Source organism: Pseudolysinimonas sp. (assembly GCF_044239695.1).
GTDB lineage: Bacteria > Actinomycetota > Actinomycetes > Actinomycetales > Microbacteriaceae > Pseudolysinimonas_A.
Genome location: NZ_JBIIAW010000015.1, coordinates 1 through 41,114 on the forward strand (window position 1 = coordinate 1; position 41,114 = coordinate 41,114).

Genomic DNA, 41,114 nt, shown 5'->3' on the forward strand with positions numbered 1-41,114 from the left:
GCCCAGGCGTAGAGCACGACCTGCAGGCCGACCGCCGAGCGACCGCGTACGACGGCGAGCATCGGGACGTCGGCCGCGGCGTAGTCGTCGCGGTAGCGCATCGAGAGCGGCCAGTAGTGCGCCGGGGTCCACAGGAACACGACGCCGAACAGCACGATCGGCGCCCAGTCCAGTGATCCGGTGACGGCCGCCCATCCGATGAGCACGGGCATGCAGCCGGCGGCGCCGCCCCAGACGATGTTCTGCGGGGTGCGGCGCTTGAGGATCAGCGTGTACAGCACGACGTAGATCAGGATGGCCACGACCGAGAGCCCGGCGGCGAGCCAGTTGATGGCCAGACCGAAGAAGAGCGTCGAGCCGACGGCGGTCGCCCAGGCGAAGACGAGCGCCTCACTCGGCGTCAGAACGCCGGTGACGAGCGGTCGCTTGCTCGTGCGGGCCATCTTCTTGTCGATGTCGCGTTCGAGGTAGCTGTTGAACGCGTGCGCCGACCCGGCCGAGAAGTAGCCGCCGACGAGAGTGCCGAGCACGAGCCACAGGTCGGGGATGCCGCGGGCGGCGAGGATCATCACCGGGGCCGTGGTGACGAGAAGCAGCTCGACGACCCGCGGCTTGGTGAGGGCGATGAAGCCGCCGAGTTTGCGCATGGCACGCGCTCCGAGGGTGACCGGACGGACCCCGATGGGGGTCTCGACGGGGCTGTCGACGGCTCCCTGCATGGCTCCTCGGATCGTGTGCGGCTGTCCATTCAGTGTAGGCGACGGCGTTCGGGGGCCCGTTCCCCGTCCGGAGCGGCTCGGGCCGCCTCGGTATGCTGGACGATGGCCCGTGCCACCCGGGTCCCACCCCCTTCTGCGAAAGGCCCTTTCCCGTGCCAGAACTCTCCTGGGAAGCCGTCGACGAGACGGCCGTCGCGACCGCCAAGATCCTCGCTGCCGACGCCGTCGAGAAGGTGGGCAACGGGCATCCCGGAACCGCCATGAGCCTCGCCCCGGCCGCGTACCTGCTGTTCCAGAAGGTCATGCGACGCAACCCGGGCGACCAGACATGGATCGGCCGCGACCGCTTCATCCTCTCCGCCGGGCACTCCTCGCTCACCCAGTACGTGCAGCTCTACCTGGGCGGCGACGGGCTCGAGCTCGACGACCTCAAGGCGCTCCGCACCTGGGGATCGAAGACCCCCGGCCACCCCGAATACCACCACACGGACGGCGTCGAGATCACGACCGGTCCGCTCGGTCAGGGACTGGCCTCCGCGGTCGGCTTCGCCTACGCCGCCCGCTACGAGCGCGGACTGTTCGACCCGGAAGCCGCGGCGGGCACGAGCCCGTTCGACCACTTCGTCTACGTCATCGCCGGGGACGGCGACATCCAGGAGGGCGTGACGAGCGAGTCGGGTCCGCTCGCCGGCCACCAGCAGCTCGGCAACCTCATCGCGATCTACGACTCGAACCAGATCTCGATCGAGGACGACACGACGATCGCCTTCACCGAGGACGTCGCCAAGCGCTATGAGGCCTACGGCTGGCAGGTGCTCACCGTCGACTGGAAGAAGACGGGCGAATACGTCGAAGACGTGCATGCCCTGTACGACGCCATCCAGACGGCGAAGGGCGAGACCGCCAAGCCCTCGCTCATCATCCTCAAGACGATCATCGGCTGGCCCAGCCCGAAGAAGCAGAACACCGGCAAGATCCACGGCTCCGCGCTCGGCGCCGAGGAACTCGCGGCCGTCAAGCAGGTGCTCGGCTTCGACCCCGAGAAGTCCTTCGACGTCGCGCCCGAGGTCATCGCGCACACCCGTCAGGCGCTCGAGCGCGGCGCGGCCGCGCAGGCCGAGTGGACGGTCGGGTTCGACGCCTGGGCGGCGGCGAACCCGGAGCGCAAGAAGCTGCTGGACCGCATCCTCACGGGCGCACTCCCCGACGGCGTCGACGAGGCGCTTCCCGTCTTCGAAGCCGGAAAGGACGTCTCCACTCGCGCCGCGAGCGGAAAGGTGCTGAGCGCGCTCGGCGCGGTCATCCCGGAGCTGTGGGGCGGCTCGGCCGACCTGGCGGAGTCCAACAACACCACGATCGAGGGCGCCAAGTCGTTCATCCCGGTCGAGCACTCGACGCACGAGTGGTCGGGAGACCCGTACGGCCGGGTGCTGCACTTCGGCATCCGCGAGCACGCGATGGGCGCGATCCTCAACGGCATCGTGCTGCACGGCAACACGCGCCCGTTCGGCGGCACCTTCCTCATCTTCAGCGACTACATGCGCCCCGCCGTGCGGCTGGCTGCGCTGATGGGCGCGCCGTCGATCTTCGTCTGGACGCACGACTCCGTCGCCCTCGGCGAGGACGGCCCCACGCACCAGCCGATCGAGCAGCTGACGACGCTGCGCGCCATCCCCGGGCTGGACGTCGTGCGGCCCGCGGACGCGAACGAGGTCTCGGTCGCCTGGCGGACCATCCTCGAGCGCCGCAAGGGGCCCGCGGGTATCGCACTCAGCCGACAGAACCTGCCCGTGTTCGACCGCTCGGTCGTCGCGAGCGCGGAGGGCGTCGCGAAGGGCGCCTACGTGCTCGTCGAGGGCTCGAAGCCGACGCCGGATGTCATCCTCCTGGGGTCCGGCTCCGAGGTGCAGTTCGCGGTCGAGGCGGCCGCCGAGCTCGAGTCCACGGGGATCGCGGCGCGCGTCGTCTCGGTGCCGTGCCAGGAGTGGTTCGAGGAGCAGGACGCCGCGTACCGCGAGTCCGTGCTGCCCGCCGCCGTGAAGGCCCGGGTCTCGATCGAGGCGGGCCTGGGGCTCACCTGGCGCCCGTACGTCGGCGACGCCGGTCGGAGCATCTCGATCGAGCACTTCGGCGCATCCGCCGACTACAAGACGCTGTACCGCGAGTTCGGCATCACCACGGAGGCCGTCGTCTCGGCCGCCAAGGAATCGCTCAGCGCGAGCTGAGCCGAAGGAGTACGACCACCATGAGCACCCCCACGCAGCAGCTCTCCGCCCTCGGCGTCAGCATCTGGCTCGACGACCTCTCCCGCGAACGCATCTCCTCCGGCGGACTCACGAAGCTCATCGCCGAGCGCGATGTCGTGGGAGTCACCACGAACCCGACGATCTTCGCCGGCGCTCTCGCCAAGGGCCAGGCGTACGACGAGCAGGTCTCAGCCCTCGCCGCCGCCGGCACCGCGGTCGCCGACGCCGTCTTCGAGATCACGACGGATGACGTCGCGGCTGCCTCCGAGATCTTCGCGGGCGTCTACGCCTCCTCCGGCGGCAAGGACGGTCGCGTCTCCATCGAGGTCGAGCCGGGTCTCGCGCACGACGCCGCCGGCACGATCGCCCAGGCCCAGCAGCTCTGGGCCAAGGTCGCCAAGCCCAACGCGATGATCAAGATCCCGGCCACGATCGAGGGGCTCGAGGCGATCACCGCCACGATCGCCGCGGGCATCAGCGTCAACGTCACGCTGATCTTCAGCCTCGACCGGCACCGCGCCGTCATCAACGCCTACCTCGACGGCCTCGAGCAGGCGCGGGCCGCGGGCCACGACATCTCGACGATCCACTCGGTGGCCTCGTTCTTCGTGTCGCGCGTCGACACCGAGATCGACAAGCGCCTCGAGGCGATCGGCACGCCCGAGGCGCTGGCGCTGAAGAGCAAGGCGGGGATCGCCAACGCCCAGCTCGCCTACCAGCTGTTCGAGCAGGAGTTCGCGACCGACCGTGCCCAGGCCCTCCTGGATGCCGGCGCGAACCCGCAGCGTCCGCTCTGGGCGTCGACCGGCGTCAAGGACCCGGCCCTCCCCGACACGCTCTACGTCACGGAGCTCGCCGTCGACGGCGTCGTCAACACGATGCCCGAGAAGACCCTCGAGGCGACCTTCGACCACGCGCCTCTCCATGGCGATGCCGTGACCGGCTCGTACGCCGCCGCGCAGGAGGTGCTCGACCGACTCGCCGCGGTCGGCATCGACTACGACGACGTGACCGCGCTGCTGGAGAAGGAGGGCGTCGAGAAGTTCATCGTCTCCTGGAACGAACTCCTCGACACCGTCACCGCGGCCCTCGAGGCCGCCCGTCCGGGATCTGCTCAGTGACCGTCACGATCGTCGCGACCGGTGCGGCCGCGGAGGCGGTCGAGCGGGTCGTGCCGCCGCTCGTCGCCGACGGGGTCGCGGGACGCATCACGTCGCAGGATCCGACCCTGTGGGGCGCGGAGGCCGAGGCCGAGTCCGCCATCCGCCTGGGCTGGACCGAAGCCGTCGCGGTGTCGCGAGCACTCGTCGACGATATCGAGGCACTCCGCGAGGACCTCGCCGCGAAGGGTGTCGACCGTTTCGTGCTCTGCGGGATGGGTGGTTCTTCGCTCGCCCCCGAGGTCATCACCCGCACCTACGGCGTCGAACTGGGCATCCTCGACTCGACGGATCCCGACCAGGTCGCGACCGCCCTCGGTGGCCGTCTGTCGGCGACCGCCGTCGTGGTCTCCTCGAAGTCCGGCTCGACGCTCGAGACCGACAGCCAGAAGCGCGCCTTCGAGTCGTCTTTCCGCGCCGCCGGGATCGACCCGATCGAACGCATCATCGTGGTCACCGATCCCGGTTCCCCGCTCGACCTCGCGGCTCGCGCCGACGGCTACCGCGTGTTCAACGCCGACCCGAACGTCGGCGGACGCTACTCGGCGCTCACCGCCTTCGGCCTCGTGCCGTCGGGTCTCGCGGGCGTCGACATCTCCCAGCTGCTCGATGAGGCCGAAGGGGCGACCCTCGAACTCGCGCTCGATGACGACGACAACCCGGGACTCGTGCTCGGAGCGATTCTGGCCGGCACTCGCCCGCTGCGCGACAAGGTGGGCATCGTCGCCGACGGCACCCACATCGTCGGCTTCGGCGAATGGGCCGAGCAGCTCATCGCCGAATCCACGGGCAAGGAGGGGAAGGGTCTCCTCCCCGTCGTGCTCGAGACCGACGCCCCGGAGCTCGGCCTCGATCTGCCCGACCTCCAGGTCATCCGGCTCGTCAAGGACGCCCGCGCGACCCACGAGGTGCGGGCCGGGGAGGTCGAGGTGGCGGGCACTCTCGGCGCGCAGCTCCTCGTCTGGGAGTATGCCACGGCCGTCGCCGGGCGCCTGCTCGGCATCAACCCGTTCGACCAGCCCGACGTCGAGTCGGCGAAGGTCGCGGCGCGCGCGCTGATCGACGATCTGACGCCACCCGCTCCCCCGCTGTTCACCGACGCCGGGATCGGCGTGAAGGCCCTCGGGCTCGACCTCGCCGGCGCCGAAACGGTGGATGCGGCTCTCGCGGCCCTGCTCGCCGCCCTCCCGGCGAACGGGTACGTCGCGGTGCAGGCGTACCTCGACCGTCTCGCCCACCCGGAGCTCGAGGAGCTGCGGGCGCTGCTCGCGGCGAAGACCGGTCGCCCGGTGACCTTCGGCTGGGGACCGCGCTTCCTGCACTCGACCGGCCAGTTCCACAAGGGCGGTCCTGCGGTGGGCGTCTTCCTGCAGCTGACCGGCACGGCCGAGACCGACGTCGAGATCCCCGACCGTCCGTTCACCTTCGGCCAGCTCATCGCCGCGCAGGCGGCCGGCGACGCGAGCGTGCTCGCCGAGCACGGCCGCCCGGTACTCACCCTCACCCTCGGCGATGTCGCAGCGGATTCGGGTCGGGCCAGTATCGAGAGGCTGCGAGAGCTCAGCACGCGATGAGCGTCCCCATCTCCGCGGACGCCAACCCGCTCCGCGTTCCGACCGACCGGCGCCTCAACCGGATCGCCGGGCCGAGCGCGCTCGTGATCTTCGGCGTCACCGGTGACCTGTCGCGCAAGAAGCTCATGCCCGCGGTCTACGACCTCGCGAACCGGGGGCTGCTGCCGCCCGGCTTCGGCCTCGTCGGCTTCGCCCGACGCGAGTGGAGCGACCAGGACTTCGAGCAGGTCGTCCTCGAGGCGGTCAAGCAGTACGCGCGCACCCCGTTCGACGAGGCCGTCTGGGCGCAGTTGCGCCAAGGCATCCGGTTCGTCGTCGGCGAGTTCGATCAGGACGAGGCCTTCGATCGGCTCACCGAGACGCTCGCCGAGCTCGACCGCGAACGCGGCACGATGGGCAACCATGCGTTCTACCTCTCCATCCCGCCGAAGTCGTTCCCGCTCGTCACCGAGCAGCTGCGGCGTTCCGGGCTCGCCGAGCAGAAGGACGGCGCCTGGCGCCGCGTCGTCATCGAGAAGCCGTTCGGCTCGGACCTGACGACGGCCCGCGAACTCAACGACGTCGTCGAGAGCGTCTTCCCGCCGGACAGCGTGTTCCGCATCGACCACTACCTCGGCAAGGAGACGGTCCAGAACATCCTGGCGCTGCGCTTCGCCAACCAGCTCTACGAACCCATCTGGAACGAGCGCTACGTCGACCACGTGCAGATCACGATGGCCGAGGACATCGGGGTCGGCGGTCGGGCGGGCTACTACGACGGGATCGGTGCGGCGCGCGACGTCATCCAGAACCACCTGCTGCAGCTGTTCGCCCTCACCGCGATGGAGGAGCCCGTCTCGTTCGACGCCGGCGACCTCCGCGCCGAGAAGGAGAAGGTGCTCTCGGCGGTGCACCTTCCGAAGGACCTCTCCCTCGCCACCGCCCGCGGCCAGTACGCCGGCGGCTGGCAGGGCGGCGAGCGGGTGCTCGGCTTCCTCGAGGAGGACGGGATGAGCCCGACCTCGACGACCGAGACCTATGCCGCGCTGCGCCTCGACGTGAACACCCGCCGCTGGTCGGGGGTCCCGTTCTACCTCCGCGCCGGCAAACGGCTCGGCCGCCGGGTCACCGAGATCGCGGTCGTGTTCAAGCGGGCGCCGCAGTACCTGTTCGCCGAGAGCCAGACGTCCGCTCTCGGCCAGAACGCGCTCGTCATCCGGGTACAGCCGGATGAGGGTGTCACCATCCGGTTCGGTTCGAAGGTTCCGGGAGCCGGGATGCAGGTGCGCGACGTGACGATGGACTTCGGCTACGGCCACGCCTTCACCGAGGCGAGCCCTGAAGCCTACGAGCGGCTGATCCTCGACGTGCTGCTCGGCGACCCGCCGCTCTTCCCGCGCCACGAGGAGGTCGAGCTCTCCTGGAAGATCCTCGATCCGATCGAGGAGTACTGGGAGGGCCTCGGCGGTCCGCTCGAGCAGTACCGCCCCGGGACCTGGGGGCCGTCGTCCGCCGACGAGCTGCTCGCCCGCGGCGGCCACACCTGGAGAAGACCGTGATCGTCGAACTGCCCGACACGACCATCAGCGCGGTGTCGAAAGCGCTCGTCAAGGTGCGCGAGGAAGGCGGCGCCGTCGCCCTGGGTCGCGTGCTGACCCTCGTCATCTCGAGTGCCGGCCGCACCGACGAGGAGGCCATCGAGGCGGCCAACGACGCGTCGCGGGAGCACCCGATGCGCGTCATCGTGCTGAGCACCTCCCCCGACGGTGAGACGCGGTTGGATGCCGAGATCCGCGTCGGCGGGGACGCCGGCGCGAGCGAGGTGGTCGTCCTACGGGCGAGCGGCGAGACCGCGACCGACCCGGAGAGTCTCGTCACCGGCCTGCTGCTGCCCGATGCCCCCGTCGTGGTCTGGTGGCCCGGCGAGGCCCCGGCCGACCCCCACGCGTCGCCGCTCGGCCGCATCGGCACCCGCCGCATCACCGATGCCGCGGCGGCGGGCGATCCGGTCGCGGCGCTCGCCCGACTCGGCGAGCACTACACCCCCGGCGACACGGACTTCGCCTGGACGCGGCTCACCCTGTGGCGGGCTCAACTCGCCGCCGTTCTCGATCAGCCACCGTACGAGCCCGTCACCGGCGTGCGTGTCGTCGGGTCATCGGACTCTCCGTCGACCGAGCTGCTCGCCCAGTGGCTCGGCCTGCAGCTCGAACTCGACGTCGACCTGGTCGTGAAGGCTCCGGGAGACGGGCCCAACGGCATCCATCGGGTGCGCCTCGAGCGCGCCTCCGGGCCGATCGAACTCTCGCGGGACGAGGGCGGCGTCGCGACGCTGACCCAGCCGGACCAGCCCACCCACGACATCGCGCTCCCCCGCCGGAGCCTGCGCGACTGCCTCGCCGAGGAGTTGCGTAGGCTCGATCCCGACGAACTCTTCGGAGACGTCGTACGACAGGAGGCTTCCCCTCGATGACGACCGAACGACGTGTGCTGGTCCATCCCGACGCGGCGAGTCTGGTGGCGAGCGTCGCGGCACGATTCCTGACCAAGGTCATCGATCTGCTGGATGAGAACGAGTCGATCGACGTCTGCTTGACCGGCGGATCGGCCGGCATCGCCGTTCTGGCGGCGGTCGCCGAGAACCCGGCGCGCGACGGCATCGACTGGTCACGCGTGGAGTTCTGGTGGGGCGACGAGCGCTACCTCCCCCGCGGGGACCCCGACCGCAACGAGACGCAGGCCCGGGCCGCCCTGCTCGACCTGCTCGCTCAACCGGCCGAGAACATCCACTCGTTCCCCGCACCCGGCGAGCAGCCGACGATCGACGACGCGGCTGCCGCGTACGCTGCCGAACTCGGCGACACCGTCTTCGACATCACGTTCCTCGGCGTCGGACCGGACGGCCACGTCGCCTCGCTCTTCCCCGATCATGCGTCGGTGCGCGAGACCGCGGCGAAGGTGATCGCCGAGACGAACTCGCCGAAGCCGCCGCCGCTGCGGTTGTCGCTGACCCTGCCCGTGCTGAACGCCTCGGAGCGCATCTGGCTCGTGATGGCGGGCGCCGACAAGGCGGGCGCCCTCGGGCTGGCCCTGGCCGACGCGAACGTCGGCTCGGTTCCCGTCGCCGGGGTGCGCGGCCGCAAGCGCACCGTGTTCTTCGTCGATCAAGAGGCCGCGGCTGAAGTCCCCGAGGGACTCATCGACGGCGGCCGCTACTGGACCGCACAGGACGAGGGCTAGACCGCTCGTCGGGCAATTCTCAGGCGGACGCGCCCCGGCGGGTACGGAGCTGGTCGAGCGCCTCATCGAGGAGCTGCGCGGCCTCGGCGTCGGAGCGGCGCTCCTTCACGTACGCGAGGTGCGTCTTGTAGGGCTCGGTCTTCGCCAACTGCGGCGGGTTGTCCTTGTCGCGACCCGCCGGCAGGCCGGTCTGCGGGCTGTCGATGACCTCCGGGATCTCCTCGTCGGGGAGATTCGCCGCGAAATGGCGGACGATCTCGTTGCCCGCCGCGTCCCAGTAGGAGATCGAGATGCGGTCCGCGTGGTACCCGCGGTCCTGCTCGCCCATGGGGCCGGATCCGACCCGCGATCCGCGGATGGCGCTGCCACCTGATGCCATGAAGAGCTCCCTAGCCCGAGAAGTGGTTCGAGCGGCCTAGGCCGCGAACTTGACGATGAGTCCGAGCACGATGATGCTCGCGACCCAGAGCAGGGCGAGGATCACGGTGATGCGGTTGAGGTTGCGTTCCGCGACCCCCGAGGCGCCGAGGTTGGAGCTGGTGCCGCCGCCGAACATGTCGGAGAGGCCACCACCACGACCGCGGTGCAACAGGATGAGCAGAGTCAGCAGAAGGCTGGTGATGCCGAGCAGCACCTGCACGATGGTCTGGAGTACGAACATAACCGGCCTAGTCTACGGGTTTCGGCGACCGGAGGGCCGCCGTTCTGGCGATCGGAGCCTCAGGTCCCGACGTGCTTCTGGAAGCGCACGATGCTCGCGAACTCCTCCAGCTGGAGGCTCGCGCCGCCGACGAGGGCGCCGTCGACATCCGCCTCGCGCATGAAGCCCGCGATGTTGGCGGCCTTGACGCTGCCGCCGTAGAGGATGCGGGTCGCCTGCGCGACGTCATCGCCGAGCACCTCGGCGATCAGGACGCGGAGGGCCGCGCACACCTGCTGCGCCTGCTCGCTCGTCGCGGCCTGACCCGAACCGATCGCCCAGACCGGTTCGTAGGCGACGACGATCTCGCTGCCCTTCGCCGCGCCCTCGAGCGCGACGCGGAGCTGGGCGACCGGGACGGCGCTCGGTCCGTGCTGCTCGAGGTCGTCGGCGGTCTCACCGACGCAGATGATCGGCACGATGCCGTGGCGATGGGCGGCGGCGACCTTCGCGGCGATGGCCTCGTCGGTCTCCCCGTGGTACTCGCGACGCTCGGAGTGCCCGACGATCACGTACTTGGTGTCCAGTGCCTTGAGGAAGGCCCCCGAGATCTCGCCCGTGTACGCGCCCGAGTCGTGCGCCGAGATGTCCTGCCCGCCGTAGGCGATCGCGAGGTCGTCGGCGTTCACCAGGGTCTGCACGCTGCGCAGGTCGGTGAAGGGCGGGAAGACCGCGACCTCCGCCGACGTCGTGTCGTGTTGGGCATCCTTCAGGGTCCACGCGAGCTTCTGCACGAAGGCGATCGCCTGCAGGTGGTCGAGGTTCATCTTCCAGTTGCCCGCGAGAAGCGGGGTCCGGCCCGGCTTCGGGGTCATGCTGTCTGCCATCCGAGTACGTCCAATCCGGGGAGGGTGGTGCCTTCGAGGAACTCGAGGCTCGCGCCGCCGCCCGTCGAGATGTGGCCGAACTGGTCGTCGGCGAAGCCCAGCGCCCGCACGGCTGCCGCGGAGTCGCCTCCGCCGACGACGCCGAGGCCATCTACCTCGGTGAGCGCCTGCGCCACAGCCTTCGTGCCGGCCGCGAACGCGGGGAACTCGAAGACGCCCATCGGCCCGTTCCAGAACACCGTGCGCGACGTGCGGATGTGCTCGGCGAACGCGGCGGCCGTCTCCGGGCCGATGTCGAGCCCGATGCCGTCTGCCCCGAAGTCGGTGTCCTCGAGGGCGTCCGCCCGGGCGACCACGTGCTGCGCATCGGCCGAGAACCCGGACGCCATGACGATGTCGGTCGGCAGGACCAGCTCCACGCCGCGCTCCGCGGCTTCCGCGACGTAGCGCTTCACGGTGTCGAACTGGGAGTCCTCGAGGAGGCTCTTGCCGATCTTGTGGCCCTCGGCGGCGAGGAAGGTGAACAGCATTCCGCCGCCGATGAGCAGGCGGTCGACCTTCGGCAGCAGCGCGTCGATCACGCCGAGCTTGTCCGACACCTTGGATCCACCGAGCACGACCGTGTACGGCTTCTGCGGGTTCGCGGTGAGCCGATCGAGCACGTCGAGCTCCGCCGCGATCAGCAGGCCCGCCGCCGAGGGCAGCGCCTTCGCCAGCTCGTAGACGCTCGCCTGCTTGCGGTGCACGACGCCGAAGCCGTCCGACACGAAGGCGTCGCCGAGCGCGGCGAGCTCGGCGGCGTACGCCTCGCGTTCGCCGGCATCCTTCGACGCCTCGCGCGGGTCGAACCGGAGGTTCTCCAGCAGCGTCACGCCGTCGCCGAGTGCCGCGCGCTCGGGGTGCTCTGGCATGAACGTCACCGGCTCCCCCAGCAGCTCGGCGAGCCGGACCGCGACGGGGCCGAGCGAGAACTGCGGGTCGGGGGCGCCATCGGGGCGTCCGAGGTGGGACATCACGACGACGGAGGCACCGGCGTCCCGCAGCTTCCGGATCGTCGGGACGGACGCGCGGACGCGTCCGTCGTCCGTGATCCGGTCGCCGTCGAGCGGGACGTTGAGGTCGCAGCGGAGCAGGACCGTCTTCCCGGCGAGGTCGCCGAGAGACTCGATGGTTCGCAGAGTCACCGGCGGATTACAGGCGCGCGGCGACGTACTCGGTGAGGTCGACGAGGCGGTTGGAGTAGCCCCACTCGTTGTCGTACCAGGCGTACAGCTTCACCTGGTCGCCCATGATCTTCGTGAGCGGCGAGTCGAAGATCGACGAGTGCGGGTCGCTGACGATGTCGCTGGAGACCAGCTCGTCGGTCGAGAACTTCAGGATGCCCTTGAGGTAGCCCTCCGAGGCCTCGCGGTACGCGGCGTTGATCTCGTCGATCGTCACGGTGCGCGACGCCTGGATCGTGAGGTCGGTGATCGAGCCGGTCGGGACGGGCACGCGCAGCGAGTAGCCGTCGAGCTTGCCGTTGAGCTCGGGCAGCACGAGACCGATCGCCTTCGCGGCACCGGTCGAGGTCGGCACGATGTTGATCGCGGCGGCACGAGCGCGACGCAGGTCGCTGTGCGGGCCGTCCTGAAGGTTCTGGTCGGCCGTGTACGCGTGGATCGTCGTCATGAGGCCGCGCTCGATGCCGAAGTTGTCGTTGAAGACCTTCGCGAGCGGCGCGAGCGAGTTCGTGGTGCAGGAGGCGTTGGAGATGATGTGCATCGTCGCCGGGTCGTAGGTCGACTCGTTGACGCCCATCACGAAGGTGCCGTCGGGCTCGGTGGCCGGCGCGGAGATGATGACCTTCTTGGCGCCGCCGCCGTCGATGTGCTTGCGGGCGTCTTCGGCCTTGGTGAACCGGCCGGTCGACTCGATGACGATGTCGACGCCGTAGTCCGACCACTTCAGAGCCGCGGGGTCGCGCTCCTCGAAGACGCGGATCGGCTTGCCGTTCACGACGATCTGGTCGCCGTCGTAGTCGACGGTGGCGTCGAGACGCCCGGTGATCGAGTCGTACTTCAGAAGGTGCGCGAGCGACTTGTTGTCGGTGAGGTCGTTGACCGCGACGATCTCCAGATCGCTGCCCTTGGCCAGCGCGGCGCGGAAGTAGTTCCGCCCGATCCGTCCGAACCCGTTGATACCGATCTTGACCGACACAGAAAGCTCCTTGAAGTGGTCGTGGGGGTGTGGTGGCGGTGGTGGAAGGCGGCCGGGACACGGTCTCGAAAAGACGAGTCCCGGCCGCGCAAAACGCCGTTACGACAGTAGCAGCAGCCCCGCCGCTCCCTTGCGCGCCGCCTCGAATCGGGCCCCGGCGTCCGCCCAGTTGGCGATGTTCCAGAAGGCCTTCACGTAGTCGGCCTTGACGTTCACGTAGTCGAGGTAGAAGGCGTGCTCCCACATGTCGAGCTGGAGGATCGGGGTGACGCCGAGCGGCACGTTGTTCTGCTGGTCGTACATCTGGTTGATGAGCAGTCGCGACGACACCGGGTCCCAGGCGAGCACGGCCCAGCCGGAGCCCTGGAGGCTGTTCGCGGCGGCGCTGAAGTGCCCGACGAACTTGTCGAAGGAGCCGAAGAACTCGTCGATGGCGGCCGCCAGCTCGCCCTCGGGCGTGCCCGCGCCATCCGGGGTCAGGTTCTTCCAGAAGATCGAGTGGTTGATGTGGCCGCCGAGGTGGAACGCGAGGTCCTTCTCGAGCTTCGGCACGTTGCCGTAGTCGCCGGAGTCCCGCGCCTCCGCCAGCTTCTCGAGGGCGGTGTTCGCGCCCGCGACGTAGGCCGCGTGGTGCTTGGAGTGATGCAGCTCCATGATCCTGGCGCTGATGTGGGGCTCGAGAGCCGCGTAGTCGTACGGGAGGTCCGGAAGCGTGTAGTCAGCCATGCCGTCCAGCCTACGCTCGGCGGCCCCCCAGCCGCCGGGGGTTGACCGTGGAACGCGTGCTCAGTCCAGGTCGGGGAGCCCCGCGTCGGTGCTCGGCAGTCCGAGGTCGGAGGCCTTCTTGTCGGCCATCGCGAGCAGACGGCGGATGCGTCCGGCGACCGCGTCCTTGGTCATCGGCGGATCGGCGTGGTGCCCGAGTTCGTCGAGGCTCGCGTCGCGGTGGCTGAGCCGGAGCGCCCCCGCGTAGCGCAGGTGCTCCGGAACGTCGTCACCCAGGATCTCGAGAGCCCGCTCGACCCGGGCGCAGGCGGCGACCGCAGCCTGCGCCGAGCGACGCAGGTTGGCGTCGTCGAAGTTCACGAGGCGGTTCGCCGTGGCCCGCACCTCCCGGCGCTGCCGCAGCTCCTCCCAGGCCGCGACGCTCGCCCCGGCGCCCATCAGGTGGAGCATCGCACTGATGGCTTCGCCGTCCCGCACGACGACGCGGAAGGATCCGCGTACCTCACGGGCCTTCGCGGCGACCTTGAGGCGACCGGCGGCGCCGACGAGCGCCATCGCGGCCTCGTTGCCCGGACAGACGACCTCGAGCGCCGCGGAACGCCCGGGGTCGGTCAGCGTGCCGGAGGCGAGGAACGCCCCTCGCCAGATCGCCGCCAACTCATCGCGCGACCCCGTCGTGAGCCGGTTCGGCAGGCCGCGCACCGGCCGGTTGCGGGCGTCGATGAGCCCGGTCTGGCGCGCGAGGGTCTCCGCGCCGTCGATGACCCGCACGAGATAGGTGCTCGACCGACGCAGGGTGCTGCCGGAGATCACCGAGACCTCGCTGCGGACGCCGTACAGCTCGGCCAGGTCCTTGCGGACGCGGCGGGCGATCTTCGGCGACTCCAGCTCGGCCTCGACGGCGATGCGGTTGGAGATCGTGTGGAGTCCGCTCGAGAAGCGCAGCAGCGACGCGAGCTCCGCGGCGCGCACGGCCGTCTTCCCGACGTCCACACCGGCGAGTTCTTCTTTGACATCGGCGGTCAGTGCCACGCGGTCGTCCCTAACTTGTGTTGATGTGTCGGGCCTGCTTCGGCTCGAGTGCGGTCATTCCCGACCGAGGTCGCGGTGCTTGACGCTGACCGCGAGGCCCGGGAGCACGCTCAGCCGCGCTTTCAGCTCCTCGGCCATCGCCACGGAGCGGTGCTTACCGCCGGTGCATCCCAGAGCGATCGTAGCGTGCCGCTTGTTCTCGCGACCGTACCCGTCGAGCACCGGCCGAAGCGCCTCGACATAGCCGTCGATGAACTCCTGCGCCCCGGGGAGGCCGAGGACGTAGTCGCTCACCTCGGTCTCGAGGCCGGTGCGGCCCTTGAGTTCCGGGATCCAGAACGGATTCGGCAGGAAGCGGCAGTCGGCGACGTGGTCGGCGTCGGACGGCAGCCCGTACTTGTAGCCGAAGCTCATCACCGTGACCCGGATCGCCGGATCGCCGACGGTCGAGAACTGGTCGTGGATGAGGACGCTGAGCTGGTGGATGTTGAGCTCGCTCGTGTCGATGACGATGTCGCTCTGCTCGCGGAGCTCGGCGAGCCGCGCCCGCTCGGCGGTGATGCCGTCGAGGAGTGTCCCATCCCCCTGGAGCGGGTGGGGCCGACGGACCGATTCGAAGCGCCGCACCAGGGCGGCATCGGTGGCGTCGAGGAAGAGCACGCGCGTGTCGTCAGTACCGCGCAGCGACTCCAGGGCCTCCTGCACATCGGCGAAGAGCCGACCGCCGCGGATGTCGACGACCGCGGCGACGCGGGGAATGGTGTCGCCGGTGTGCCGTGAGAGATCGACGAGGGGGCGCAACATCTGCGGCGGGAGGTTGTCGACCACGTACCAGCCGAGATCCTCGAGCGCATTGCCGACGGTCGAGCGGCCGGCACCCGACATCCCGGTGACGAGCAGGAGCTCCCGGCGTGGCGCGCTGGCCTCGACCTCAGTCTGCTCGCCGGTCGCTGCCACCGTCACTGCCCTTCGGTCTCTGCGTCGAGCTTACCGACGATCGCGGCGGCGAGAGACGGGCCGATCCCGCGCACCTCGCCGATGTCGTCGACGGATGCCGCGCGCAGGCGGGCGACGGAGCCGAAATGGGCGAGCAGCACCTTCACCCGAGCGGGGCCGAGGCCCGGGATGTCGGAGAGCACCGAGGCGATGTCGTTCTTGCGCTTCTGGCGCTGGAAGGTGATCGCGAAGCGGTGGGCCTCGTCGCGCAGTCGCTGGATGAGGAAGAGCGCCTCGCTGTTGCGGGGCAGGATCACCGGGAACGGCTCCCCCGGCAGCCAGACCTCCTCGAGGCGCTTGGCGATCCCGGCGACCGGGATGTCGCGGATGCCGAGTTCCGCGAGCACCGCGGCGGCGGCGTTGACCTGCGGCTCGCCGCCGTCGACGAGGATCAGTCCGGGGCGGTAGGCGAAGCGCTTGCGGGTCGGGGCACCGTCCTCGGGATCGGCCTCGTCCTCCTCCAGGCGCGCCAGGCGGCGGCGCAGCACCTGGGAGATCGCCTCCAGATCGTCGGCGTACTCCTTGATCCCGAACTTTCGGTAGGCGTTCTTCACCGGGAGTCCGTCCTCGAAGACGACCATCGAGGCGACGATGTTGGTGCCGCCGAGGTGCGACACGTCGTAGCACTCGATGCGCAGCGGCGCCTCGTCCATCCCGAGGGCCTCCTGGATGTCGGTGAGCGCCTGCGTGCGGGCCACGTAATCGCCGCTGCGTCGCATCTTGTAGAGCCCGAGCGCCTGCTTGGCGTTGATCGTCGCCGTCTGCAGGATCGCCGCCTTGTCGCCGCGCTGGGCGGCCCGGAGCACGACCGACCCCTTCGTGCGTCGGTCGCTCAGCCAGGCCTCGAGCGCCGGAGCGTCGTCGGGGAGCTTCGGCACGACGATCTCGCGCGGCGGCGGCTCGGTCTCGTAGGCGCTGAGCAGCACCGCCTCGACGAGGTCGCCGAGAGGAACGTCGAGCTCGGTGTCGACGACCCAGCTGCGCGTGCCCGTGATGCGCCCGCCGCGCACCGTGAACTGCTGGACGGCGGCGGCGAGCTCGTCGTAGTCGATCCCGAAGACGTCGGTGTCGATCGTGTCCTCGGCCAGCACGACCGCGCTGCGCTCCAGCACGTTCTCAAGGGCCTGGAGTCGGTCGCGGATCGTCGCCGCGCGCTCATAGGCGAACTCGGCGGCGGCCGACTTCATCTCGCGCTCGAGCAGGCGCACGACCGCCCGATCGGGGTGGGACATGAACGCGACGAAGTCGTTCACGATCTGCCGATGCTCCTCGATCGAGACGCGCCCGGAGCACGGTCCACCGCAACGTCCGATCTGTCCGGGGAAGCACGGCCGCCCGGTCTGCATCGCGCGCTTGTAGCTGGAGTCAGAACAGGTGCGGATCGGAAAGGCCCGCACCATCAGGTCGATCGTGTCGCGCACGGCCCAGATCTTCGGATACGGGCCGAAGTACTTCGCCCCGGGGATGCGGCGGTTGCGCGTCACCATGACGCGCGGCGCCTCGTCGCCGAGTGTCACGACCAGATAGGGGTAGGTCTTGTCGTCGCGGAACTTGACGTTGAACGGCGGCGTGAACTCCTTGATCCAGGCGTATTCGAGGTCGAGCGCTTCCCGGTCGCTGCCCACGACGGTCCACTCGACACCGGTCGCGGTGAGCACCATGGCGCGGGTGCGCTGATGCAGGTTGCGCATCGGCTGGAAGTAGTTGCTGAGGCGCTGCCGGAGGTTGATCGCCTTACCGACGTAGAGCACGCGGCCGCGGGCATCCCGGAATCGGTAGACGCCGGGGCTCGTCGGGATCTCCCCCGCCTTCGGTCGCCACTCCAGGGCATCCGCGCGGGTCGGACGCGCCACCATCGTTCTAGCCCGCCTTGCGCGCCGGCAGCTCTCCGAGGATCTCGGCGAGGAACACCCCGGTCGCGCTCTCGGGCACGGTCGCGATGTGCTCGGGCGTCCCCGTGGCCAGCACCCGTCCGCCGCCCGAGCCGCCCTCGGGACCGAGGTCGATCACCCAGTCGGCGCTCTTGATCACGTCGAGGTTGTGCTCGATGACGATGACCGTGTTGCCCTTGTCGACGAGTCCGTTGAGCACGAGCAGCAGCTTCCGCACGTCTTCGAAGTGCAGGCCCGTCGTCGGCTCGTCGAGCACGTAGACGCTGCGCCCGTTCGAGCGCTTTTGCAACTCGGTGGCGAGCTTGACGCGCTGCGCCTCACCACCGGAGAGCGTCGTCGCCGACTGACCGAGGCGCACGTAGCCGAGACCGACTTCGACGAGGGTCTTCAGGTAGCGGTGGATGGCGCTGATCGGCTCGAAGAAGTCGGCCGCCTCGGCGATCGGCATGTCGAGCACCTCGGCGATGTTCTTGCCCTTGTAGTGCACCTGGAGGGTGTCGCGGTTGTAGCGCGCTCCCCCGCAGGTCTCGCACGCGACGTAGACATCGGGCAGGAAGTTCATCTCGATCTTGATCGTGCCGTCGCCCGAGCAGGTCTCGCAGCGACCGCCCTTGACGTTGAACGAGAAGCGACCCGGCTGGTAGCCACGGGCCTTCGCCTCCATCGTCTCGGAGAACAGCGTGCGGATGCGGTCGAAGACGCCCGTGTAGGTCGCCGGGTTGGAGCGGGGAGTGCGTCCGATCGGCGCCTGGTCGACGTGCACGACCTTGTCCAGCTGGTCGAGTCCGGTGACGCGCTTGTGGCGGCCCGGCACCTGGCGGGCGCCGTTGAGTTCGTTCGCGAGCACCTTGTAGAGGATGTCGTTGACGAGGCTCGACTTGCCCGACCCGCTCACCCCGGTCACCGACACGAAGGCGCCGAGCGGGAAGCCCACGGTCACGTCCTGGAGGTTGTTGGCCTTCGCGCCCTCGACCGTGATCTGGCGGTTCTTGTCGATGTTGCGGCGCTTCGCGGGCATGTCGATCGCCCGGCGTCCGGCGAGATAGTCGCCGGTCACCGACCTGGTGTTCGTCAGCAGCGACGCGTAGTCGCCCGAGTGCACGACCTCGCCGCCGTGCTCCCCCGCCCCGGGGCCGATGTCGACGAGCCAGTCGGCGGTGCGGATGGTGTCCTCGTCGTGCTCGACGACGATGAGGGTGTTGCCGAGGTTCTTCAGCTTCACCAGGGTGTCGATGAGTCGACGGTTGTCGCGCTGGTGCAGCCCGATGCTGGGCTCGTCGAGCACGTAGAGCACGCCGGTGAGGCCCGACCCGATCTGGGTCGCGAGCCGGATGCGCTGCGCCTCACCGCCGGAGAGGGTCGCGGCCGCACGCGCCATCGTGAGGTAGCCGAGGCCGACCTCGAGCAGGAACTCGAGACGCAACCGGATCTCGCGCAGCACCTGGGCGGCGATCTTGGCCTGCCGTTCGGTGAGATCGAGACGGTCCATGAACTGGTAGGCGCCGCTCAGGCTGAGGTTCGCGACGGCCGAGATGCTCTCGCCGTCGACCTTCACTGCGAGCACCTCGGGCTTCAGTCGCTCGCCGTCGCAGACCGGGCACGGGATCTCGCGGAGGTACTCGCCGTAGCGTGCCTTGGACCAGTCGCCCTCGGCCTCCTGGTACTTGCGCTCGATGTAGGGCATGACGCCTTCGAACCCGGTCGAGTACTTCACCGTGCGGCCGTAGCGGTTGCGCCAGGAGACGGCGACTTCGAAGTCGTTGCCGCGCAGGATCGCCTGGCGCGCCGCCTCGGAGAGCTCTTCCCAGGGGGTGTCGAGATCGAAGTCGAGATCCTTGCCGAGGCCCTGCAACAGTCGGGTGAAGTACGAGTACATCCCCTTGCCCGCCTGGTTCCAGGGCAGCACGACGCCTTCGTTCAGCGTGAGGCTCGGGTCGCCGATGACGAGGTCGGTGTCGACCGCCATCTTGGTGCCGAGGCCCGAGCACTCCGGGCACGCGCCGAACGGCGCATTGAACGAGAAGGTGCGCGGCTCGATCTCGGTGAGCTGGATGGGGTGATGATTCGGGCAGGACAGCTTCTCGCTGAAGGTGCGGACCCCGCCGGGGCCGTCGACATCCACGAAGTCGATCGTGACCAGCCCGCCCGCGAGCCCGAGTGCGGTCTCGACCGAATCGGTCAGCCGCGTCAGCAGGTCGTCGGCCGCGACGAGACGGTCGACGACGACCGAGATGTCGTGCTTGTACTGCTTCTTGAGCGTCGGCGGGTCGCTCAGCTGGATCGTCTCGCCGTCGACGACGGCACGGGAGTAGCCGCCGGTCTGCAGCTCCTTGAAGAGGTCGACGAACTCGCCCTTCTTCTGCGACACGACCGGGGCGAGCACCTGGTAGCGGGTGCCGACCTCGAGCTCCATCAGCTGATCGGCGATCTGCTGGACGGTCTGGCGCTGGATGAGCTCGCCGCACACCGGGCAGTGCGGTTCGCCGATGCGCGCCCAGAGCAGGCGCATGTAGTCGTAGATCTCGGTGATCGTGCCCACCGTGGAGCGCGGATTGCGGTTGGTCGACTTCTGGTCGATCGAGACCGCCGGGCTGAGTCCTTCGATGAAGTCGACGTCGGGACGGTCGACCTGCCCGAGGAACTGGCGGGCGTAGGCGGAGAGCGACTCGACGTAGCGCCGCTGGCCCTCGGCGAAGATCGTGTCGAAGGCGAGGCTCGACTTGCCCGACCCGGAGAGGCCCGTGAAGACCACGAGGGAGTCGCGCGGAATCTCGAGATCGACGTTCTTCAGGTTGTGCACCCGTGCTCCGCGGACGCTCAGTTTGTGGGCTCCGGGGACAGGCGTAATCGACACCTCGCAAGTGTACGGAGGCTCACCGACATCCGCCGGGGGTTGAGCTGACGGCGAACTCAGCGCACGTGGCCCGCCGTCTCCATCTGCCGCAGCTCCTTCTTGAGGTCGCCCAGCTCGTCGCGCAGCCGCGCCGCGAGCTCGAACTTCAGTTCGCCGGCGGCTTGGAGCATCTGCGCGTTGAGGTCGGCGATGATCGTTTCGAGTTCGGTCGCTCCCGACGCGCCAATCCCCTCGCGACGGAGGTTCGGCGTGGGGCTGCGCCGCCGCGACCCGTCGGGCGTGCTGCGTCCGGCGAGCAGCTTCTCGGTGTCGGCGCCTTCGCGCGCCAGCACCTCGGTGATGTCGGCGATGCGCTTGCGCAGCGCGGTCGGCTCGATGCCGTGCTCGGTGTTGTAGGCGATCTGCTTCTCGCGCCGACGGGTGGTCTCGTCGATCGCCTTCGCCATGGAGTCGGTGATGTTGTCGGCGTACATGTGCACCTCGCCGGCGACGTTGCGCGCCGCGCGACCGATGGTCTGGATGAGGGAGGTGCCGGAGCGCAGGAACCCCTCCTTGTCGGCGTCGAGGATCGCGACGAGCGACACCTCGGGCAGGTCGAGCCCCTCGCGCAGGAGGTTGATGCCGACGAGCACGTCGTACACGCCCGCCCGCAGTTCGGTGAGCAGCTCGACGCGTCGCAGGGTGTCGACATCGGAGTGCAGGTAGCGCACGTTGACGCCGTGCTCGGCCATGAAGGCGGTCAGTTCTTCGGCCATCTTCTTCGTCAGGGTCGTCACGAGCACGCGCTCGTTGCGCTCCACTCGTAGCCGGATCTCTTCGAGCAGGTCGTCGATCTGCCCCTTGCTCGGCTTGATGACGATCTGCGGGTCGACGAGACCGGTGGGCCGGATGATCTGCTCCACGACGCCGTCCGCCATGCCCAGCTCGTACTTGCCGGGCGTCGCCGAGAGGTAGACCTTCTGCCCGACGCGATCGAGGAATTCCTCCCAGCGCAGCGGCCGGTTGTCGAGCGCACTCGGGAGCCGGAAGCCGTGCTCGACGAGGGTGCGCTTGCGGGAGGCATCCCCTTCGTACATCGCGCCGATCTGCGGGACCGTCGCGTGCGACTCGTCGATGACGACGAGGAAGTCGTCGGGGAAGTAGTCGAGCAACGTGTTCGGCGGCTCCCCCGGCGATCGGCCGTCGATGTGCCGCGAGTAGTTCTCGATGCCGTTGCAGAACCCGATCTGCTCCATCATCTCGATGTCGAACGCGGTGCGCATGCGCAGCCGCTGGGCCTCGAGCAGTTTGCCCTGCCGCTCGAACACGGCGAGCTGCTCGGTGAGTTCGACCTTGATCGAGGCGATCGCGCGATGCATCGCCTCGGGGCTCGCCGCGTAGTGCGTCGCCGGGAAGACTGAGACGGCCTCGAGCTTGCGCAGCACGTCGCCGGTGAGCGGGTGGAGGGAGTAGAGCGCCTCGATCTCGTCGCCGAACATCTCGACCCGGATCGCGTGCTCCTCGTACACCGGGATGATCTCGATCGTGTCGCCCCGCACCCGGAACTTGCCCCGGGAGAAGTCGACGTCGTTGCGGTCGTACTGCATGTTGAGGAACTTGCGCACGAGCTTGTCGCGCGAGATCGTGTCGCCGACCTGGAGCGAGACCATCGCGCCCAGGTACTCCTCCGCGGCGCCGAGGCCGTAGATGCAGGACACGGTCGAGACGACGACCACGTCGCGCCGGCTGAGCAGCGAGTTCGTCGTCGAGTGCCGCAGTCGCTCGACCTCGGCGTTGATCGACGAGTCCTTTTCGATGAAAGTGTCCGTCTGCGGCACGTAGGCCTCGGGCTGGTAGTAGTCGTAGTACGACACGAAGTACTCGACCGCGTTGTTCGGCATCAGCTCGCGGAACTCGTTGGCCAGCTGCGCGGCGAGGGTCTTGTTGTGGGCGAGCACGATCGTCGGGCGCTGCACCTGCTCGATCAACCAGGCCGTCGTCGCCGACTTGCCCGTGCCCGTGGCGCCCAGGAGCACGACATCCGTCTCGCCGGCGTTGATGCGCTGCGCGAGTTCCTTGATCGCCGTGGGCTGATCGCCCGACGGCGAGTACTCGCTGATGACCTCGAAGGGCCGGACGGCGCGAGTGGGCTGCATACCGTCCAGGCTAGGCGGCGCCTCCGACACGCGCTCGGAGGTTCTCCCAGAGCGCATCCGCCTGCGCCAGGGTCTCGTCGAGGCTGCCGTCGGCGTCGATCACGACGTCGGCGATCGCGAACCGGTCGGTGTCGGTCGCCTGGGAGTTGAGGCGATGCAGCGCCTCCTCGCGCGTCATCCCGCGCAGCTCGACCATGCGGGCGATTCGGGTCTCGGTCGCCGCGTGCACGACGACGACGAGGTCGAACTCGTCGTGTCTCCCGGCCTCGACGAGAAGGGGGATGTCGTAGACGACGATCGCGTCAGGGTCGGCCGCGGCCGCGGCGGCGAAGAGCGCTCGGGAGCGCTCGAGCACCGCGGGGTGGGTGATCGCGTTCAGCCGCTGGCGCCCCTCGGGGTCGCGGAAGACGATCGCGCCGAGCGCCGGGCGATCGAGGGAACCGTCGGCGGCGATGACCTCGGGACCGAACGCCTCGGCGATGCGCGCGAGGGCCGGCTCTCCGGGGGCCACCACGTCGCGGGCGACCTCGTCGGCATCCACGATCACGGCTCCGTGCTCGACCAGGCGCCGGGCGACGGTCGACTTACCCGACGCGATCCCGCCGGTCAGGGCCACGAGCAGCATGTGGCTATCGTATGGGCATGCTCGAGCTGCTCACGGGGACCGGCCTCGCGGCCGCCGCCGGCCTGAACGCCTATATCCCGCTGCTCCTGGTCGGACTCGGCAGCCGATTCTTCGACTGGATCGACCTGCCCCAGGCGTGGGCCTGGCTCGGCAACGAATGGGTGCTCGTCATCCTGGGCGTGCTCTTCGTCATCGAGGTCGTCGCCGACAAGATCCCGGTCGTCGACACGGTGAACGACTGGATCCAGACGATCGTGCGGCCTGCGGCAGGCGGCATCCTGTTCGGCACCGGCACCTCGTCGGAGACCGCCGCGATCACCGACCCGGCCGCCTTCTTCGCGAGCAACCAGTGGGTGCCGATCGTGATCGGCATCCTGCTCTCACTCGGCGTGCACGCCGCCAAGTCCGTCACCCGGATCCCGGCGAACACCGCCACCGGCGGGATGGCCGCGCCCGTGCTGAGCACCCTGGAAGACGTCTCGTCGGTGATCCTGAGCATCCTCGCGCTGCTGTTCCCCGTGCTCGTCATCCTCGCCCTCATCGGACTGGTGGCCGGGCTGGTGGCCCTGTTCCGGCGGATGCGGCGCGCGCGTCGCGACAGCAAGCTCGCAGGCGGAGTGCCCGACATCCCGGCACCGCCCGGGGCCGATCGCGTCCTCGACGGGAGCTGAACTGCTCTCCGCGCGAACGACGAAGGGCCGGACGATCGCTCGTCCGGCCCTTCGTGTCAGTGCTTAGTTGCTGCTCGCGAGCTTCTCGCGAAGCGCGGCCAGCGACTCGTCGTCGGCGAGCGTTCCGGTCGAGGAACCCTCGCTCGAGAACGAGTTGCCCGACGGGGCCGCCGACGACGCGGAGGCGGGGACATCGGCGATGCCCTTCTCCTCGGCCGCGATGACCTGCGCCTTGTGCAGCTCCCAACGGGCCTGGGCGGCGGCATACTCGGCCTCCCAGGTCTCGCGCTGAGCGTCGAAGCCCTCGAGCCACTCGCCCGACTCGGCGTCGAAGCCCTCGGGGAACTTGTAGTTGCCCTGGTCGTCGTACTCGGTGACCATGCCGTACAGCGCCGCGAGGCCGGAGTCGAACTCGGTGCCGTTCGGGTCGACCGACTCGTTCGCCTGCTTGAGCGAGAGCGAGATGCGACGACGCTCGAGGTCGATGTCGATGACCTTGACGAAGACCTCCTCGCCGACCGACACGACCTGCTCGGCGAGCTCGACGTGCTTGCCGCTGAGCTCCGAGATGTGCACGAGGCCCTCGATGCCCTCCGCCACGCGCACGAAGGCGCCGAACGGAACGAGCTTGGTGACCTTTCCGGGCGCGATCTGGCCGATCGCGTGGGTGCGGGCGAAGACCTGCCACGGGTCCTCCTGGGTCGCCTTGAGCGACAGCGACACGCGCTCGCGCTCCATGTCGACCTCGAGGATCTCGACGGTGACCTCCTGGCCGACCTCGACGACCTCACTGGCGTGCTCGATGTGCTTCCACGACAGCTCCGAGACGTGCACGAGGCCGTCCACGCCGCCGAGGTCGACGAACGCACCGAAGTTGACGATCGAGGACACGACGCCCTTGCGGACCTGGCCCTTCGCGAGGTTGTTGAGGAAGGTCGAACGCGACTCCGACTGCGTCTGCTCGAGCAGAGCGCGGCGGCTCAGCACGACGTTGTTGCGGTTCTTGTCGAGCTCGAGGATCTTGGCCTCGATCTCCTGGTCGAGGTACGGCGTGAGGTCCCGCACGCGGCGCAGCTCGATGAGCGAGGCCGGGAGGAAGCCACGGAGGCCGATGTCGACGATGAGGCCACCCTTGACGACCTCGATGACCTTGCCGGTCACGACGCCGTCGGTGTCCTTGATCTTCTCGACATCGCCCCACGCACGCTCGTACTGCGCGCGCTTCTTCGACAGGATGAGGCGACCTTCCTTGTCCTCCTTCTGGAGAACGAGGGCTTCGACCATGTCGCCGACGTTGACGACCTCGGACGGGTCGACGTCGTGCTTGATGGAGAGTTCGCGCGAGGGGATGACGCCCTCGGTCTTGTAGCCGACGTCGAGGAGGACCTCGTCGCGGTCGATCTTGACGACGGTGCCTTCGATGAGGTCTCCGTCGTTGAAGAACTTGAGGGTCTTCTCGACCGCGGCCAGGAAGTCTTCAGCAGATCCGATGTCGTTGATCGCGACCTGCTTGATGGCCGTGGCGGTCGTTGCGGTTGTCATGTAGTAGTTGCTCCGGAATTTGGCAGAACTCGGGCCAGCGACGGGGAAAGGCAGGTTGTGGTTCGCCGATGGCAGGCGGATAGGAATCGCGTCAAACGCGACTCTCTAGCCTAGCGTTTGCACATGACCCGCGCCACCACGTTCACGGCATCGCTCCCCCACTGGCTCAGCGGCCGGCCCCTCCCCGACGTCCTCGCGACCGACGAGCAGAGGATGACTCTCGTCCACGAGCTCGCGGACCTCAACTGGCGGGCGGGCAACGGCGGGCCGTTCGCCGCGCTCGTCGTCGACTCGACGTCGGGCGAACTCGTCAGCGCCGGGGTGAATGTCGTGCTCGCGAGCGGGCTCTCGTCGACGCACGCCGAGCTGATGGCGCTGAGTCTCGCGCAGACGACACTCGGCGGCTGGGACCTCGCCGCGGACCGCTCCCTCGAGCTCGTCGTCAACTGGCGGCCGTGCGCGATGTGCTATGGCGCCACGATCTGGTCGGGCGTGCGTCGCCTGGTCATCGCCGGGTCCGGCCCGGAGTGCGAGGAACTCACGGGCTTCGACGAAGGCCCGGTGCGTGACGACTGGCGCGAGCAGCTCGAGATGCGCGGGATCTCGGTCACGAGCGACGTGCTGAGGGAGGGCGCCGTGCGCACCTTCACCGAGTACGGGGACTCGGCCTCCACCGTCTACAACGCGCGGCGTGATTGACGGCGCTGCGCGGCGAAGCCGACGGCGACCAGCGTGACCGCCACGAGCGCGGCGGTCAGACCGGGCTCAGCACCGGTCGGCGGTAGCAGGGCCGTCGGCGCTGCGGCGGAACCGCCGAGTTCCAGTGTCTCGAGGGTCAAGATCGCGGACGTCGCCGATCCCACGCCGTTGGCCGCGGTGACGGTGAAGGTCGTGGGACCCGCCGCCACCGGGGTGCCGGAGATCTCCCCCGTCGTGCTGTCGAGCACCAGACCGGCGGGCAGGGCACCCGAAGTCACGGTGTAGGTGGCGTCGGGCGTTCCGGTGCTCGTCACCGTGAACGCGTACGGCGTGCCTTCGGTCGCATCGGTCGGCTCCCCCGAGGTGATCACCGGGCCGCCGTCGGTGGACACGCTGCCGGTTCCGCAGACGGCCGGCACGACGACATCCGTGGCGTCGAGCGTGACCGCGCCGGTGGCCGCGAGCAGCCGTCCCGTGACATCCGTGCCGTTCGTGGCGGTGATCGACTGCTCCGCCATGATCGTGCCGGCGAAGTCGCTGTCGGTACCGAGCGTTGCGGAGCTCGCGACGCGCCAGAAGACGTTGCACGGTCCGGCACCGCCGACATCGAACAGGATCTGGCTGCCCGAACCGGTGGTGAGCGTGCTCGACGCGGTGAACACCCAGACGTCGGACGGCCCGCCGGCGAGGGTGAGGATGCCGCCCGCGTCGAGGGAGAGTGCGCCGCCGGAGTAGACACCCGGGGTCAGAGACATCCCGGTGAGGTTCGCGAGGCCCGACAGGGTCGGAGTGAGGCTCGCCGCGGTGACCATCGCGGCGTCCAGGTCGATCTGCGCCTGCGAGGCGGTGCCGTCGGCGATGAACTGGGTGTGGCCCGCCACGAGCTGCCCGGGCGGGAACCCGGTCACCGAGAGACCCGGATGGAGGCCGAGGTCGCCGTCGATGACCGACGACCCGGTGTTCGTCACCGTCGTCGAGCCGAGGACGCCGAACGGGGCGGAGGTCCCGAGATCGATCGGCCCGTTGATGATCGTGGCCCCCCACGCGTCACCAACGGGCATCACCGCCCATGTCAGAGCGGTCAGCAGAACCCCGACCGTCATCGCCCCCCGGCGAATCGAACGAGACTTCTTGGTTTCCGATACCGACACTGCTCCGGCCACGAAGGCCCCCCACCGATGTTTCCGGTGACCCCGCCTAGACAACTTCCCTAGACGAATCGGTCTACCCGGTTGCCTAAGGACTAGCACGGCGGAGGCCCACCACCTAGCCGCACGGCGAAACATTCGGGGCGCACCCAATGATCTACTCGGCGACGCCCCCCGGAGTGGGGGTGCGCGATGTGCGTTGCCTGTGAGCGACCACGTCCCGGATGGCGCCGTCGATCTCCGGGAACGCGAAGCGGTAGCCGGCGGCCAACAGCCGCTCCGGGACGACCCACCGGCTCTTGAGCACCAGCTCCGTCTCGGTGCGGATCGCCCACGCCCCCGGTTCGAGCATCCAGCGATGCAGCGGGATGCCGAACGGCACGCGCAGTGCCCGCCGGATGCTGCGCATGACCGTCGCGCTGTCGACCGGGTTCGGAGCCGAGACGTTGACGACCCCGTCGATCTCGTCGTGGTCGATCAGGAACCGGATGATCCCCACGACGTCATCCAGATGGATCCAGGAGAATCGCTGCCGCCCGCCCCGCGCCGCGTACTCGTGGAGGGTGCCGGCGGCGGCCCGACGTCTCGACCGGAACCAGGGACCGTCGATCTGCGCTCCCCCGAATCCGATCCGCGCGAGGATCAGCAGCGGCACGAGCGCACTCCCGTCGCCGAGCACGATGGCGGTACGCAGCGCCACCCGACGCGTCGACGGGAGGTCGCGCTCCGCGAACGCGGCCTCCCAGGAACGGGCGACCCCGACCGAGAACCCCGTGCCGAGCTCGCCGGTGGCCTCGGTCATCGCCCGGTCCTCGGCGTGGCGGTAGATCGTGGCCGTGGAGGAGTTGAGCCACAGCGCCGGAGGTCGGCGGGCCGCCGCCACCGCATCGCCGAGCGCGCGAGTGGTCTCCACCCGCGATCGCACGATCTCGGCGCGGTTCGCCTCGTCGTAGCGGCAGTTCACGCTCTTGCCCGCCAGGTTGATGAGCACGTCGGCGCCGTCGACCAGATCTCGGATGCCGTCCACGTCGCCCCACCGAGCGTCTCCGGCGGTGCGCCCGATGGTCACGACCTCCTCCCCCGAGGCGCGGAACCGTTCGACGAGGTACGTGCCCATGAAGCCCGACGCCCCGGCGACGACGATCCTCATGCGTCCTCGACCCGGTCGTCGAACGAGCCGACGTCCTCGTAGATCCGGCCGATGACGGGGGCCGTCACCAGCGTCGTGGCGATCGGGGAGGTCACGTCGACGGCGTCGCTCTACTTGAGGAGCGTGGCGCGCAACGTGTCGAGTCCGACCCCGCCGATGTCGAGCGCCCTCTTGTGGAAGTCCTTGAACGAGAACGCGGCGCCGTCGCGGGTCTGCGCGGCATCCCGGATCTGCTCCCAGATGCGCTGACCCACCTTGTACGACGGCGCCTGGCCGGGCCAGCCCAGGTAGCGGTTGACCTCGAAGCGCACGAACGAGTCGTTCATGTTGACGTTCTCGCGCAGGAACCCGAGCGCGTAGTCGGCATCCCAGACGCCGTCGCCCTGCAGTTTGGGCTTGCCGAGGTGCACGCCGATGTCGAGCACGACCCGGGCCGCCCGCATCCGCTGTCCGTCGAGCATGCCGAGCCGGTCGGCGGGATCGTCGAGGTAGCCGAGTTCCTCCATGAGCCGTTCGGCGTACAGCGCCCAGCCCTCGGCGTGCCCGCTCGTGCCGCCGAGTTGCCGGCGCCAGAGGTTGAGCGTCGCGCGGTTGAAGACCGCCTGGCCGATCTGGAGGTGATGGCCCGGGACGCCCTCGTGGTAGACCGTCGTGAGTTCGCGCCAGGTGTCGAATTCGGTGACGCCCTCGGGCACGCTCCACCACATCCGTCCCGGACGGGAGAAGTCGTCGGCCGGCCCGGTGTAGTAGATCCCGCCCTCCTGCGTGGGTGCGATCATGCACTCGAGGTGGCGGATCGCCTCCGGGATGTCGAAGTGGTCGCGGGAGAGTTCGGCGACGGCACGATCGCTCGTCTCCTGCATCCAGCGCTGAAGGGCCTCGGTGCCGTGCAGTTTGCGGGACGGGTCGCGGTCGAGCGCCTCGATGGCGTCGTGCACCGACCCTCCGGGCACGATCTCGCCGGCGATGCGGGTCTGCTCGTCGACCATTCGGGCGAGTTCCTCGATCCCCCACTCGTAGGTCTCGTCGAGGTCGACGGTCGCGCCGAGGAAGTGCCGGGAGCGCAGCGCGTAGAGGTCCCGGCCGACGGCGTCCTGCTCCCCCGCGGCCGGTGCGAGCTCGGTTTCGAGGAACCCGGCGAGCCGGTCGTACGCCTCGGCCGACGCCTCGGCGCCGCGGCGCAGGTCGGCGGCCAGCGAGGCGGGGAGGTCGCCCCCGTCACCGAGCTTCGCCCCTCCGGTGAAGTCGAAGAAGAACCCGAGGGGGTCGCCGTGCTTACGCGCCTGCTGAGCGACCTCCGAGACCTGACGTCGGGCGGGGACGTGCCCGGCAGCGACGCCGGCGCGCAGGGTCTCGATGTAGCCGTCGACTGCGTCGGCGACGTTTCCCAGGCGGGTGGCGATCACCGACCAGTCCGCTTCGGACTCGGTCGGCATCAGGTCGAAGATCTCGCGGATGCCCTGTGCGGGGCTCGCGATGACGTTGAGGTCGCGCAGGTGGTAGCCGGCGTCGGCGGACGCGATCTCGAGTTCGAGCTCGGAGGTGATGTCGGTCTTGGTGACCTCGTCGACCTCGTCGACCGGCACCGCGTCCGAGAGCGCGGAGACGACCTTCTTCGCCGCATCGAGGTAGGCGGCGTGGCCGGCGGGCGAGTGGTCGCCGATCTCCCCGATCCGCCCCTCGACGCCCATCCAGATCGCGGTGTCGGGATCGAGGTCGACCATCGTGGCGACCCAGTCCTCGGCGATCCGGTCGATCGGCGTGGACGGACGGACCGGCTGTTCGCTCATGCGTCCAGCCTAGGACGGCGCTCCGATCGCGGTCAGTCCTCGGTCAGGTCGCGTTCGAGCAACTCGATCAGCGCGTCCACCGCCGCCTGGTCGTCGGCGGCCACGACGACCTCGTCGCCGTGACTCACGTCGAGGGAGAGGATGCCGAGAATGCTCGCGGCGTTGACGCTGCGACCGTGCGCGGAGATCTGCATCGGCACGCCCGTACCGGCGGCCGCGAGGCTCACGAGCGACGCCGGGCGGGCGTGCAGTCCGATCCGCGAGGCGACGACGGCGGTGCGTTCGGGCATGTGAACTCCCTCGTTCGGCGGGCTCGGTGGGGACGGTGCGCTCAGTGCGCGGCTGCATCCCAGTTTGGCCCCGACCCGACCTGCACGTCGAGGGGGACGCTGAGATCGGCCGCGTGCGCCATCCGATCGGTGACGATCGCGGTCACTTCCTCCAGCTCGGGAGCGACGACCTCGAGCACGAGCTCGTCGTGCACCTGCAACAGCATCCGGGAGGCGAGTCCGCGCTGGCGGATGTCCGCGTCGATGCCGAGCATCGCGATCTTGATGACGTCGGCGGCCGAGCCCTGGATCGGCGAGTTGAGCGCCTGGCGTTCCGCGTTCTCGCGCAGCGTGCGGTTGGTGGAGGTGAGGTCGCCGAACGGGCGGCGGCGGCCGAAGAGGGTCGTCGTGAAGCCGTCGACCCGGGCCTGTTCGACGACCCCGCGCAGGTAGTCGCGCACCCCGCCGAACCGGGCCAGGTAGTCGGCGATCAGCTCGCGCGCCTCCGCGACTTCGATGCGCAGCTGCTTGCTCAGGCCGAACGGCGACAGCCCGTAGGCGAGTCCGTACGACATCGCCTTGACCTTGGTGCGCATCGTCGCGGTCACGTCGGCGGGGTCGACGCCGAAGACCCGGGCGCCGACGAAGCGATGCAGGTCTTCGCCGGAGTTGAAGGCCTCGATGAGCCCCTGGTCTTCCGACAGGTGCGCCATGATGCGCATCTCGATCTGCGAGTAGTCGGCCGTGAGCAGGGTGTCGAAGCCCTCGCCCGGCACGAAGGCCGTACGAACCTCGCGCCCGACCTCGGTCTTGATCGGGATGTTCTGCAGATTCGGGTCATTGGAGGCCACCCGGCCGGTCGCCGACCCGGTCTGCTCGTAGGTGGTGTGCACGCGGCCATCGGGGCCGATCCCGCGCTGGAGGGTCTCGACGATCTGCCGGATCTTCGTCGCATCGCGGTGCTGCAGCAGCAGTCCGAGGAACGGATGCGGGTTGAGGTCCTGGAGGTCTTGCAGCGACTGGGCATCGGTCGAGAAGCCGGTCTTGTTCGACCGGGTCTTCGGCATGCCGAGCTGCTCGAACAGCACCTCCTGCAACTGCTTCGGCGACCCGAGATTGATCTCCGTGCCGATCTCGGCGTACGCGGCTGCGGCGATCTCCGCGGCCTGCGCCCCGAGCCGTTCGTTCATACCGGCGAGCACGGGTGCCGACACCGTGATGCCCTGCATTTCCATGCGGGCGAGGACCGGGCCGAGGGGTACCTCGATCTCGTGGAGCACGCGCGTCGAGCCGGCATCCAGTCGTCCGGCCAGCTCGCTCGCGAGCCGCCGCACGAACCAGGCCTCGCTCGCCGGGCTCAGCGCCTCGGTCTCGGGCACGAGCTGGTTGGGGTCGGGCTGCGGGAGGTTCTCGCCGAGGTAGTAGTAGACGAGCGAGGCGAGCGTCTCCGACTTCTGCGACGGCCGCAGCAGCCAGGCCTGAAGCGCGGGATCGAGGTCGACACCGCCGAGCTCGACTCCCGCGGTCGCGAGAGCCTTGCCCTGGCGCTTCGCGTCGTAGACGTGCTTCGGGCTCGAGCCGGCCAGGAACGCCTGCAGCACCTCGTCACCCCACGGCACCCAGGCCGAATTCGACTCCCCCGCGATCCCGACGCCCTCGATCGATCCGTTGACCACCGCCACGCGCACCCCGAGGGGGGCGGTGCCCCCCGCCGAATGCGTGTCGAGCCAGGCCTCCAGATCGATACCGGTGAGCGTCGCGACGGGTGGCAGGTCGCTCGTCGGGGCTCCGCCGTCGGTCAACTGCGCCCCGTCGGTGACCCCTTCGATCTTCAGCAGCCGTTCGAGGAGCGCCTTGAACTGGAGGCGGCCGAACAACTCGCGCACGGCCTCGACATTCATCGGCTTGCGCGCGAAGTCGGCGGGCGCAAGCGGGAGGTCCATGTCGGTCACGAGGCGATTGAGCTTGCGGTTGCGGATGGCGCGGTCTCGCTGCTCGCGGAGGTAGCCGCCGACGACCCCGGTGATCTCGTCCGCGTGCGCGAGCAGGTTGTCGACCGTGCCGTACTGCTGGATCCACTTGACGGCGGTCTTCTCGCCGACCTTGTCGATGCCGATCAGGTTGTCGCTCGTCTCGCCGACGAGGGCGGCGATCTCGGGATACTGCTCGGGTTCGATGCCGTACTTCTCGAACACCGCATCCCGGTCGTACCGCTTGAGCTCCGACACGCCGCGCGCGTTCGGATACAGCAGCGTAATCTGGTCGTTCACCAGTTGGATCGTGTCGCGGTCGCCCGAGGTGACGAGCACGTCGAACCCCTCGGCCGCGCCCCGGGTGGCGAGGGTCGCGATGATGTCGTCGGCCTCGTAGTTGTCGACCTCGAGGGTCGGGATGTTCATCGCCGCGAGGGCCTCCTGCAGGAGCGGGATCTGCCCCTTGAACTCCGACGGGGTCTCGCCGCGCGTGCCCTTGTACTCGGGATACTCCGCCGTGCGGAACGAGACGCGCGACTTGTCGAACGCGACGGCGAGGTGCGTTGGCCGCTCGTTCTGCAGCAGCAGGTTGAGCATCGAGAGGAACCCGTGGATGGCGTTCGTGTGCTGGCCGTCACGGGTGACGAAGGAGTCGACCGGGAGGGCGTAGAACGCCCGGAAGGCGAGCGAATGGCCGTCGATGAGCAGGAGCGTAGGCTTTTTCGAGTCCGGCACGCGCGTAAGCCTAGCCGCCGCATCCGACAGCCCTGGAGGGCCTCCCGTGACCCGTTACCCGGCCGATCTGCACCCCGATCTGCTCGCCCGATTCGCGAACGGCGGCGGCGCCCTGTCGCAGAAGATGGGCATCGAGTTCGACATCCTCGGCGCCGACTACTCCGTGGCGCGGATGCCCGTCGAGGGCAACACGCAGGTCGTCGGCATCCTGCACGGCGGAGCGCACGTCGTGCTCGGGGAGTCGCTCGGGTCGCTGTCGTCGGCGATCCACGGCGGTCCGGACCACATCGCCGTCGGCATCGAGATCAACGCCACCCACTCGCGCTCCGTCGACAGCGGATGGGTCACCGGCACCTGCCGCGCGATCTCACTCGGACGCACGCTGTGCACGCACGAGATCCAGATCACGGATGCCGACGGCAACCGCCTCTCGACCGTGCGGATGACGAACTTCCTGAAGAAGATCCGCTGAGCGGGTCCCTACTTCTTGGGCGCGAGCTGCTCGATGATCGCGACCGCGACGTCGTGCATGGTGAGGCGTCGGTCCATCGACGCCTTCTGAATCCAGCGGAACGCCTCCGGCTCCGACAGGCCCATCTTCTCGTTCAGCAGGCCCTTGGCCCGGTCGACGAGCTTGCGGGTCTCGAAGCGCTCCACCATGTCGGCGACCTCGGCCTCGAGGGTGACGATCTGCTGGTAGCGGCTGAGCGCGATCTCGATGGCCGGCAGGAGGTCGTTCGGGGTGAAGGGCTTCACGACGTACGCCATCGCCCCCGCCTCGCTGGCGCGCTCGACGAGCTCTTTCTGGCTGAACGCCGTGAGCAGCACGACCGGGGCGATGTGGTTCTTGGCGAGCCGCTCGGCCGCGGAGATGCCGTCGAGCTTGGGCATCTTGACATCCATGACGACGAGGTCGGGCTTGAGCTCGGTCGCCAGGGCGACCGCCGCTTCGCCGTCGCCCGCCTCGCCGACGACGTCGAAGCCGTTGTCGCGCAGGATCTCGACGATGTCGAGGCGAATCAGCGACTCGTCTTCGGCGACGACGACGCGTCGCGGCGCGCTCGGGGACTCCGTCTGATCACTCACGGACCGAGCCTACGGTACGTTGAGGACGTGCCGCGCGGCGTGTCCGCGGGTACGCCGGATTGGCGGAATGGCAGACGCGACCGACTCAAAATCGGTTGTCCGAGAGGGCATGTGGGTTCGAGTCCCACATCCGGTACCTGCGCGAGGCGAACGAAACGTGTCGTGACCCGGGAGTGAATCCCGACGAGACGGCGTTGCGTTCTCCATGAGCGACTTCACGCGGCTGGCCGAGCACCTCGGCGCGACCGACACGGTGACCATCATCACGACCCGTCCGAACGGCGACGAGGTGGCCACGCCGATCTGGTCGACCGCCGTCGACGGCATCCCCTACGTGCGCGCCGCCTACGGTCCGCGCACCTCCTGGTATCTCCGGGCCCGGTCGGGCCGGCCGGTGGCGTTCACGACGACCGACGGCCGCGGCGCCGAGCGGGATGCCGTCGCGGCGCTCGCAGATCCCCGGGTCGGGGTGTCGGTCGTACATCTCGCGCCCGACGCCGCCGAACAGGACGCGGTGGATGAGGCGTTCCGAGCCAAGTACGCGCACAGCCCGTACGTCGAGTCGGTCGCGGCGGCCCCGGTGCGCGCGCTCACGCTGAGGATCGCGGCGTCACTTTCGGACGCATGACGGTCATCATGACCGCGGGCATCCGGTCTCCTGAGGACCCTCAGCCCGCCGGCGTGATCGGCGCGAAGCGGGGGCCTGAGTACCCGTCGCGCTCGACATGCTCCGCCCACATCGCCGCGGGCCGCACCCAGAGCCGTTCGTCGCCCTCGCGGGAGTAGACGACGAACGGCTCCTCGGATTCGCTGTGCGCCGCCATCCCGACGACGACGTAGACCGCGCCCTTGAAGTGCCGGTAGCGACCGGGCGCGATCGCGACGGGCTCGGGGTCAGTCAGCGTGCTTCCCCGACTCCCAGACCGGACGCTTGGGCTTGAGCGCCGACCCGACGACGTGCACGCGCATGTCGTTGGTCGAGCCGGGGATCCCGGGAGGGGATCCCGAAATCACGACGACCTTGTCGCCCTCCTCCGCGAGACCCTCGTCGAGCAGCACCGTGTCAACCTGGGCGTACATCGCGTCGGTGTGGTCGACGCGCTCGACGAGGAACGACTCGATGCCCCAGGTGAGCGCCATCCGGCGGCGGATCGCCTCGTCGGGCGTGAACGCCTTCATCGGGATGCGGAAGCGGAGCCGCGACATGCGCCGGGCGGAGTCCCCCGACTCGGTGAAGACGCAGACGTACTTGGCATCCACGAAATCGGCGACCTCTGCCGCGGCGAGGGTGATCGCGCCGCCCTGCGTGCGCGGCTTGGTGCCGAGCGGGGGGATGCGCTCGAGGCCGTGGTCTTCCGTCGATGCGACGATGCGCGCCATCGTCTGCACGGTGACGACCGGGTACGTGCCGACGCTGGTCTCGCCCGAGAGCATGACCGCGTCGGCGCCGTCGAGCACCGCGTTGGCGACGTCGGAGGCCTCGGCGCGGGTCGGCACCGGGTTGTCGGTCATCGACTCGAGCATCTGCGTGGCGACGATGACCGGCTTTGCCATGCGGCGCGAGAGCTCGATCGTGCGCTTCTGCACGATCGGCACCGCTTCGAGGGGCAGTTCGACGGCGAGGTCGCCGCGCGCGACCATGATGCCGTCGAAGGCGTCGATGATCTCCTCGAGGTTGTCGACCGCCTGCGGCTTCTCGATCTTCGCGATGACCGGGACGCGACGCCCCTCCTCCGCCATGATCTCGTGAACCCGCGTGACGTCCGCCGCGTTGCGCACGAACGACAGCGCGATGTAGTCGGCACCGAGCTTGAGACCCCAGCGGAGGTCCTCCTCGTCCTTCTCGGAGAGGGCGGGCACGTTGACCGCGACACCGGGCAGGTTGATGCCCTTGTTGTTGGACACGGCACCGGCGACGACGCACCTGGTCACGACGCGGACGCCGTCGGTCGAGACCACCTCGACCTTGACCTTGCCGTCATCGATCAGCAGGAAGTCGCCGGCCGAGACATCCCCCGGAAGGCCCTTGAACGTCGTGCCGACGAGATCCTTCGTGCCGAGCACGTCCTCGGTCGTGATGGTCAGGATGTCTCCGACCTCGAGATGGTGCGGCCCGTCGGCGAACTTGCCGAGGCGGATCTTCGGACCCTGCAGGTCGACGAGCACGGCGACCGGGACCTTCAGGTCATCGGCGGCCTTGCGCACGTTCGCGTAGACCTCGTTGTGCACCTCGTAGGTGCCGTGGCTGAGGTTCATCCGGGCGACGTTGACGCCCGCTTCGATGATCGCTCGGAGGGCTTCGTAGCTGGATGTCGCAGGCCCGAGGGTCGCGATGATCTTGGCTCTTCTCATGGGGTGGCGGTGTTCTCTCTTGCTGGTGGCGGTGGAAAAGCGAACGATTGAACGGCAGTGGTCAGACGGTCAGGGCTCGATCCGTCGGGCGGACGGGGAACGGCAACTGCGTCTCCCCCTCGAGGTAGCGGTCGACGGCCGACGCCGCGGCCCGGCCCTCGGCGATCGCCCAGACGATGAGCGACTGACCCCGCCCGGCGTCGCCGGCGACGAACACGCCGGCCTCGCTCGTGGCGTAGTCGGCGTCGCGCTCGACGACACCCTGCTCGAACGGCAGTCGCAGCTGGTCCTCGAGCATCGACGCCTCGGGACCGGTGAAGCCCATCGCGATGAGCACGAGGTCCGCGGGGATCTCGCGCTCGGTTCCCGACTTCGGCACACGTCGGCCGTCGACGTACTCGGTCTCGGCGACGCGGATCGCCCGCACTTCACCGGCCTCGTTCGCGAGGAATTCGACCGTCGAGGCGAGGAACATCCGCTCCCCGCCCTCCTCGTGCGCGCTCGAGACCTCGAAGAGCGTCGGGCTGGTCGGCCACGGCTGGTGCTCGGGGCGCTCCGCCGGCGGCTGAACGCCGATCGCGAGGTTGGTCACGCTGAGGGCGCCCTGGCGGTGCGCCGTGCCGATGCAGTCCGCGCCCGTGTCGCCACCGCCGATGACGACGACGTGTCGCCCCTCGGCGGTGATCTGCGGACCGACCTGATCGCCCGCGACCACCTTGTTCTGCTGCACGAGATAGTCCATCGCGAAATGGACGCCGAGCAGGTCGCGGCCCGGGATCGGGAGGTCGCGCGGGACCGTGGCCCCGGTCGCGATCACGACGGCGTCGTAGCGCGAGCGCAGGTCGTCCCAGGTGATGTCGATCCCGATCTGCACCCCCGCGCGGAAGCGGGTGCCCTCGGCCTGCATCTGCTGGAGGCGGGCATCCAGCCGCTTCTTCTCCATCTTGAAGTCGGGGATGCCGTAGCGCAGCAGCCCGCCGATGCGGTCGTCGCGCTCGAAGACCGCCACGGTGTGTCCGGCGCGCGTGAGCTGCTGCGCGGCCGCGAGACCCGCGGGACCCGATCCGACGACGGCGACGGTCTTGCCCGTCAGGCGCTCCGGCGGATGCGGCGTGACCCAGCCGTTCGCCCACGCCTGGTCGATGATCGACACCTCGACCTGCTTGATCGTGACGGCCGGCTGATTGATGCCGAGCACGCACGACGATTCGCACGGCGCCGGGCACAGCGTGCCGGTGAACTCCGGGAAGTTGTTCGTCGCGTGCAGACGTTCGATCGCCTGCCGCCCCTCGCCACGCCAGGTGAGGTCGTTCCACTCCGGGATGAGGTTGCCCAGCGGGCAGCCCGAATGGCAGAACGGCACGCCGCAGTCCATGCATCTCCCGGCCTGCCGACGCAGCTGCGTCGGGTCCTGGTTCTCGTAGACCTCTTTGAAGTCCATGATGCGCACCGGCACCGGACGACGCTTGGGCAGTTCGCGCTCCTGCGTCTTGAGGAAGCCCTTGGGATCAGCCACCGGTGACCTCCATGATCCGAGACCACACGACGTCGCCGTCGGGGTCGAGTCCTTCTTCGATCGCCTCGGCACGCGTGCGGATCACCGCGGCGTAGTCGCGCGGCAGCACCTTCACGAACGCCGCGACCGTGGCATCCAGGTCGGCGAGCATCCTCGCGGCGAGAGCCGAATCCGTCTCGGCCACGTGCTTGCGCAGCAGATCGGTGAGGATCTCCACGTCGGCGCTGTCCAGCGGGAGGAGCGAGAGCTCCCCGTTCGCGAGGGCGTCCCGGTTCACGCGCTCCTTCCGCAGCTCGTGCACGTAGGCCGTTCCGCCCGACATGCCCGCACCGAGGTTGCGACCCGTCCCGCCGAGGATGACGGCGAGCCCGCCGGTCATGTACTCGAGCGCGTGGTCGCCCACGCCTTCGACGACGGCGGTCGCGCCGGAGTTGCGGACGAGGAACCGCTCGCCCACGACGCCGCGCAGGAACATGCTGCCCTGCGTCGCCCCGTAGCCCAGCACGTTGCCGGCGATGACGTTGCGCTCGGCTGCGAACACCGCGGACCGCGGCGGGCGGAGGATGATCTGCCCGCCCGAGAGGCCCTTGCCGACGTAGTCGTTGGAGTCGCCCTCGAGGCGCAGCGTGATGCCGTTGGGCAGGAACGCACCGAGCGACTGCCCGGCGGACCCGGTCATCGAGATCTCGATCGTGCCCTCCGGCAGGCCGTGCTCGCCGTGGCGCTTGGTGACCTCGTGGCCGAGCATCGTGCCGACGGCGCGCTCGGTGTTCTTCACCGGAAGCTCGATCAGCACCTTCTCGCCGTGATCGAGGGCCGCGCTCGCGCGCCGGATCAGCTCGACGTCGAAGTGCTCGTCGAGCTCGTGCTTCTGCGTCGTGCGGTTGCGACGCGGCTCGTCGTCGGCGAACTCCGGTCCGACCAGCACGGGGGTCAGGTCGAGACCGTCGGCCTTCCAGTGCTCGACGGCGCGGTCGACATCGAGCAGATCGGAGCGGCCGATCGCCTCGTCGAGCGAGCGGAAGCCCAGCTCGGCGAGGTACTCCCGCACCTCCTGTGCGAGGTACTCGAAGAACGTCTCCACGAACTCCGGCTTGCCGGTGAACCGCGCGCGCAACTCCGGGTTCTGCGTCGCAACTCCCACCGGGCAGGTGTCGAGGTGGCAGACCCGCATCAGGATGCAGCCGGAGACGACGAGCGGAGCCGTCGCGAAGCCGTACTCCTCCGCACCGAGCAGCGCGGCGACGATGACATCCCGGCCGGTCTTCAACTGGCCGTCCACCTGCACGACGACGCGGTCGCGCATGCCGTTGAGCATGAGCGTCTGCTGCGTCTCGGCGAGGCCGATCTCCCACGGCGTCCCGGCGTGCTTGAGCGAGTTGAGCGGGGAGGCGCCGGTGCCTCCGTCGTGGCCGGAGACCAGCACGACATCCGCCAGCGCCTTCGTGACGCCGGCCGCGACCGCGCCGATGCCCGACTGCGAGACGAGTTTGACGTGCACCCGTGCCGCCGGGTTCGCGCGCTTGACGTCGAAGATCAGCTGCTTGAGGTCTTCGATCGAGTAGATGTCGTGGTGCGGCGGCGGCGAGATGAGACCGACGCCGGCGGTCGAGTGCCGGGTGCGGGCGATCCACGGGTAGACCTTGGCGGCCATCAACTGACCGCCTTCGCCGGGCTTGGCACCCTGCGCCATCTTGATCTGGATGTCGGTGGCGTGCGTCAGATACATGCTCGTGACGCCGAACCGGCCCGAGGCGACCTGCTTCACCCGGCTGCGCCGCTCCGGGTCGAGGAGTCGCTCGACGTCTTCGCCGCCCTCACCGGTGTTGGAGCGCCCCCCGATGCGGTTCATCGCGATCGCGAGGGTCTCGTGCGCCTCCTGCGAGATGGAGCCGTAGCTCATCGCCCCGGTGTTGAAGCGGGTCATGATGGACTCGATCGGCTCGACCTCGTCGATCGGGATGGGCTTGCGCTCGGCCGTGTCGAGCTTGAACAGTCCGCGGAGGGTCATCAGGTTCTCGGCCTGCTCGTCGACGAGCCGCGTGTAGTCGCGGAAGATGTCGTAGCGCCGGGCACGGGTCGAGTGCTGCAGCCGGAACACCGTGTCCGGGTTGAACAGGTGCGGCGGGCCTTCGCGACGCCACTGGTACTCGCCGCCGACCTGAAGTCGCTCGTGCGCGAGGATCGCGCCGTCCTCCGGGTAGGCCGCCGCGTGCCGCGCCGCGTTCTCGGCCGCGATCACGTCGATGCCGACGCCGCCGAGCAGGCTCGGGGTGCCGGTGAAGTACTGGTCGACGAACTCCTGGCTGAGGCCGACGGCCTCGAACGCCTGGGCGCCGGCGTACGAGCCGACGACCGAGATGCCCATCTTGGACATGATCTTCAGCACGCCCTTGCCGAGACCCTTGATGAGGTTCTTGACGGCCTTCTCGGGCGTCATCCCGGTGATCATCCCCGCGTTGACGAGCTGTTCGGCGGTCTCCATCGCGAGATAGGGGTTGATCGCCGACGCCCCGTACCCGATGAGCAGGGCGACGTGGTGCACCTCGCGGACGTCGCCGGCTTCGACGACGAGTCCGACCTTCATCCGCGTCTCCTGGCGGATGAGGTGGTGGTGCACGGCGGAGAGCATGAGCAGCGACGGGATCGGCGCCAGGTCGGCGTTCGAGTCGCGGTCGGAGAGCACGAGGAACTGCGCGCCGTCGGCGATCGCGTCGTCGGCCTCCTCGGCCATCTGCTGCAACCGCTCCGCGAGTGCCTCAGGGCCGGCGTCGAGACGGTAGAGGCCCTTGATCACGCGGGTGCGCTTCGCCCCGACCTCGCCGTCGCGGCGCGAGACGAGGTGCTGGATCTTCGCGAGCTCGTCGTTGTCGATCACCGGGAAGTCGAGAATGACCTGCCGCGCGTGATCGGGGGTCGCGGCGAGCAGGTTGCGCTCCGGGCCGAGCCCGAGTTTCATGCTCGTCACGACTTCCTCGCGGATGCTGTCGAGCGGCGGGTTCGTGACCTGCGCGAACGCCTGCGTGAAGTAGTCGAAGAGCAGGCGCGGGCGCTCGCTCAGGACGGCGATCGGGGTGTCCGACCCCATCGCACCGAGCGGCTCGGCGCCGTTGACCGCCATCGGGGTGAGGAGAATGCGCACCTCCTCCTCGGTGTAGCCGAAGGTGCGCTGGCGCCGCACGACGGAGGCCGGAGTGTGCGAGATGTGCTCCCGCTCCGGAAGGTCCTTGAGCTCGATGCGCCCGGCGTCGAGCCACTCCTGCCACGGCTCCGCCGCCG

General features: G+C 69.2%; 34 protein-coding genes and 1 tRNA gene. 11 read left to right on the plus strand and 24 right to left on the minus strand.

Annotation, left to right across the window (positions count from 1 at the left end; all coding sequences use genetic code 11):
* A partial coding sequence (locus ACILQS_RS04050) for a heme o synthase (protein WP_395638822.1) occupies positions 1-719 on the minus strand: 719 nt, incomplete at its 3' end.
* A gap of 152 nt (positions 720-871) precedes the next feature.
* On the opposite strand from ACILQS_RS04050, the gene tkt reads away from it, so the two are divergent.
* From tkt to pgl, 6 genes are read left to right on the plus strand one after another with little or no spacing between them, the layout of a single operon-like run.
* A complete protein-coding gene (gene tkt, locus ACILQS_RS04055) occupies positions 872-2,944 on the plus strand; it encodes a transketolase (RefSeq protein ID WP_395638823.1) in 2,073 nt (690 codons plus the stop codon).
* 20 nt (positions 2,945-2,964) lie between these two features.
* Positions 2,965-4,086, plus strand: coding sequence for a transaldolase (gene tal, locus ACILQS_RS04060; RefSeq protein WP_395638824.1), 1,122 nt, complete (start codon positions 2,965-2,967; stop codon positions 4,084-4,086).
* Positions 4,083-5,699, plus strand: coding sequence for a glucose-6-phosphate isomerase (locus ACILQS_RS04065; RefSeq protein ID WP_395638825.1), 1,617 nt, complete (start codon positions 4,083-4,085; stop codon positions 5,697-5,699). Before tal ends, ACILQS_RS04065 begins: the two co-directional genes overlap by 4 nt.
* Positions 5,696-7,237, plus strand: coding sequence for a glucose-6-phosphate dehydrogenase (zwf, locus tag ACILQS_RS04070; RefSeq protein WP_395638826.1), 1,542 nt, complete (start codon positions 5,696-5,698; stop codon positions 7,235-7,237). The genes ACILQS_RS04065 and zwf overlap by 4 nt, the downstream gene beginning before the upstream one ends.
* Positions 7,234-8,151: a glucose-6-phosphate dehydrogenase assembly protein OpcA gene (locus ACILQS_RS04075; RefSeq protein ID WP_395638827.1), complete on the plus strand. Its 918-nt coding sequence runs from the start codon at positions 7,234-7,236 to the stop codon at positions 8,149-8,151. The genes zwf and ACILQS_RS04075 overlap by 4 nt, the downstream gene beginning before the upstream one ends.
* Positions 8,148-8,918: a 6-phosphogluconolactonase gene (gene pgl, locus ACILQS_RS04080; RefSeq protein ID WP_395638828.1), complete on the plus strand. Its 771-nt coding sequence runs from the start codon at positions 8,148-8,150 to the stop codon at positions 8,916-8,918. The genes ACILQS_RS04075 and pgl overlap by 4 nt, the downstream gene beginning before the upstream one ends.
* 19 nt (positions 8,919-8,937) lie before the next feature.
* Here pgl and ACILQS_RS04085 read toward each other — a convergent pair whose 3' ends face one another.
* The 12 genes from ACILQS_RS04085 to coaE all read right to left on the minus strand — a co-directional run bounded on the left by ACILQS_RS04085 (position 8,938) and on the right by coaE (position 22,904).
* Entirely contained in the window at positions 8,938-9,297 is a 360-nt protein-coding gene (locus ACILQS_RS04085) for an RNA polymerase-binding protein RbpA (RefSeq protein WP_395638829.1), read from the minus strand.
* Between the two features lie 36 nt (positions 9,298-9,333).
* Positions 9,334-9,579: a preprotein translocase subunit SecG gene (gene secG, locus ACILQS_RS04090; RefSeq protein ID WP_395638830.1), complete on the minus strand. Its 246-nt coding sequence runs from the start codon at positions 9,577-9,579 to the stop codon at positions 9,334-9,336.
* 59 nt (positions 9,580-9,638) lie between these two features.
* Positions 9,639-10,433: a triose-phosphate isomerase gene (gene tpiA / locus ACILQS_RS04095; protein ID WP_395638831.1), complete on the minus strand. Its 795-nt coding sequence runs from the start codon at positions 10,431-10,433 to the stop codon at positions 9,639-9,641.
* Positions 10,430-11,629: a phosphoglycerate kinase gene (locus tag ACILQS_RS04100; protein WP_395638832.1), complete on the minus strand. Its 1,200-nt coding sequence runs from the start codon at positions 11,627-11,629 to the stop codon at positions 10,430-10,432. Before ACILQS_RS04100 ends, tpiA begins: the two co-directional genes overlap by 4 nt.
* 7 nt (positions 11,630-11,636) lie before the next feature.
* Positions 11,637-12,644, minus strand: coding sequence for a type I glyceraldehyde-3-phosphate dehydrogenase (gene gap, locus ACILQS_RS04105; RefSeq protein WP_395638833.1), 1,008 nt, complete (start codon positions 12,642-12,644; stop codon positions 11,637-11,639).
* Between the two features lie 99 nt (positions 12,645-12,743).
* Entirely contained in the window at positions 12,744-13,370 is a 627-nt protein-coding gene (locus tag ACILQS_RS04110; RefSeq protein ID WP_395638834.1) for a superoxide dismutase, read from the minus strand.
* Positions 13,371-13,430: 60 nt separating this feature from the next.
* Complete coding sequence (gene whiA, locus ACILQS_RS04115; RefSeq protein ID WP_395638835.1) at positions 13,431-14,402, minus strand: DNA-binding protein WhiA; 972 nt, start codon at positions 14,400-14,402, stop codon at positions 13,431-13,433.
* A 54-nt stretch (positions 14,403-14,456) separates the two neighbouring features.
* A complete protein-coding gene (rapZ, locus tag ACILQS_RS04120; RefSeq protein ID WP_395638836.1) occupies positions 14,457-15,359 on the minus strand; it encodes an RNase adapter RapZ in 903 nt (300 codons plus the stop codon).
* A gap of 2 nt (positions 15,360-15,361) precedes the next feature.
* Positions 15,362-17,254 (minus strand): excinuclease ABC subunit UvrC, encoded by a 1,893-nt coding sequence (uvrC, locus tag ACILQS_RS04125; RefSeq protein WP_395638837.1) that lies wholly within the window; start codon positions 17,252-17,254, stop codon positions 15,362-15,364.
* Between the two features lie 4 nt (positions 17,255-17,258).
* On the minus strand, positions 17,259-20,144 hold the full coding sequence (uvrA, locus tag ACILQS_RS04130) for an excinuclease ABC subunit UvrA (protein ID WP_395638838.1): 2,886 nt from the start codon (positions 20,142-20,144) through the stop codon (positions 17,259-17,261).
* 56 nt (positions 20,145-20,200) lie between these two features.
* Positions 20,201-22,279, minus strand: a complete 2,079-nt coding sequence (uvrB, locus tag ACILQS_RS04135; RefSeq protein WP_395638839.1) for an excinuclease ABC subunit UvrB — start codon at positions 22,277-22,279, stop codon at positions 20,201-20,203.
* Positions 22,280-22,289: 10 nt separating this feature from the next.
* Positions 22,290-22,904: a dephospho-CoA kinase gene (coaE, locus tag ACILQS_RS04140; RefSeq protein ID WP_395638840.1), complete on the minus strand. Its 615-nt coding sequence runs from the start codon at positions 22,902-22,904 to the stop codon at positions 22,290-22,292.
* Between the two features lie 17 nt (positions 22,905-22,921).
* Between coaE and ACILQS_RS04145 the strand changes: the two genes are divergently transcribed.
* The gene (locus tag ACILQS_RS04145; RefSeq protein WP_395638841.1) at positions 22,922-23,575 is read left to right on the plus strand and encodes a DUF4126 domain-containing protein; all 654 of its coding nucleotides are present in this window, start codon (positions 22,922-22,924) and stop codon (positions 23,573-23,575) included.
* A gap of 63 nt (positions 23,576-23,638) precedes the next feature.
* On the opposite strand, the gene rpsA is transcribed toward ACILQS_RS04145, so the two are convergent.
* Positions 23,639-25,117, minus strand: coding sequence for a 30S ribosomal protein S1 (rpsA, locus tag ACILQS_RS04150; RefSeq protein WP_395638842.1), 1,479 nt, complete (start codon positions 25,115-25,117; stop codon positions 23,639-23,641).
* A gap of 123 nt (positions 25,118-25,240) precedes the next feature.
* On the opposite strand from rpsA, the gene ACILQS_RS04155 reads away from it, so the two are divergent.
* Complete coding sequence (locus tag ACILQS_RS04155; RefSeq protein WP_395638843.1) at positions 25,241-25,816, plus strand: nucleoside deaminase; 576 nt, start codon at positions 25,241-25,243, stop codon at positions 25,814-25,816.
* On the opposite strand, the gene ACILQS_RS04160 is transcribed toward ACILQS_RS04155, so the two are convergent.
* The 5 genes from ACILQS_RS04160 to polA all read right to left on the minus strand — a co-directional run bounded on the left by ACILQS_RS04160 (position 25,795) and on the right by polA (position 32,881).
* Entirely contained in the window at positions 25,795-26,877 is a 1,083-nt protein-coding gene (locus tag ACILQS_RS04160; protein WP_395638844.1) for an ice-binding family protein, read from the minus strand. The genes ACILQS_RS04155 and ACILQS_RS04160 overlap by 22 nt on opposite strands.
* Before the next feature lie 244 nt (positions 26,878-27,121).
* Positions 27,122-28,114, minus strand: coding sequence for an epimerase (locus ACILQS_RS04165; protein ID WP_395638845.1), 993 nt, complete (start codon positions 28,112-28,114; stop codon positions 27,122-27,124).
* Between the two features lie 110 nt (positions 28,115-28,224).
* Positions 28,225-29,904, minus strand: a complete 1,680-nt coding sequence (locus tag ACILQS_RS04170) for a DUF885 domain-containing protein (RefSeq protein ID WP_395638846.1) — start codon at positions 29,902-29,904, stop codon at positions 28,225-28,227.
* Positions 29,905-29,936: 32 nt separating this feature from the next.
* Complete coding sequence (locus ACILQS_RS04175; RefSeq protein WP_395638847.1) at positions 29,937-30,194, minus strand: HPr family phosphocarrier protein; 258 nt, start codon at positions 30,192-30,194, stop codon at positions 29,937-29,939.
* Between the two features lie 41 nt (positions 30,195-30,235).
* Positions 30,236-32,881, minus strand: a complete 2,646-nt coding sequence (gene polA / locus ACILQS_RS04180) for a DNA polymerase I (protein WP_395638848.1) — start codon at positions 32,879-32,881, stop codon at positions 30,236-30,238.
* A gap of 46 nt (positions 32,882-32,927) precedes the next feature.
* Between polA and ACILQS_RS04185 the strand changes: the two genes are divergently transcribed.
* The gene (locus ACILQS_RS04185; protein ID WP_395638849.1) at positions 32,928-33,353 is read left to right on the plus strand and encodes a PaaI family thioesterase; all 426 of its coding nucleotides are present in this window, start codon (positions 32,928-32,930) and stop codon (positions 33,351-33,353) included.
* 8 nt (positions 33,354-33,361) lie between these two features.
* On the opposite strand, the gene ACILQS_RS04190 is transcribed toward ACILQS_RS04185, so the two are convergent.
* Entirely contained in the window at positions 33,362-33,967 is a 606-nt protein-coding gene (locus ACILQS_RS04190) for an ANTAR domain-containing response regulator (protein WP_395638850.1), read from the minus strand.
* Between the two features lie 53 nt (positions 33,968-34,020).
* Here ACILQS_RS04190 and ACILQS_RS04195 point away from each other — a divergent pair.
* Positions 34,021-34,103: transfer RNA gene (locus tag ACILQS_RS04195), tRNA-Leu, on the plus strand.
* 69 nt (positions 34,104-34,172) lie between these two features.
* Positions 34,173-34,595: a DUF2255 family protein gene (locus tag ACILQS_RS04200; protein ID WP_395638851.1), complete on the plus strand. Its 423-nt coding sequence runs from the start codon at positions 34,173-34,175 to the stop codon at positions 34,593-34,595.
* Positions 34,596-34,635: 40 nt separating this feature from the next.
* On the opposite strand, the gene ACILQS_RS04205 is transcribed toward ACILQS_RS04200, so the two are convergent.
* The 4 genes from ACILQS_RS04205 to gltB all read right to left on the minus strand — a co-directional run.
* Positions 34,636-34,869 carry a DUF1653 domain-containing protein gene (locus tag ACILQS_RS04205; RefSeq protein WP_395638855.1) on the minus strand — a complete coding sequence of 78 codons (234 nt, stop codon included), beginning with the start codon at positions 34,867-34,869 and terminating at the stop codon, positions 34,636-34,638.
* The gene (gene pyk, locus ACILQS_RS04210; RefSeq protein ID WP_395638852.1) at positions 34,862-36,319 is read right to left on the minus strand and encodes a pyruvate kinase; all 1,458 of its coding nucleotides are present in this window, start codon (positions 36,317-36,319) and stop codon (positions 34,862-34,864) included. The genes ACILQS_RS04205 and pyk overlap by 8 nt, the downstream gene beginning before the upstream one ends.
* A 61-nt stretch (positions 36,320-36,380) precedes the next feature.
* A complete protein-coding gene (locus ACILQS_RS04215; protein WP_395638853.1) occupies positions 36,381-37,835 on the minus strand; it encodes a glutamate synthase subunit beta in 1,455 nt (484 codons plus the stop codon).
* Positions 37,828-41,114, minus strand: a 3,287-nt coding sequence (gene gltB, locus ACILQS_RS04220) for a glutamate synthase large subunit (protein ID WP_395638854.1), incomplete at its 5' end; no start/stop codon positions are given. The genes gltB and ACILQS_RS04215, both read right to left, overlap by 8 nt.

Excerpts from the sequence above, each read along its gene's own strand:
- pgl (WP_395638828.1), top strand. The coding sequence starts at position 8,148 with ATGACGACCGAACGACGTGTGCTGGTCCATCCCGACGCGGCGAGTCTG.
- ACILQS_RS04145 (WP_395638841.1), top strand. The coding sequence starts at position 22,922 with ATGCTCGAGCTGCTCACGGGGACCGGCCTCGCGGCCGCCGCCGGCCTG.
- ACILQS_RS04085 (WP_395638829.1), bottom strand. The coding sequence starts at position 9,297 with ATGGCATCAGGTGGCAGCGCCATCCGCGGATCGCGGGTCGGATCCGGC.
- coaE (WP_395638840.1), bottom strand. The coding sequence starts at position 22,904 with ATGCTGCTCGTGGCCCTGACCGGCGGGATCGCGTCGGGTAAGTCGACC.
- ACILQS_RS04165 (WP_395638845.1), bottom strand. The coding sequence starts at position 28,114 with ATGAGGATCGTCGTCGCCGGGGCGTCGGGCTTCATGGGCACGTACCTC.
- uvrB (WP_395638839.1), bottom strand. The coding sequence starts at position 22,279 with ATGCAGCCCACTCGCGCCGTCCGGCCCTTCGAGGTCATCAGCGAGTAC.
- uvrC (WP_395638837.1), bottom strand. The coding sequence starts at position 17,254 with ATGGTGGCGCGTCCGACCCGCGCGGATGCCCTGGAGTGGCGACCGAAG.
- ACILQS_RS04200 (WP_395638851.1), top strand. The coding sequence starts at position 34,173 with ATGAGCGACTTCACGCGGCTGGCCGAGCACCTCGGCGCGACCGACACG.
- tal (WP_395638824.1), top strand. The coding sequence starts at position 2,965 with ATGAGCACCCCCACGCAGCAGCTCTCCGCCCTCGGCGTCAGCATCTGG.
- ACILQS_RS04160 (WP_395638844.1), bottom strand. The coding sequence starts at position 26,877 with ATGCCCGTTGGTGACGCGTGGGGGGCCACGATCATCAACGGGCCGATC.
- rpsA (WP_395638842.1), bottom strand. The coding sequence starts at position 25,117 with ATGACAACCGCAACGACCGCCACGGCCATCAAGCAGGTCGCGATCAAC.
- ACILQS_RS04155 (WP_395638843.1), top strand. The coding sequence starts at position 25,241 with ATGACCCGCGCCACCACGTTCACGGCATCGCTCCCCCACTGGCTCAGC.
- pyk (WP_395638852.1), bottom strand. The coding sequence starts at position 36,319 with ATGAGAAGAGCCAAGATCATCGCGACCCTCGGGCCTGCGACATCCAGC.
- secG (WP_395638830.1), bottom strand. The coding sequence starts at position 9,579 with ATGTTCGTACTCCAGACCATCGTGCAGGTGCTGCTCGGCATCACCAGC.
- ACILQS_RS04110 (WP_395638834.1), bottom strand. The coding sequence starts at position 13,370 with ATGGCTGACTACACGCTTCCGGACCTCCCGTACGACTACGCGGCTCTC.
- zwf (WP_395638826.1), top strand. The coding sequence starts at position 5,696 with ATGAGCGTCCCCATCTCCGCGGACGCCAACCCGCTCCGCGTTCCGACC.
- tpiA (WP_395638831.1), bottom strand. The coding sequence starts at position 10,433 with ATGACCCCGAAGCCGGGCCGGACCCCGCTTCTCGCGGGCAACTGGAAG.
- ACILQS_RS04170 (WP_395638846.1), bottom strand. The coding sequence starts at position 29,904 with ATGAGCGAACAGCCGGTCCGTCCGTCCACGCCGATCGACCGGATCGCC.
- ACILQS_RS04175 (WP_395638847.1), bottom strand. The coding sequence starts at position 30,194 with ATGCCCGAACGCACCGCCGTCGTCGCCTCGCGGATCGGACTGCACGCC.